This is a genomic window from Collinsella aerofaciens (genome assembly GCF_964243765.1).
Taxonomy (GTDB): Bacteria; Actinomycetota; Coriobacteriia; order Coriobacteriales; family Coriobacteriaceae; genus Collinsella; species Collinsella aerofaciens_BU.
This window is the reverse complement of sequence record NZ_CAXTGI010000009.1, coordinates 58,996-99,560: the sequence shown is the minus strand read 5'-3', so window position 1 is coordinate 99,560 and position 40,565 is coordinate 58,996. Positions and strand designations below refer to the sequence as shown.

The window sequence follows — 40,565 nt, the reverse complement described above, 5'->3', positions numbered from 1 at the left end:
CCGGTTCTCAAGGTGCACGCCTGGCGGCTGGTCCGGTCCGACCGGGCCGCGCGGCAAGGAGATATATTGCCAGACCGGAGGGGCGCCGTGGGCGGGAATCGCGCACTCCATATTTTGTTCACAAATGAATAGGTCCCTCAGTCGCATCACTGAGGTTAAAACTGAAGCATTGGCTTCTGATATTGGCGATGACCAGCTGGTTTATAGGTGTTAAGGCATCGGTCATCTCTGGAGCGCCACTTTACTCCAAAAGCATCAGCTATTTGTTTCCCGTCGGTAAAAGGCAGGTTTTGTTCGCCAAGCGTTCTTATATATAGAGAAGTTCGGGTTCGAACCCGTGTCGCGGCAACAAAAAAGCGGCCGGCATCCGCCAGTCGCTTTTCTATTCTATGGTGGGCCGTCAGGGGTTCGAACCCTGGACCTTGGGATTAAAAGTCCCCTGCTCTGCCAGCTGAGCTAACGGCCCGCGGGTGGCATTGTACCACGGTCTGGGACTATTCCCAACTCCATTGGCCGTTCTGGAAAATCACAACTTCACGTCCATCAGGCGTAATGCCCGTAATATCGATGTCGTCCGTGCCAATCATAAAATCGACGTGCGTGCTCGAGACGTTAACGCCATGCTCCAGGAGCTCTTCCTTGGACATGTCATACCCACCCTCGATGCATTCGGGGAAACCGACACCCAGCGCGAGATGGCAGCTAGCGTTCTCATCATAGAGCGTGTCATAGAACAGAACGCCACTTTCGCGAATTGGCGTGTTCTTGGAAATGAGCGCGACCTCACCCAGATGAGCGGCACCTTCATCGGTGTCAATAATGCTCGCAAGCGTCGCCTTGCCCACGCGGGCATCGTAGTCCACTACGCGACCGGCCTCGAACTTAATCCAAAAATCGTCAACCTTGTTACCGTGGTGAATGAGCGGCATAGCCGAATACACGATACCGTCGGCACGCATACGATCAGGCGAGGTGAAGACCTCCTCGGTGGGGATGTTGGGGAAGAAGGGGTGTCCATCGGGCGTCCTGCCCTTGCCGCCGGCCCACTCGTGACCCTTCGTCATGCCAATCGTCAAATCGGTTCCATTTGCCGAGGTGTAATGCAGGTAGTCGAAACGATTGTCGTTCAGGAAACGCAGGTTCTTTTCGAATGCGGCGTCATGGAGTTCCCAGTCGCTCTCCGGGTCCTGGCCATCGGCGCGAGCGGTGTGCAGAATCGCATTCCACAGCTTATAGATTGCAACCTCATCGGCGTCTCCCGGGAACACCTCGCGCGCCCAGGCAACGACCGGAGCGCCGGCGATACACCACGGGTTGATGTTGTAGTCCAGTCCACGGCGGAAGACCTTGCACTGCGTGTTCCTTGCCTTAGAAGCTGCAGCGGGCTTGGCGGGATCGATACCCTTGAGAGCCGCAGGATCCGCACCCTCGATAAAGATAAAGCAGGCACCGTCCTGGGCCAAGGAATCAAGTTGCAGGCGCTTCCACTCGGGCGTCTGCTCAAAATAGGTTTTATCGACATGCTCGTACGTGAGCCTCGTCACGGCGTCATCGGCCCAAATAACCGTCACGTGACCGGCACCGGCGGCATAAGCCTCCGCGACCACCACGCGCGCAAACGGCGCGCACTCGACCGGAGACTGAACGACAACCTCCTGACCGGGCTTGACGTTTACGCCCTTGCGGACAACCAGGCGCGCATAGTTTTTAATCTTGGGCTCTAGGGCCTTCATGCCCTCCAGAGCCTCTTCGACCGTCAGGGCAGCTCGAATCATGTGCCACTCCATCTATCTATAGAACAGTAAAAAGGCGCGCCGCAAAAACGACGCGCCTTATATCTTAGCGATAAGTATGCATGCAAACGCTACTTCTTCTTGGAGTCCTTCTTGTCCTCCTCGGCAGCCGAGCGCTCGATAAGGGCGTTGAGCTTGTTCTCGGACATGCCCTCGGCCTGCGTGCGGTACATGTTGCGCAGGGGACGAATACGAACGAAGTCGTAGATAAAGTCACCCAAAATGACGACGTAGGACAAAACGATGCCGACCATCTGGACAGGGCTGGACACCATGCCAGCGGGAGCGAAGTACAGCGAAGCCCAAATGGCCACGACGAGCACCATGCCGATAGCGAGCACGGCCCACCAAATACGGCGGCGCTTGGTGTAGTCCTCATCCTGCTTGAGAAGGATATTCGACACCGTGTAGATGCGATCCTCGCGGGCGCGCTGCTTGGCCTTGCGGGCGCGTTTTTCCTCCTTGGAAAGGCCTTCCAGGTTTTCGCCCTTCTCGAGCTCTTTGCGGCGTGCCTTGGATGATGCCGGCACGACGTGAACAGAGCTCGCTGCCTGACGGGCGGGCTTAGCGGATGCGGCGGACTTGCGCGCAACCCCGGTAACCTCGCGGGATTGCGTGCGCTTGTTCGTGGCGCTGCGGGTACTCACTTACGCGTTCTCCTTCATGCTTGTGAACTGGGAGCCCGTGATGATCTGGAAGGCCTCGCGATAGCGCTCGGACGTGCCATCGATGACCTCGGCGGGCAGGTGCGGGGTCTCCCCCGTCATATCCCAGTTGGCCTTGAGCCAATTGCGGACGAATTGTTTGTCGTAGCTAGGCTGGATCTTGCCCTCCTCGTAGCTGGCGGCAGGCCAGAAACGGCTGGAGTCGGGCGTGAGGCACTCGTCGATCAGCGTAACCTTGCCATCGATGACACCAAACTCGAACTTGGTGTCGGCGATGATGATGCCACGGGTCGCGGCGTACTCGGCAGCGGCCTTGTAGATCTTGAGAGACAGGTCGCGAATCTGCGTGGCGATGCCCTCGCCAACGATCTCGCAGCAACGCTCGAACGAGATGTTCTCGTCATGGTCACCGATCTCGGCCTTCGTGGACGGCGTGAACAGCGGCTCGGGAAGCTTGGAGGCCTCGGTCAGACCCTCGGGCAGCTGAATGCCGCAGACGGTGCCGTTCTCGTCATAGGTCTTCTTGCCCGAACCGGTCAGATAGCCGCGGACGATGCACTCGATAGGAATCGTCTGGGCCTTCTTGACCAGCATGGCGCGGCCTGCGAGGTAGTCACGATACTCGGCAAACTCCTCGGGGAAATCCGCCGGGTCGATGGAAACGAGGTGGTTGGGAACGATGTCGGCAAACTTATCGAACCAGAATGCCGAGATGCGGTTGAGCACCTCTCCCTTAAACGGAATCTCGTCGGGAAGAATGAAGTCGAACGCAGAAATGCGGTCGGTGGCGACCATCAGCAGGTTTTCACCGGCATCGTAGATATCACGAACCTTGCCACGGGAATCCGGACGACGCTCCATCGTTGTCACGTGAGTCACTCCTTACCAAAATACGACAGTAATGCGGGTTCTTTCCCGCACGTTTTCGCAAACTCGGAGCGGCAGGGACGAAACCCCTCCTTCACCGAATAGCGAAAAGCTAGTGCTCCATTGTAGTAGATGCCGCGTCCGCCGTGTGCTCGCGAGGCAGATGAATCGTAAAAGTCGTACCCTTTCCAAGCTCCGACTCCACGGAAATGTAGCCATGATGGCGCTCGACAATCTGCTTGGTCACGGCGAGGCCCACGCCCAGACCGCCCGCCTCACGGGCACGGCTGGCATCGGCGCGCCAAAAACGACCGAAGATGCGCGACAGATCGTCCTTGGCAATACCGATGCCGGTATCCGAAACGGCAATACTGACATGCTTGCGGTCACTGAGCACCGACACCACGACCCAACCGCCCTCGGGGGTGTAGCGCATGGCGTTGCTCATGAGGTTGATGACGCACTGCGTGATCATGTCGGGATCGGCCTCGACGACATCGTCGTGACTCTGGGTTTCATCTGCAAAGCGCAAGCGCAGATCGCGGTCAACAAACAGGCGCTCCTGAGCGTTGACGATGGAACGCACGAAGGGAACCATGTCCACCGGCTCAAGGTTGAGCGGCGCTGTGCTGTTTTCCATGCGCGATAGATCGAGCATCTGCTGCACCAGACGGGCCAGGCGACGTGTCTCGGATGCAACGGTTTCCAGATGCTCGTCGTCGGTGGGATACACCCCATCCTGCATGGCTTCGACTGTCGCGAGCATGGCCATAAGCGGAGTGCGAAGTTCGTGAGCCACGTCTGAGGTCAGGCGCTTCTCGTGTTTCATATCCTTCTCAAGCGAAGTGGCCATCTCATCGAAGGTCTCACCCAGCTGATCAATCTCGTCATCACCGCGCAAACCAGTACGAGCGGACAGATCGCCATCGCGAATTTGCTTGGCCGTGCTCGTAATACGATGAATCGGCTTGGTGAGCATGCGCGACACGAGCGATCCGATAACGACCGAAATGCAGATTGCAACAACCGCGGCGAGGGCCATGGCGTTAAAGGTCTTCTCCCTAAATGCAGAATCCGCCTTGGTGAGCAAGGCATCGGAGCCGATGGCCCATAGCTTTACCTGTCCGACATGCTCGCCCGAAGACGTTATGATTTCGACGTTGGCAACGCTATCGGAGTCGGTTGGAGCAGACGAGACCGGGCTATGCGATGCTTTTTTACCGCTCGAGCTGCTCGACGCTGATTCGCTCTCGCGCACATCGGCGGTCGCACTTGCCGAAGGCCATGAGTCGTCATAGACGACAACGCCCTTCTTGTTGACGACCTGCATACTCAGGTCGTCGGACACCAAACTCGATGTCGCGACCGTACGTAGCTCGCCCGCAGTCCAGTTGCCGTTTTCCTCATACGAAGTCGCAAGCTTTTCGGCAGCGGAATTTGCGATTTCGACGATATTGGAGCGCGTGTAATCCGAAAAGACCGTGCCCCACACAACAGAGACCACGCCCACCAGCACCAATACCGTCATGAGCGATGTCAGAGCAAAAGCAAGTGCCATGCGCGAGGGATAGCTCATCGTTGGCCGCGAATCGGAACGAGGCGTGTTCCAACTAGCCTTGGAACCCGCCTCGCTCTCCTGCTTGTGCTTTTGTCCGATTTCAAAGCGCGCAGGTGTCATATGTGATTTCCCTATTTCTCGTCCGACTTATCGGTCTTGGCCGGAGCCTCGAAGCGATAGCCGACACCGTGGACGGTGTAGAGCCACTTGGGCTTCTTGGGATCATCGCCCAGCTTGGCGCGAAGGTTCTTCACGTGGCTATCGATGGTGCGCTCATAGCCCTCAAAGTCGTAGCCGAGCACCTTCTCGACCAGCTCCATGCGGTTGTAGACGCGACCGGGGTGACGGGCAAGCGTGGTGAGCAGCTTAAACTCGGAAGCCGTCAGGTCGACTTCCTTGCCCTCGACCAAAATCTTGTGGCCCGAGATATCGATGACCAGATCGCCGAAGTCGAGTACCTCGACGGCTGGCTCGTCGGCCTGATGGGCACGGCGGAACAAGGCGCGTACGCGCGCGACAAGCTCGCGCGGCGAGAACGGCTTAATCAGATAGTCGTCGGCGCCGAGCTCAAGACCGATAATACGGTCCTCGATCTCGCCCTTGGCAGTCAGCATGATGATAGGGACATCCGAGGTATCGCGAATGGTGCGGCAAACGCGCTCGCCGGGGATCTTGGGGAGCATAAGGTCGAGCACGACCAGGTCAAACTGATGCTTCTCGAACTCCTCGATCGCGGACTGACCGTCGCCGACACCCACAACCCAGTAGCCTTCGCGCTCGAGATAGGCAGCGACGGCGTCACGGATTGCCTTCTCATCCTCGACCAGCAGAATCTTTTTTGCATCTGAAGCCATAACACGGCCCCCCTGTCTCAATCAGCTAAGAACAAGCCCATTTTAACGCACCTGAGCCCGCCGGATGCCACTATGACGCGGCAGCTCGGCGGGCGGTACTCACAATTACAACGCGTTTATTCCCCTGTTGGCGCCTTTTTAACCCCTCTAAGCTTAAAGAGAGAATAGGCGTGCGGTGACCGTCTCGGGTATACCCTGGCTGTTGCGCACCGTGGCGTACGTAAGGAATGAGTCCGATTTTCCCGCCGTAGCTGGATAATCGCCATATTCCAAAGCGCGGTCGGGCGACAGTAGCGAGCCATAGGTCTTGGCAGAGGTGTCGATGAGAAAATGCGATGCCTGTACCTTAACGAGATATTTATTCTTCTTGCCGGCAGCACATGCGAGTGGCTCGCGGGACAGGAAGAGGTATGGCCCTCCCTCATTACCGATATACGTGCCCATGTTGCCCAGGCTGCCCACGCCACTATAGGTCGCCTCGATAGAAAACACGAAGGTATCGCCCATATATACGGCCTCGAAAGGCGAGACTGACGAGGGAAGGACTAGCTGGGCACGTTTGGTGTTGTTGCCATCGGTCAGATCGATTGCCGTTATGCCGTAGTAGACGCCCTCGTCGTTGCGGACACGCGGCGAGATGGTCAAAATGCCGTCGCTCACGCGCGGGGCCGACGCAAAGCGGCCCGTCGATTTCCAAATTGTCTCGGCCTTGGATTCATCAAGCGAGCGACGATAGCAAAACGAATCACTACTCGCTTTATTGCCGCCTGCCGAAGGCATTTTATACCAGATGGCTGATGACCCGAACGCCGTGAACAGTGGCGGATCGTAGTCCTTGCCACCTCGATCGAGCTCAACCACGTCGCCAGAGAGCGAAGCGCCCGACAGATTTTGGGCGTAGAGCTTCCACGATGAACTGGCAAAGTTCATCTCAACCCACGCAAACACGCCGTCGCCGGCACGGACATCGTAAAAAGCATATCCCGTGCCCTCGATAGGATTCTCAATTAATGTGGTAAGCGAGCCATCGCCCAGGTTGAGCACACCGAGTGTGTTGGCGTGCAGTGCCGATGCGGGCGCCATCATTGCCGCAGCATAGTCACCATCGCAGTAGTACAGCAACGTGCCCAGCGGCAGCGTCCACGATGCCGCCGGCTCAAGATCGATGTCAACTGCCTCGTACTCATCAGTGATCGAGACAATCTTCGAATCGTCCTTGATAACCTGCGGCTCGCCAGCGGCATCATCACTGGTGCCCGTTTTTTTCGAGCAACCGGCAAGCACCGTGGCAGCGCCCGCGGCAGCACCGCCGAGCACAAAGCCGCGGCGCGATATTCCATTCTTGATGTGGTCGGCGATACCCATTAGGCGATCTCGGCGCGAGCAGCCTCGATAGCGCGCGTAAGCTGATCGGCGCAAGAGGTCTTCTTCATGCCGCAGGTATTGCCGGCAAGAACCTCGATCACACGGTCGGCAGGAGCGCCCTCGACCAGTTTAGAGATGGCCTTGAGGTTGCCATCGCAGCCGCCGGTAAACTCAACGCCCAGCACCTTGCTGCCGTCATCGGAAAGGTCAAGGTGAATATTGCGAGCACACACGCCCTGAGGCTTGTAATCAAACGAAATCATGCGATCCCCTCTCAGAATGTTATTCGAGACGACTATTATCCCCGTCTTTCCCTAAATGCAACGAGGCGCTTTGCCGGCAACACACATTACCAGCAAAGCGCCCTAAAAAGCTAACGTTATGCCCGAACCTACTCGAAGCTCAGCTGCTCCAGACGATCAAAGACCGTGTCGATACGGGTGAGGAAGTCCCACGGATCAAAGATCTCGTCGAGCTTCTCCTGACTGACGGTGCAGCGCGGGTCGGCCTCGAGACGTTCCTTAAAGGTGGGGCCGGAGACACAATCCTGTACCTCATGCCAGGTTGCCATGGCGTTCTCCTGCACAATGGCGTACGCGTCCTCGCGGGTGATGCCCGTATCGACGAGGGCCAGCAGAACCTTGGAGGAGAAGATGAGACCACGGGTCTTGTTGAGGTTGGCCATCATGCGGGCAGGGTACAGCTGCAGGCCGTCGATAACGCGGATGAGGCACTGGAACATGTGGTCGAGCGCGATGAAGCTGTCGGCCTGGGCGACGCGCTCGGCAGAGGAGTGCGAAATGTCACGCTCGTGCCACAGGGCGACGTTATCGAAGGCAACCTGAGCGTTGGACTTCACGACGCGCGACAGACCGCAGACCTTCTCCATGGTGATCGGGTTGCGCTTGTGCGGCATGGCGGAGCTGCCCTTTTGACCCTTGCGGAACGGCTCCTCGGCCTCGAGGGTATCAGTCTTCTGCAGATTGCGAACCTCGGTAGCGATGCGCTCACAGGTGGCCGCGGTGGTGGCAAGAACGCCGGCGAGATAGGCGTGATGGTCGCGGCTGATAACTTGCGTGGACAGCGGGTCGTGAACCAGGCCCAGGTGCTCGCAGACATACTCCTCGACAAACGGCTCGATGGAGCTGTACGTGCCGACAGCACCCGAGATGGCACCGAAGGCAACATTCTTGCGGGCGTCCTCAAGGCGATCCAGATCGCGCTTGAGTTCCCAGGCCCAAGAGCCGAACTTCATGCCGAAGGTCATCGGCTCGGCGTGGATGCCATGAGTGCGGCCGGTACAGAGCGTGTTGCGCTCCTCAAAGGCGCGACGCTTGCAAATCTCGCCGAGCTTCTTGACGTCCTCGATGATCAGGTCGCAGGCCTGGGTGAGCTGGTAGCACAGAGCCGTGTCGCCCAGATCGGAGCTGGTCATGCCATAGTGAACCCAGCGGCTGGGCTTGGGGTCGCCCTCGGGAACATCGGCGTCGATGTACTCCTTCATGTTGGTCAGGAAGGCGATGACGTCGTGGCGCGTGACCTCCTCGATCTCGTCGACCTTTGCCTTCTCAAAGTTGGCATGGTCGCGGATCCACTGGGCTTCGTCTTTAGAAATGCCGATCTTGCCGAGCTCCGCCTGGGCCTCACAGGCCAGGACCTCGATCTCCTGCCAAATGGCGTACTTGTTCTCGAGGGAGAAGATGTGTCCCATCTCCGGGCGGGTATAGCGATCGATCATAGCGGCTCCTTTTTGGTTATTGGCACGTTGGTCGTAACCCAACCATTGTACCGTGCGCAGGTGCAAGTATGGGCAGCAGGCATTAACCTAACATTTTGGAATTGGAGCGGGCAACGGGACGTCCGCGTATTTGCTTCGCAAATCCGCACCGGCTGCGGTCGATCTCCTCGGATTCACGGAGACGATGGGGAAGACTTTGTTGAATTGGCCGTCCCAAGGTCTCCCGCGCTCGATGGAGCGGGCAACGGGACGTCCGCGTATTTGCTTCGCAAATCCGCACCGGCTTCAGGCGCCTGCCGGCGCCTTCGCCTGCTCGCTACAAACGCTTCGCGTTTGTTTTATGCTCGCACCCTGGCGGGTTCGAGTCCCGGCGCTTTATTGAAAAAAGCACGGCACCGGAACGGTGTCGTGCTTTTACTTTTTCTGGAGCGGGCAACGGGACTCGAACCCGCGAGTGTCAGCTTGGGAAGCTGATGCCTTACCACTTGGCGATGCCCGCTTGTGTGTTGGCTAGTATAACGCGGTTGTCTTGTTCGATACAAGGGTGGCGATGCTTGTTTTAGCTGTGGAGATTCGTTTGAAAATCGCATCAATTGTGGAGACGAGGACCTTTGGCCTCCTGTTCTCCTTATCTTCTACCTGCGCTTTTGCCTGATTGTTGTATTTGAGCTCAATTTGTCAGGAATTGGGCAAGCTTTTGGTCAGGCTCCGGTACTTACCCGCATGAACCTCGGGGGTAGCCTCATCCTACGCGTCGCAACCTCCCCATGCGGCGCACGAGGGATAAGGAGCAGCCATGTCCAACGCACCCACGCACTCTGTCCACAGCGCAATCGCAACAGGTCCGCTGCTCCTGCTCCTCTTCCTGCTTTTCGGCTGTCTGGCACCGGGAGCCGCATTTGCCGTCGATGGCTACGACCAGCTCGGCTTCCGCACTATTAGCGATGATTGTGGGCCCTTCTTCATCGGCAAGTATGAAGCTCAAGACGCCTCGATTGCCTACTGCATGAACCAGGAACGCCCCGGGCCCACCAAGCCGGGCGGTCCATGGCTCAACTTTGATCAAGGCTGGGTGTGGCTCGACGACGAGTTCGCAGCAATCGTTTGTCACGGATATCCTACCGCCACGTCGTTTGGCGGTTACCATCTTTCACCCGATCGCGCCCGCGCCGCCACCCAACTCGCCGTATGGATGCTCAACGGCACTACCCATGTCGACGGCAGATACTCCTACACGACCGCTCAGGGCAAAACCAAGAGTGGGCACTTTACCGCCGACAATGAAGTCGTGGCGGCTGCGCGGTGGCTCCACGACAACGCAAAATCAGGAAGCATCAAAGCCGCTCCGCACCGCGCGCGGCGCTATTTAGGAACCGTATCGGGCGGCAGCAAACGTCAAGACATGCTCTATGTACTGCCGGCGGTCTCTGTTTCCTTCCAAAAGCAGTCTGCGAACACCGTTATTACCAGCGGAAACAATACCTATCAGTTTGACGGGGCAACATTCGATGTTTTTGAGAGCGCCAGCGACGCACGTGTCGGCACCATCCAGATGGACGGCAACGGTCGAGCACAGGCAACACTTCTGCCCAATACGGCATACTACCTAGTTGAAACGAAGGCGCCGGCCGGCTATGTCCCTCGTCGTGATCGCATCGCCTTTACCACGGGGAATGACGGTGGACAGGTCGACATTGAAGAACAGCCCGGCACCATCAACCTGCGTATCGTAAAACTCGATGCCGCGACGAATGCCGGCCCCCAGGTGGGATCTTCGCTCGCAGGAGCAGAATTCGTGTGCGTATCGCAATCAACCCCTGGATGGACACAAACTCTCAGGACCGATGAAAGCGGTCGAGCTACCCTCACCGATGTCCCCCTGGGAACCTTTACCATCTATGAATCGAAGGCGCCCGAGGGCTATTTGCCCTCCGGTGACAGTTGGTCTTACACCGTTGGAGCCGACCAACTCGGCGATTCAGGCGTGGTCGAGATCGAATCTCGCGTTTCCGATATCCCCATTGCGTTTGACCTTGAGATTTCCAAATTCAAGGACTACGGCAATAGCGATCAATCCGGCCTGGAGCAGCCGGCAGGAGATGTTGTCTTTGAGGTTGTCAGCAACAGCTCTCAGCAGGTTGTTGGCACACTGACTACAAACATCTATGGCTTTGCCTCCACCAAAGATCAGCCCGGAGCATGGTTCGGCACAGGCAAGCGACCCGCCGGTGTCCACGGAGCCATCCCATACGACCGCGCCGGCTACACCGTTCGCGAGGTTCCGGAAACCGTCCCCGAGGGTTTTAAACGTGCAGGGGAATGGACCGTCGGGGCCAATCAGATCTCCGACGGCGCCGAGCTTCAATATATCGTGGACAACCACGCCCTGTCGACGCATCTCCAAATTGTAAAACGCGATGCCCAAACAGGCGCTTCTGTTCCCCTAGCCGGATTCACCTTCCAACTCCTCGACAGCAATCACAAACCTGTCTCACAAACTTGCTGGTATCCAGCACATAACGTAATGGACACCTTTACGACTGACGCGACCGGCACCGTCACACTGCCCGAATCGCTCGTGCCGGGCACCTATTATGTACGCGAAACCTCGGCCAAAGAGCCCTATCTTGTCGGCGGAGAGATCGAGGTAAACATACCCGCCGATATAAACCTAACGCCCGTTGCAATCGTCTCGTATTATGACCACGCCGCGACCGGAAACATCAGGATCGTTAAAACCGATGCCGTAGACGGCAGCAGCCTCGCGGGCGCCATCTTTGAGATCCGTGCCTCGGGTGATATCGTGCGTCCCGACGGTAGCATTGCCGCGCTCGACGGTGAGACTGTCGCTACCGTCACGACGGATGAAACTGGAGAAGCACGCGCGGACGACCTCCCGCTGGGATCTGGCACCGCACGCTACGAGGTTGTCGAGACTCAAGCGCCGACCGGCTTCTTACTCGACCGGACGCACCATATCGTCGACCTTACCTATGCCGACCAGAAAACACCCGTTGTGGAAGCACGGCTTAACGTATCCGACGATTACACCAAGGTTGATATCTCCAAGGTCGATGCAAGCGGAGAGCAGGAAGTGAAAGGCGCACAGCTCACCTTATATGGTCCCGATAAAACCGAAATAGACTCCTGGACCTCATCCGACAAGCCGCACCGCGTCGAACATCTTGCACCCGGCACCTACTCGTTGCGCGAAATGATATCTCCGCGGACCTATGACCTTGCCGAGGAGATAACGTTTGAAATAAAGGACACGGGAGAAGTCCAATCCGTCTCGATGAAGGATGCGCCCATCGAGATCAAAGGACAGGTCGACAAGCGTCAGGAGCTTGTCCAACCTATCGAAAAGGGCCTGTTGGCCAACGGCGATGGTAAAAATCGCGCCGCGACGCAAACCAATAGTGATGGGCTTTTCTCCTATACCATCGATGCTCGAAACGATTCCGCTACTTGGGTTGATGAGTTTACGATTACCGATGATCTTGAGTGCGCCAAAGACGGCACGGCGAGATTCGTCTCAATCGAAACCCCCGTCGCCATCGGCGACCTCAACGGTCTGTGCAACGTGTGGTATCGCACGACGCCGTTGGACTCGACAGACGTCGATGAGCCGGCAAACGCGACGCTTGACGATGGGCACGAAAATCCTTGGCTTGAGTCCGACGAAGTAAAAGAGAGTCTGGGTGAGGATTGCCGCCTCGTCGATTACGACGGCTGGCACCTCTGGAAGACGGATGTCTCGACCACGGAATCCACCACACTCAAGGCGAAAGAACTCGACCTTGCATCCAATACCGTCGTGACGGGCATTCGCATTGAATACGGTGCGGTAGCCGCCGACTTTACGACTCGAAGCGATACGGATTCTTGGACCCGCGATGATCTCAAAGATGAGCACGACGACCTTGACGATGCCAAAGCAATCCTTGGCACAGATGCTCGGGGCGCAGTCGTGCACATGCAGGCAACGTCGGCTTATACACCCCAAACTGCACTCACCAACAGCGCACGCGTCGATCTTTGCCGCAACGGCGGCGGCGATAAACTTGAGTCACATGACGAGGACCGTGTCATTCAACGCTGTACCCTACCGCAGAACCTACCGGCAACAGGATCAGCTCCCATCGCCGCTTTCATCACCGCGCTCCTGACCTCGGGTGCCGCAGCCCTATGGTTCGCTCGCCTTAGGTCAATCCCAAAGAAGCGCTAGCGCGATGAAAAAGCGGGCGAGCCAGTCCCCCGGCTCGCCCGCTTTCAATCATTTAAATCGCCGTATCTACTCTGCAGACGAAGATCCACCATCAACGATTGCTTGCTCGGACTCAGGAATCCCATCGGCACCCGTGCTCTGTTCTTGCTCCACCTCTTCGCTGATTGCGGAGGCGGGGGTCGAGCCCTTCGCGCCCACGATGTAGGCAGCTCCAAACCCTAACGCAATGGCAATCAAGGTCAAAATCACGTAGACAGGCCAATGGCGCTTAATATACGAAAACACGTTGACTCCTTAGAGCTCCGTCTACGAACGGCGGATAACCTCGGTCACGACCTCGGATACCGTGGCAATGTTCGTCGGGTTGACATTGTGGGGCAGGTCGTCCTCGGTACGAGCGCAAGCCAGACGCGTGCCGTCCACGCCGGCGATGGTGAGGGCTCGGCGGCTCGCCTCGAGCGCGGCGTAGGCATCGGTCTTGGCATAGGGCATCTCGAGCGCGCCACAATCGACATGGAACGACTTGCACACCTTGCTGACCAGGTTCATGATGCGGCGATCGCCCTTGAGCAGCTGCTGTTCGCCCTCAACCGTCACCACCGAAAGCCTACCGGCGCCGACGGATTCAAGATTGATGAAGAAGACGCCGCGGAGCTTATCGCGATGCGAAGCCAAGAAGGCCTTCATACCGGCGCCATCACAATCCGAGGCGCCCGTTGCCACAAACCAGATATCGTGACCGAGCAGCTCATCGTCGCCCATAGAGGCGACAGCCGAGAGCATATCTTCGGAAGAAGCTCCGTCGGAAGACGTAGCGCCGCCCTTCCAGCCATCGTTATCGTCCTCGAAATTATCCCACGAACCGATGCCGCGACCGGACTTCTTGGCATCGTAATCGTCTTCGACGCCCAGCCAATCACTCATGCTGTCCTGTTCGTTTTTCTTTTTACGACCGAACAGGCCGCCCAGGCCGCGCTTGCGAGCCTTGGGTGCCGCCGGGGCGGGAGCCGAAATGGTCTCGATCGGCTGAGCGCCCGACGCAACGGGCCTAGGAGGCGCAACGGGTGCCGATGTTGGTTCGGGACCCTGAGCGGTAGCAAAGGGGTCGTTGACCTGTGCGGAGGGGTCGGGAAGGTCGAACAGCGACGTGCGAGACGCAACGTTTGCCTGCTTCATCGACGGCAGCGACGAGTCGGGGACCGAAGCCAGCGGAGACGAGGAAGGTGCAGGCGACGGAGCCGACGCCGGATCGGGAACATTCATCTGCGGACGCGGTGATGCCTGGGAGGAAATCTGGGCCATAAGGGAATCGACCGTTTCGTCCTGGGTGGGAGCAGCATCGACAACCGTGGCACCGGAACCACTCGGGGTCGGCATGGTGAAAATCTGCGTGGAGTAAGGCCTCGACTCATCTGTCTCGGGAGCCTCGGAAACCGCAGGTACTTCCCCCTGCTCGACCTTGGTCGAATCATCTTGCTCGGCTGCCGCGTATTGCTCTTCGTCAGGGTTGGCCTCGACGGCCTCGATCTCGGCGGCATCTTGGACTTCGGCAGCATCAATAGGCTCGTCATCGTCTGCCGCGTCGCCCTGCTCATCGGAAACAGGAAGGGGCTCGGCAATCGCGGTGCCTTGCTTTTCAAACGTTATCGTGGAATCGAACTGCGCGGCATCAAACGACATGGCGCTATCGACGTGCTGCTGAGCCTCGAAAGACGTCGTCGCCTCAACAACATCCGTGGACGCCGGTTGCTGGGACTCAAAGGACGTTGTAGCTTCGGCAGCGTCGACGGGCACGGACTGCATAGCCTCGTTCTGCTCGAACTCCTGCGCCGCGCGCTCACGTGCCGCCTCGGCTGCCTGCTGCTGAGCGATAGCCTCCTGCTCGGCAGCCTCGCGTGCGGCAGCGCGCTTCTCCTCGAAATCGTCGACAAATTTCTTGCCCTTTGCAAGCGCACCCTTAAAGAAGTTGGAAGCACTGGCGCCAATCGAAGAGAACGCGGATGCAATATCGGCATGGGGCGTTGCCGCGGGAATCTCGGCCGAGAAATCAGTATCGCTCTCGTAAGACACGCGCCTCGGCTGTTCAACGTAATCGTCGTCAGACTCGTCCGTAACGTCTTGCGCCGGCGCGGCGGGAGCCAAAATGTCCAGTCCTGCCGCGGGATCGATCGCGGACACCGCCTCGGGCTCGGCAACGGCAGCGGTAACCGCGGCAGACTCATCATCCACGGCGACAACGGGCGCAGGTGCAGTCACGACGGGGGCAGGCTCGGGCTCAAACGTCGGCTCCTCGCCTTCCTCGTAATCGAGCGTGCAGGACTCGGGAAGCATTCCGAGCGCACGGATGGCATCCGAACCAAAGCGGATGTTGCCGGCGGCATTGCGATAGAGCTTGGGCTCGGGCTCGGCCGCGACAGGCTCCTCCGCCGGCTCGGCAGCGGGAACCTCGTCATTGAACTCTTCGGCCTGGACAGCCTGATTCTGATCCTCGGGCACGATGGCGCCAATCAGCGTCTCGTCGGCAGACGCACCCTCAAAGCCCTCGATCTGCTCGTCGAAAGCCTCGCCCTGTTCGGGCTCGGTCTGAGCGTCGGGAGCAATCGGCTGACCGAACTCGTCCTCGGCGTAGGTAGGCTCTTCATACTCGATGGTGTTGCCGTAGTCGTTTTGCTGTTGGGCCGCGGCACACTCCGCTGCTGCGCGCGCCATCTCCTCGGCACGACGCTTCTGCTCCCCAAAATAGGTATCGAACGGAACATCGTCGGGAAACTCGTTTTCGCCCTGGAAGGGAGCAACGTTGTCCATAACGCCGAGCATAGCGGCGACAGAAGACTTGTTGCACACCGCGCCGGACGTATAGGGAAGAATGTAGCGGTTAGAAATGATGTTTGCCGCGTTGGCGAGCGCAACGAGGGAAGCGAGGATCGCGACAATCCACAGCAGAACCTTGAGCGCGCCGGGGAGCGGCAGGATACGCAAGATGGCAACGGCAGCAGGGGCAACCGTGGCAACGGGCAACAGCTTGGCGATGAGCGCACGATAAGAAGCATAGGGCTCGCGGGTGAGCAGCTCAGCACGGGGAGAGTCGTAGTGTGCGACAACGACCACCGGGCGGTTGCGCGGAGACGCGAGCGGGCCCGAGGCCTTGTGGTAGGCGATGACATTTTGGCTCACGCCCGTCTTGCCCAGGCGCGAAACCACGGGGTGGCCCGTGCGTTCGAGCACGTAAAGAACGGCACCGACAATGGCCAGCAAGGTGCCGACCAAGCCGATACCGCCGCCGATGCCCATCAGTAGGGCGCCGGCAAACGCAAGAATACCGGTAACGGCAAATGCCAACCTACTGGGCGCCGGGGCATTGAACTCCTGAACCTCGGGATCAAAGCCGTGGTTGCGGAAGATCTGAGCGATATCCTCGGCAGCCAAGCGCTCTTCTTCGCTGCATGCCGGCGTAATGCCGGTGTTCTGCAGCAGGTGGTTAATATAGTTCTGGGTGTTCGCCATGTGCGCTCCACATCCATAATCCGACAAATAGGCCCAATGCATGCACATTAGAACCGTATATAGTCGAAAGTATACCCCGAGCGAGCGCAAACGACCGAATTCGGGCCATCTTAACGCCCCGAGCGGACAAGGATATAGCCTAATCTCCATATCGGACTAAAATCATGGCAGCAAACCATCTTCTCATGCGAGGACTCTATGACGGCAAGCGACTCGACCGCGACAATTAAAAAGGGGAATTCGGAGCCCAGTTTCGATAAAACGGCTCAGCGCATCCTCAATCTTTTCTTTGTGCTCAACAGCTCTCCCGAACCGCTGACGACCGAGCAGATCGTCTTGGATTCTGACCTGGGATATGACTCGGGCAATATCGACTCGGATAAGCGCAAGTTTCGGCGCGATCGTGACAAACTGCTCGAGCGTGGCATCTTAATCAAGGAGGTTCGCCCCGCCGGTGCGCAGGAGACCGAGGAAAGCTCGTGGACAATCGACCGCGAGCACACGTTTGCAGCAGGTGGCCTCATCACCGCAGACGACGCCGACATCCTACTCAACGCCATCGACCAGACGCTAGCGGCCGGCTCTTCCACCTTTGCCGCGCCGCTTGCCGATATTCGCTCCAAGATTGCCTACCTCACCGGCAGGACGACGGCGGACGAAGCACCGATTCGCCGCTCTCCCACCGTCGATGCGGTATGGAGCGCCTTTGCCGAGCGATGCGCGCTGCGATTTTTATATCAGAACGGCCGCGGCGAGCAGAAAGAACGTACCGTCTGCGTCTACGGCATGTTCGAGCGCGAGGGCGTGGCGTACTTCTGCGGCCTCGACAATGTCACCGACGACATCAGGACATTCCGCTGCGACCGCATCGTTCGCGCTTGGCGTCCTTCGAAGGCCTACGCCATCCCTGCAGACTTCAATCTCAACGACTATCTGTTCTTTGAATTCGATTTTGCCGACCGACCGCCCGTTGCAGCTACGTTCTCATTCGCCCCTCAGACGCAGATCGATATGATCAACGGTCTCACGCGCGGGCGAGGTAAGCTCGCACACACCGATGCGGGATGGATCTGGACCGTTGACGTGCGCGACCTTGAAGCCGCTGCTTCATTTTGCATGGCCCACGCCATGGACGGCATGAGGCCCATGGCCCCCAAATCGCTCAAACAGGCGTGGAACCACCTCATCGAAAGGACGGTGCACGAGCATGCCCGTGCGTAAACTCACCAGCGAGCAGAGGCTCTCGCGCGCCATCGACATCATGGAGGCCCTCTACGCCGCCGGCGAGAACGGCATGACTCGAAACGAGATTTGCAGTCGCTTTGACATCACGGGGGCGTCGCTCGACGAGATTCTCGAGATCGTCTCGACGCTCGCGGACCGAGAATCGGGTGCGCGTATCATCTGCGAATGCCACGGCGAGCGCGTGGTCCTCACCGGTGACGCCGGGCGTGTACTACCGCTGCGCCTGAGTGCCGCCGAGGGCGCTGTGCTCAACCACGAACTTGAATCGTTGGGGATCGAGCCCCAGGCGGCGGCTCGAATTCGACATGCTCTTCTACCCGAAGAGCTCGGCTATAACCAGCACGTCTTTGACACCGTCAACCACGGGTCGCACTGGCAGCAGCTGAGCTGCGCCATTCAGGACGGCGTTCGCTGTCGTATCTCGTATCGCTCGATGGACGATGCGCGGCCACGCGAGCGTCTGGTCGACCCCTTGCGCATTACAGCAAACGGCGACCAAACATATCTGATTGCCTGGGACATCGCGGTCGATGAGCAGCGCACCTATCGCATGGATAAAATCGAGGGACTCGCCTTGACGGAAGACTCCGTCGTGCCTCACGCACCGGACGTTGCATCCCTCCACGATTCCCTTGCCCGGACGCAGCGTAGCGCAAAGCTCTTGATGCCATTCGATATGGCGGAGCATCTGGACTGGGCCGGCATCACCCTAATCGAACGCAGCGGGACAGACATGGCAACGGTAACCGTACATTACGGCTCCGAGCGTTGGCTGCTGAGCCAGATAATCGCAGCGGGCGGAGCCATCCGCATCTTGGATGACCCCGCCCTGTCAAAGCGTCTGTGCGATATGGCAAAAACCCTCGTCTGTCCGCTTTAGCGCCGCCGCTCGTGGCGTGCACGCCACAGCTGCAGATAGTGCCCGATCTGCGCCGATTCGATGCGCTGGTAGGAGCTCGTGGGCAGCGACGTTAAGAACTTCTTGCCATAGCCCTTCGTCACCAGGCGAGGATCCGCCAAGATCAGCACACCGCTATCGGTCGACGAGCGAATCAAACGCCCCGCGGCCTGCTTAACCTCGAGCACCGCCTCGGGCAGCGAATAGCGCGCCCATGCGCGGTCTTCGCGCAGGTTGCGCTCGCACGAGAGCGGGTCCGTGGGGCTCGAGAACGGCAACTTGGGAATGATGACGCAGCGCAGCGTCTCGCCGCTGGCATCAAACCCCTCCCAGAAGGCCTTGAGCGCAAAAAGCGACGAGGTCGGTTCGTTGATAAACCGGTCGCGCAGGCGACGAGGAGATGAGTTGCGCTGCTGGCAGTTGAGCTCCAGACCCGCACGGGCCATCTTGGGCTCAACGCGGGCGTATAGGTCCTCCATGTCGCGCCGATTGGTGAACAACGTGAGCACCGATCCGCCCATGGCAAGATGGGCGTCGACCAGCACGCGCTCGAGCGCCGTAAGATAGCTCTCACGATCGCGCGGATCGGGGATATCGCCCGCAACGACTACAGCCATGTTCGAATCGAAGTCGTAGCTCGAGTCCAAGTGCAGCGATGAGGATGTTGAAGCACCGATGCGATCGAGGCCGACCGCATGGTTAAAGTGTTCAAAGCTTTTGGACACCGTCATGGTCGCCGAGGCAAAGATAGCCGTGTGAACCTCGGGCAGCCACTCGGTTGCCAAGGCCTCGCCGATGTCGATGCGCTCGGCGGTCATTGACTCTCCGCCGGCACGCAGCCTGCGATTGACCTGCAGCGAATACACGTAGTGTTCATCGGTACCATCAATGATGAGTTTTAGGTTCTCGGCCAGCTCGTGCAGGCGGCGCGAGATATCACCCAGGTCGACAACAACCTCTGGCTTGTCGGCGGCGACGGCTTGCACCAGCGCGTCGACGCTCTTGTCAGTTTGTTCCAATGCGTCGATGCCAGTGTAGGCCGACTGTAAGAAATCATGCCAGTCGTCAGATTCGCGCAGCTCGGGGCCAATCCATAGATTGGCATTGTCATAGCCCCCACGGGCACGGCGACCGAGCTCGCGAACGCCATCGAACACGCCGGCAATCGCCATGCTCGCGCGCGCAACCGTCGACGTCGCCTTGGCAGTAAGGCCCAGATAGAGCGTAGAGCCCTCGGAGGTTGCCAAATCACGGGAAACCTGGCTTAGCGCGCCGGTGCTCGAGCCACCCAGACGCTCAAACAGAACGCGTGATTCGTCCGCCGACACCACACGCGCCCACTGACGGCGCGCCTCGCGCTCGATGGAATGGGCCTCGTCGATTACCCAATGACGAATCGGCGGCAAAATCCTGCCCTCGGCCGCGACGTTGCGGAACAGCAGGGAATGGTTGGTGACCACCACATCGGCATGCGCCGCACGACGGCGAGCGCCGTGGACCAAACATTTATCAGGGAAAAACGGGCAGAGGCGACGAGCACACTCGCGCGAGGCCGTCGTAAAGTCGGGACGGTTGACGCTGCGCCACCGAATGCCGAGCGAGTCGAGGTCGCCATCGGCTGATTGGCAGACGTACGCCATAATGACCGCGACCGCCGTGAGCGTGTCCGCCGGATCGCGCTTGGTGGTAATCTCGACCTGGCCGCGGCTCATGCGCTCAAGCTTGCGCAGGCACGGATAGTGGTCATACCCCTTGAGAGCGCAAAATGACAGACCACCGTCCAGTTGCTCCGCAAGTTTTGGCAGCTCATGGTACATGAGCTGGTCGGCAAGATTGTTCGATTTGGTCGCAATACCAACCGTGATGTTGTTACGGCGTGCTGCCTCGGCAAAAGGCACCAGATAGGCCATCGATTTGCCGACGCCTGTGCCTGCCTCAATTACTCGATGAGTGCCCGTGACCAGCGCATCGCGGACCTCGAGCGCCATCGCGATCTGCTCATCACGCGGCTCGTAGGTGGGATACATGCGATTGACCAGGCCACCTGGCGCATAGTCTGCCTCGATCTCCTCACGACTCGGCATCTTGAGAACCGGCAGTTCATCGGCGTCCACCCGATCGTCGGCGCGATCGGCCTTGAGAACGTCAGCACGAGCGGCGCTGAGAGAGAAGATGGAACCAGGGTTCTGCCCTGCCAAGAATGAGAAGATAGGACGATAGGACCAAGGCACGTCCGGATGCATGTCGGCTAGGCGCGCCATGAGGCCCTGGGGCAAGTCGGCGAGCGCCACGAGCAACACGCGCCATACGCCACACAGGGCGTCGACGTCGGCATTGGCACGGTGTGATACCGAGTCGCAGCCAAACAGATCGGCCATAAAAGACAGCTTGTGCGAGGCCAGGCGCGGAAGCGCGATGCGCGACAGCGCCAGCGAATCGATCCAAATATCGCTCACGTTGACGCCGCCTTTGACCGACTCGATAAACGAGCGGTCGAACGTGGCGTTGTGTGCGATCACCGGGCAGCCACCGACAAAATCGGCGAGAGCGGCGACGGCCTCAACCGCCGACGGGGCATCTGCCACATCGGCATTTGTAATGCTCGTGAGCTCGGTAATCTCGGCGGGAATCAGCTGCCTGGGATGCACGAAGGTATCGAAGCGGTCGATGACCTCGCGGCCCAAAAGACGGGCCGCCGAGATCTCGATCAGCTCGTTGTCCTGCACCGAAAGACCCGTGGTCTCGGTATCGAGGATAATCACATCTTCCTCGATAAGGCCGAAGGACTGCGTTTTGGCGCGGTCGGCAAGCGTGGCATAGGAGTCGATGACAAACTGCGGCGTTCCTGACGAAACCGCGTCCTCGATTAGCATGCAATGCCCGCTCGACGAAGGCCCATACGGATCAGGCTGTCACAGACCTGCGGGAACGTCATGTCGTCGGTGTGGCGGATCTCATCCGGATACAGCGACGTATCGGTCATGCCGGGAATGGTATTGGTCTCGAGGATAACGGGGCCGTCCTCGCTCACAATAAAGTCGCTGCGCGAGATACCCAGGCAACCGAGGGCCTTGTGAGCGGCACAGGCAAGTTCCTGAGCGCGAGCGTAATTCTCGGGTGAAATCTGCGCCGGAATGCGATGGATATCCGTAGGGTCGACATACTTCACGTCCAGATCGTAGAACTCGCAGTCCTCGGGCTTACGAATCTCGACAATCGGCAGGGCGCGTACGTCATCTTCGCCGTATACGCCGACGGTGATCTCGGTACCCTCGATGCACTTCTCGACCAGCACTTTGTCGCCGTACTCAAACGCCTTGGCGATTGCCGCGGGCAGCTCGGAGGGCTCATGGACCAGGGAAATGCCATAGCTGGAACCGTTGACGGCCGGCTTCACAAAGCAGCGCTCGCCACAAACCTCGACGATATGATCGATATCGACTTCATCGCCCACCTCGAGCGCAAGGCCGGGGGCAATGGGAATGCCCGCCTTGGCGTATAGGAGCTTAGAGACCTCCTTGTCGGCACCGCAGGCGCTGGCAAGTACGCCCGAGGCCGTGTAGGGGATACCCAGGGTCTCCATGGCACCCTGCATGGCGCCATCCTCACCGCCGGCGCCGTGCATGGCGATAAATGCCACATCGAATCCGCCGGTCGCCATGGTTACCATAAAGTCATCGGCGGCCGTGTCAAGCAGCTCCACCGAGGTGTAGCCGGCTTCCTTCAGTGCCACCACAACGTTCTTTCCCGAATCGAGCGAGATCTCGCGCTCGGCGGAATGACCGCCCGCCAAGACCGCTACGTGCATGTTCTCTAGGCTTTTACCCGGCATGGGCAGACTCCTCCTCTATAATTTCTGCAGCTGATACCATATTGTAGCGATACCCTCTACGTTTCCCCAAAATCGAAAGGCTTCCATGAATCCCAGGACTAAATCTCAGGACATTCGCGACTTGAGCCAAAACGATATTCGCGAGCTCGTGGCCGAACTTGGCCAGCCCGCCTTCCGCGCGAAGCAGCTCATCGAATGGGTCTTTGAGAAGAACGTTTGTTCGTTTGACGATATGACCAACCTTCCCAAGGCTTTCCGTGAGCAGCTTAAAGAGGCTTTTGCCTTTGATACGCCGACTGAACTCACCAAGCAGGTTTCCAAAGATGGCTCGCGCAAGTATCTGCTCGAGTACCACGATGGCATTTCCGTCGAGACTGTCGGCATGCCCCGTCGTAACAAACTTTCCGTCTGCGTTTCCACCCAGGCAGGCTGCGGCATGGGCTGCGCCTTTTGCGCTACCGGTCTCAACGGCCTCAAGCGCTCTCTGACCGCTCAAGAGATCGTCGACCAGGTGCTTCATGTATCCAACGACTTTGGCGAGCGTGCCACAAGCGTTGTCTTCATGGGCCAGGGCGAGCCGTTTGCCAACTACGACGAGGTTCTCAAGGCATTGCGTATCCTCAACGACCCCGATGGTATCGGTATCGGCGCTCGTCACCTCACCGTCTCTACCAGCGGCGTTATTCCCGGTATTCGCAAATTTGCCGATATCCCCGAGCGGTTCACTCTTGCCGTTTCCCTGCATTCCGCCATCCAGCCGACGCGCAATAAGCTCATGCCCGGTGTTAAGAAGTACACGCTGCTTCGCCTTCTCGAAGCGCTTCAGCTCTACACCGAGAAGACTGGCCGCCGCCCGACCTATGAGTATGCCATGATCGAAGGCGTCAACGATACGAATCCCGAGATGCAGGCACTCTGCGACTTCTGCGAGGGAACGCTGTGCCACGTTAACCTGATTCAACTTAACGACATCGAGGGCAGCCCGCTCAAGCCGTCGCCGATTCATAAGGTTGAGGATCTTCAGCGTCGTCTTGAGTCCCGTGGCATCGAGACCACGATTCGTAACTCCCGTGGTAACGATATTGACGCCGCTTGCGGACAGCTGAAACAGCGCTTCAAAGTTCAGAAGAACGCATAGGGGAGTCGCACTCCAAAACGTTTCATGTGAAACATCGAACGGCCCCTGTTGCAGGATATGCAACCGTGGCCGTTTCATTTATTGACCTCAATTTTGGACCGCTGCTAGCTTTCCCATTTTTTTGGACAAAATAAGGGACCCTTGTCTCATGAATCAGACAAGGGCCCCTCAAAATATGCAGGGTAATTGTTAGGTACCTAATAGCCTACATTTTCCCATTGGTTGCTAACCCAACCTTGATTAATCTTAGGATTTTTCGTTACCTGAGCAGTGCGCATGGCAACATCTTCTGTCATAACATCCATTTTCTTCTTGGAAGTATCGACAATATCCCACGCACCACGAAGCAAACGACCTCGAAGTTCATCGTCTGTCGCGATCTTATAGCCAGCAAAGGCACCAGCCGCGACAGTCGTCACCAATGCAATCGCAGTTAAAATCTTATTCCTCATCTTGGCCTCCTTGATCAAACTGAATCATTTCACCAAGAATACGAGAGAGCTCTTCCTCGTCTTTAAACTCAATCTCAATCTTATTCTTTCCACGCGAGCTCTTCACGCGCACGTTGGTATTAAATACCTGACGAAGTACACGCGCAGCCTTTTTAAAAGACTGAGGCGTTGCAGGCCTCGGAGTCTTAGGCGTCTCTCCGGCAGAAAACAATGGAGCAAGATTTTCTGTCGCTCTTACGGAAAGGCCCTCCGCAACAACCTTCTCTGCAAGTCGAATTCGAGCATCCTCATAGGGAACTGCAAGAATCGCACGTGCGTGACCAGCAGTAAGTTTACCCTCAAAAATCATCTGCTGAACTACTTCGGGGAGATCGAGAAGGCGCAGCGAGTTTGTAATTGCAGAGCGTGACTTGCTTACGGCCTTCGACAACGCCTCCTGGGTCATACCGCTAGCATCGATGAGCTGGCGATAGCCCTTAGCCTCTTCGACGGGATTCAGATCAGAACGCTGAAGATTTTCGATAAGAGCAAGAGCCAGCATCTCTTCATCATTAACATCTTTAATGATGACAGGCAGTTCCTCAAGACCAGCAAGCTTTGACGCCTGGTAACGACGCTCACCAGCGATGATCTCATAGCCGTTTCCATGTTTGCGAACCAAGAGCGGCTGCAAAACGCCATGTTCTTGGATTGACTCGCTCAACTCGCGAAGTTCAGTTTCATTAAAGTGAATTCGCGGTTGATTAGGGTTGGGAACGATATCCTCAATAGGTAGTTTTGTTTCAGATGCGACATTTGAAGCAGATGCAGCAGAACCACCGGTCTCATACTCAGCCTCTGAGACCAAAGCATTGAGTCCGCGTCCCAATCCACCACGTTTCTTTGCACTAGGCACGCTTGATCACCTCTTTTGCAAGGTTCATATACGCTTTTGCACCCTTGTTTTGAGGTGCATAGGTAATTACCGGTTCTCCAAAAGACGGAGCTTCAGAGATTTTAACCGTACGGGGAATCAGTGTCTTAAACGCCTTATCACCAAAGTACGATTGAACTTCTTCAACAACCTGATTCGACAAAGAAGTACGTGAGTCATACATGGTCATAAGCACGCCATAGGTGTCTAAGCCCTTGTTCAGACGCGATTTGACCATCTTCATTGACTCAAGCAGCTTCGTAACGCCCTCGAGTGCGTAATACTCACACTGGATTGGAATCAAAACGCTATCTGCTGCGGTCAAGGCATTGATAGTAAGCAGGCCGAGCGAAGGAGGACAGTCAATGAAAATAAAATCGAACTCGTCCTGAATCGGCTCAAGCAAATCTTTGAGGCGGGTTTCACGAGCAATTGCGCTTACGAGCTCAATTTCGGCACCTGCAAGCTGAATCGTAGCTGGAATTACGAATACCTTTTTGCAATTTGTATCAAGAACAAGCGATTCTGCCGGCACATCATTCAACAATGCATCATAGATGCAGTGATCAAGGTCTTCTTTTTCAATTCCAAATCCACTGGTGCTGTTTCCCTGCGGATCAAAATCGACAATCAGTGTCTTACGACCCTGCTCACCCAGTGCTGCTGCAAGGTTTACAGCCGTCGTTGACTTACCGACGCCGCCTTTTTGATTGATGATTGCAATGATACGCGTGTCTTTTGCGCTCTTAGAACGCTTAACGTCGCGAAATCCCACGGTCCCTCCTGGTGTGTATTAAAGCTGTCAAACGGAGGATGTTTCACGTGAAACATTCCGATTCGATATCAACCGCCATGTTTCACGTGAAACACTGCAAGTTGTTAGTATCCATTATGTTTCACGTGAAACATCAAGGCAAGCGGATTCTTCTTTGCCATGCCATTTGCACGAGGCAATGAAACGGATGCTGGATGACTCTTCTTAAGAACAATGAACTCCCTGTGGCCCAAGCCCTCAGGCAAATCGATTGCGTCATTCAGAAGCAAAGTGAAGCCGCAAATCTTAGCTGCTGACATGCCGGAAGCAAGCTCCTCATCCGAAGGATTGCCCTTGGTGATAACAAATAGACCTCCATCCTTGAGGAACGGAGCCGCATACTCAACAAGAATCGGTAGAGGGGCCAGTGCGCGGGCGGTTACGACAGAGAACTGCTTCTTATGGCTTCGAGCATATTCTTCAAGACGATCATGAACGGCATGAGCATGTTTCAATCCAAGAGCATGGACAAAAGAATTGACAGCATCAACCTTCTTGCCAACAGAGTCAATATAAGTAGCTTTACGATGCGTGGTTATGGTTAAAGGAATACCGGGGAAGCCCGCACCTGTTCCCATATCGAGCAAAGCTCCCTCAGGAGCCTTATTGATATAAGGGAGCAAAACAAGAGAGTCGAGGATATGAAGTACCGCAGCATCTTCAACGTTAAGAATACGGGTGAGATTAGTTGTCTTATTTGTTTCCAGAACCAAATCCAAATGCTGAATACAATTCCTCATCTCAACATCAGATACGCTCAAGGAATACTCTTTGCAATAGGAAGTTAGACGAGTCAACATCTCGTCAGCTTGCTGATCAGTAAGTACTAACAACGAAAGCTCCTTTCTGACAAAAATCAGTGTATCGAGAACTTTTGACAAAAAAAGGGGACGTGGAAACCACGTCCCCTTAGCATAAGCTCGAGTAGATTATCGAGCAACAATCACCACATGGCGATCGGGGTCAGAACCCTCAGAATGAGTATCGACGGCGTCATTGCCACGAAGTGCAATGTGAACCAGTCGGCGCTCGTAGGCATTCATGGGCGGAAGCGAAACACTCTTATGAGTGCGGATGGCACGCTCGGCTGCAGACTGAGCCATGGAGGCAACCTTGTCCTGACGGCGGCTCTTGTATCCCTCGACGTCCACTACAACCGGATACCTAAAGCCAAGCTTGCGGCTCACTAGCAAAGAGAACATAACCTGAAGGGCATCAAGGGTGCGACCATGACGGCCAATGAGAACAGCAAGGTCGGGAGCCGTTACATCCAGAATCAGCTCACCCTCGTCGCCCTCATACTCATCGATAGGAGAGTTGGCGGCATCGAAGTGCGAAAGGATGGAACGCAGGATGGAAATCGCGACATCGGCAATGGTGTCGAGCTCCTCGTCGGTCAGCTCTTCACCGGCCTTGTAGCGCTGTGCAATCTCGGGATAATCGCCCGCGACCTGCGGGGCAACCTCCTCAAGCATATCCTCGATGATCTCTTCAGACATAACGTACTCCAAAAGTTAGGTACCTAAATAAGATTGATATCCCGCTACTTCTTCTTGTGCGGGCGCGGCTTCTTCTCGCGACGAGTGACCTCAACCTGCAGCGGCGCGTTCTTAAGGCGCTCCTCCTCATCGGCCTTCGCCTTGTCGATGACCTTCTGCGTCACAAAAATCTGCTGGATAACCTGCCAAGCAGACGAGACGTCGTAGTACAGCAGAACACCAACGGGAAGGCTCCAGCCCATCCAAAGCATCATGACCGTCATGACAACGGCCATCATACGCATGCTCTGAGCCTGCTGGCCGGTCTGGTTGCGCGACATATAGAGCTGCGGAATCAGGGTCAGGACAGCGAACAGGATCAGGCAGACCAGCGCAGGCAGCGCGACCATAAAGCCATCGGCAAAGGAGGCACTCGGCGTGGTGGTCAGGTCGGGCAGAATATTAAAGAACGAGAACGCGCCGTCGTTAAAGTAGTCCGGCAGGTTACGCAGCAGCGTAAATAGGGCGAACAGGACAGGCATCTGAATCAACAGCGGCAGACAACCAGCCATCGGGTTGAACTTGTTCTCGCTGTAGAACTTCTGCATTTCCTCGGCCTGACGCTGGGGATCGTCGGCATAGCGCTCCTGGATCTCGAGCATCTTGGGCTGCAGCACCTGCATGCGTGCCGTCGACTTAGTCGACTTGAGCATAAGCGGCGTCAGTAGCAGACGGATGATGACCACCAGGATGATGATGGACAGGCCCCAGTCGACCGCAAAGGTCTGGATGAGCTTGAGCAGCTCGAAAAGGATGTTAACGATCCAATCCCACATGTAAGTTTTCCTCCGATAGCGAGTGCCCGCTAGGGCACAGGGTCATAACCGCCGACGTGCAGGGGATTGCAGCGAGCGATGCGCCTCACGGCAAGCCAGCAGCCTCTCAAAACACCGTACTTCTCAATCGCCTGGACGGCGTATTGCGAGCACGTTGGGTAATAAATGCAGGCGTCAGGCAATAAGGGCGAAATAACCTGTTGATATATGCGAATAGGAGCGATGGCAACACGTCGCAAAACGTGATTGCTCATCGCTCCTCCCCGGCAACGCCGGCGCGTTTCATAAGCGAACGCAATGCATTGTCCATCTCCTGAGGCGAAGAAACCCTCGTCTTGGGAGTTGCGAACAAGATGATGTCATAACCCGCAACGGGAAATCCACAGCTGCGGGCGGCCTCGCGCATCACACGCTTAGAACGGTTGCGCACGACAGCACAACCGAGCCGTTTAGCACCAACGAAGGCGACCCTTCCGGAGTCGCCTTCGCCAACCGATTCACATATGGTCATTCGAATCAGAGGGTGATTGAAACGACGCCCCTGACTGAACACATGCTCGAAATCTTGCCGAGACTTAATAGTCTTCATGCGAGATGTGTGTATCGCTGCTAGACAGTGAGACGCTTGCGGCCCTTGGCGCGACGACGGGCGAGCACGGCACGACCACCCTTAGTGGCCATACGGGCACGGAAGCCATGGGTCTTGGCACGCTTACGCTTATTAGGCTGATACGTACGCTTCATCTTAAGTTCCTCCTGCTGCATTTCGAGTGTCCGCGGGGGCGCGGACGCAGATATAGACACGTGAGCTTGAAGATTGTAGGGAAATCAATGTTCAAATGTCAAGAAATCAAAGGTAAAAGGTTGCGCAGTTCACACGGTTCCCCCATAAGCCGAGCTCGATTTAGCGGTGCATGGCAACTTTTCACGATATTTCATCGGGTTTTCAACAGGTCATGTTGGCAATGTTGAGAACTTTTCGTCCGTTTTCCAAAGTTTTCAACAGGTTTTGAAAAGTTGTCGAAAGATGAGAAACATTGCACGGTGAGCTACTATTTGTTCGAAACCTTTTGAAAGATTGCGAGCGGCATGTCTGACGACTTTTACACCATGGTCGATTCCGGAGACCCGGCACCCGACAACGAGCACATCACCGGCGTGCGCGAAGAGCGTGAGGAAGGCGAGCAGACGACCACGCAGGCGCCAAAAGCCATGTACGCCGCGCGCATCGCCGTCTATGACGACATGCTGTCGACACCGCGCGTGATCGTCATTGATCCGCAAGATGTCCGCACGTATTTGGAAGAGACGACCAACACCGTCTACCAGTGCATGAAAGAACAAGGTGGCCATATCTCGCTCATGGTCATCCGTGAGATTGTCGAAAACTTTATCCACGCGCACTTTGCCGAGCCCATCATCTCGATTCTGGACGGCGGAGACACCATCCGCTTTGCCGATCAGGGGCCCGGCATCGACGACAAGGAGCGCGCTTTCGACTTTGGCGTTACCAGCGCAAACAGCAAGATGAAGCGCTATATCCGTGGAACCGGAGCAGGGTTTCCCATGGTGCAGGAGTATTTGGAAAACGCCGGCGGGGCCGTGTCCATCGAGGACAACATGGGCAACGGCACCGTGGTTACGGTAAGCCTGAACCCTAAACGCGTGCAGGAAATCGAACGCGCCGGCGGACGCGGCGCTGCCGTGCGACCCGAGACGGAGCAGCCCACATATCCCCTGCCGGGAGCTTTTGCGCAGCAGCCCATGGCAACGCAGCAGATGCAGCCCCCCGTGGGACAGATGCAGCAGCCCGGAATGCTTCCTGTACAAGAGCCCCAGGCGGCATCGATGTCGATGCCGCCAAACGTGCCAGAGGCCATGCCGCTGGCGGATCAGGATGCAGCAGCAATGCAGCAGGCGGCGGGGGCACCGGGCGGCCAGCAAATGGGCTATCAGCCGTACCAACAGGGATATCCATATCAGCAGATGCCGCCACTGGGGTATGGCCAGCAGTTCCCGCAGCAGTACCAGCAGGGATATCAGCAGCCGTACCAGCAGATGCCGCAGCAGCAGTACAACCCCTGGGCCCAGCAGATGCCTCCGCAGCCTTACCAACAGTGGCCTCAAAGTTTTCAACAGCAAATGCCGCCGATGCAGAGTTCTCAACAACCAGCAGCTCAAATGATGTATCCTAATGCAGCAAATCAGTATGCGCAGCCACAACCGGACGTGTTCGTAAGCGATCGCGGCAACGCCGCGCTGGGCTATCTGGCGCAAAATCAAGCGTGCGGTGCAACCGATCTGGCGAGGGCGTTTGGAAACTCGGCCCCCACTTGGTCACGCACGCTCAATGACTTGGCGCGGGCCGGCTTGGTCATCAAGCATGGCCAGAAATACCATCTGACCGAACTCGGCGCCGCTCGCGTGCGAGCTCAGAGCTAAAGAACGGGAGAGACAGTGGACGAGGAAGCAAGCATCATCCTGGGGGATGCCATCGCCTTTTGCCAGCGCGACGGCCAAGATGCACGCCTCATCAACATGCTGGGGCAATCGCGCGCCATAAGCCTGACCGAAGATACGCTCACGATCGAGGCCCCCTCGCGCTTTGCCATCGCGCAGCTCAAAAAGCATCAGCCGACTATTGAGGCCTATCTGGAAGAAATCGCCTTTGCTCCGATCGCGCTCGACATCGTGGCACCGCAAGGCGCAACGGCCGAATCTGCTGCCGCGACGGTGCCCGCCACGGCTTCCGCTGCTTCCCCTGCGGCGCCAGCCTCCGCAGGCGACGTGCCGACAATCGAGCACCAGCACAGCGATGTTTCCCGTGAAACCATGGCACCGTTGCCGACCGCGGCGGCGACGTCAACGAACGCACCCGTCACGCACATGCCCATCGCTCATGACGCAGCGGCGGGCGCGGATTCGGGCATTGCAATCAAGAACACGCTCTCGGCCGATGATTTTCGTCGCATGATGAACCAGATGAAGGGCGGAGCGCCGACTAAGTCCACGCAAGCCGCGACCCCCGCTTCACCCATGCCGGCACCGACCGTGCCGGCCGAGCAGAATACGGATGGAGCCCCACTCGCCGCGAACTCAAAATTTACCTTTGAGAACTTTGTCTACGGCCCCGAGAACAGCCATGCCTATCGCTCGGCACTCAAGTTTGCCGCCCTCGCGGACGAGCGCGGCACGTGCACATCACTGTTCATCTACGGCAAATCGGGCCTGGGCAAGACGCACCTGCTGCTTGCCATCAAAAACGAGCTCGCCGAGAAGTCGCCCGAGATCAAGGTCAAGTATGCCAACTCCCAGGCATATCTGGACGACCTGATGACCGAGTTCGACCGCCAAAAGAAGAGCAACGCCCCTATCATGCAGGCATACCACGGCGTGGACGTGCTCATCATCGATGACATCCAAAACATCATCGGCAAGCGCGCGAGCGTGGACTACTTTTTCCAGCTCATGGACGAGTTCATCCGCAACAACAAGAAGGTCGTCATCGCGGCAGACCGCGCCCCCAAGGACCTGAGCATGGACGAGCGTCTGACCAGCCGCTTCAACGCCGGCATGCTCTGCCTGGTCGCAGAGCCCAGCTACGAGATGAAATACAAGATCTTGCAGCGCTATTACGAGAACACCATCGTCGCCGCTCCCGAGGCAGGCGACGACTCGCTGCTGGCGGCCTATGGGGGCGACAGCGGGCACCTGACCGACGACCACTTTAAACACATGGCCGAGGTCTCGGGCACCAACATCCGCGAACTCGAGAGCTTTTGCGAGCGCTGCGCCGGCGAGGCGGGCGACCGCGAGCGCGAGGGCGGGGAGCTCACCTTTGACGATATCGACGCCATCGCCAGCCAGTACTTCGACACATCGGCCAAAAAGATCAACGTCCAGACGGTTCAGTCCGTCATCGAAGAGCAGTACGGCGTGACGCACGAGGAGCTCATCGGCCCGCGTCGCAACGCCAATATCGCCAAAGCACGCCATATTGCCATCTATCTGGCCATCGAGATGTGCGAGATGACGACCACGGCGGTGGGCGCCGAATTTGGCAACCGCAACCACTCGACCGTCAGCACGAGCTACAAAAAGGTCCAGAAGATGATCCAGGAAGACCGCACCGTCACCGAAGACCTCAAGTCGCTGCGCGATAAAATTACACTGCGCTCGTAGGGAAATAGAGACACCTGTTGAAAACTTGTCGAAACCACGGGCATAAGGTGTCTAAAACCCAACCCGCGGTGATGAAAAGTTTTGCGCAGGTTTTGAACGTGGAAAACCACCCCTGTTGCACACAGGTTGCTGTCGATTCTCTTTCTGGGTCTGACCTGCGTCTTTGGGAGTAATCAACAGTTTCGTCAGTGCTATTACTATTATTAAGATATTTATATCTATAGAAAGGTATTAAAAGATGAAGTTCACCGTCAGCCAGAGCTCGCTTACACAAGCCATCGGCGTCGTTATGAAGGGTGTCGCTTCGGCATCCACCCTCCCCATCCTGTCGGGCGTGCTCGTTAAGGCCCAAGACGGCATTTTGGAATTCCAGACCTCTAACTACACCATCTCGATCCGTCATCGCATCGCGGCGCATGTCGAAGAAGAGGGCGAGATGGTTATTCCCTGTAAGATGCTCTCCAATATCACCAAGACCCTCCCCGATGCCCCGGTCACCTTTGAGCTGTCCGAGCGCCAGGTGCTGATTGGTTGCGAGAAGAGCTCTTTTAGGCTGAACACGCTCGATGCCAATGACTTCCCCGAGTTTCCGGCCTATGCCATCGAGAGTGCCGTGGAGCTGCCGACCGATGTCTTGTCCGAAATGGTCGGCCGCGTGTGGCGCGTCACCTCGACCGACAAGGCTCGCCCCATCCTGGGCGGCGTGCACATGAAGGTCGAGAACAACACCGTACGCCTGGTAGCGACCGATTCCTTCCGCTTGGCCGTGTGCGATACGCAGGTCGAGACCTCGACCCTCGAGGGCTCCTTTGAGCTCAACGTTCCGGCTGACGCCTTTAACGACGCGCTGAACATCATGGCCAGCCAGGCGACCATCATGATCGGGGCTACCGACACCCAGGTCGTCTTCGAGGCCGGCAACACCACCTACGTGTCGCGTCGCATCGAGGGCGTGTACCCCAACTACAAGCAGCTCATCCCCGATTCGTGCGTGACGAGCGTCAAGATCGACGTCGCCGCCTTTAACGCCGCCCTCAAGCGCGTGGCCGTTATCGCGAGCGCCAACCCCGCCGTCAAGTTCGAGATCGATGTCGAGAACGGGCAGATGGGCCTGTCCTCCATTTCCAATGACCAGGACCTTGCGCAGGAGACGATCGATGTCGGGGCCGAGGGCGAGTCGGGTACCATCGCCTTCAACTACCACTACATCTTCGGCTGCCTCAATGCCCTGTCCAAGGAGAAGGAGATCACGCTGGAGCTCAAGAGCTACTCGCAGGCGGGCATCTTCAAGTCCTACGACAAGATCAACTACCTGTACCTGGTCATGCCGGTCCGCATCTAGCACTGCGCCATGACCATGTTCGCCCGCGATCTTTCCGTCGCACACTACCGCAGCTTCGATAGCTATCACCTTGCCCTGGACGAGGGCGTGACGATACTTGCGGGACCCAACGCGGTGGGAAAGACCAATCTCATAGAGGCGCTGCAGCTGCTGACGAGCGGCGCCTCGTTTAGGCATCCGACCGCAGCCGAGCTCGTCCATGACGGCGTGGGCTCGTGCAAGATCGAGCTGAGGCTCGAGGGCGACGGCCGCGTGCTTGATATGGGATTGAGCGCGGAGGACGGTAAGCGCTCGTTTAGCCGCAACGGCAAGAGATGCTCTGCCGCCGGTGTGCGCGGGGTTCTTCCGAGCGTGCTGTTTTGCCCCGACCATCTGGACATGGTTAAGCGTGGCGCCAGTGTGCGCCGCGCCGCCCTCGATGACTTTGGCATGCAACTGAGCGCACGCTATGCCGATCTTGCGAGCACCTATGGGCGCTGCGTGACCCAGCGTAACGCCTTGCTCAAGGAGACCTGGTGCTGCCGCGAGATGCTCGGCGCGTGGAACGATTCGATTGCCCGCGCGGGCTCGGCCCTGCTCGTGCACCGGTTGGCCCTGCTCGACCGGCTGGCGGGCCATGTGCACACTGCCTACGGGCAAGTAGCGTCAGGTGAGGCCGCCAACGTGACCTATGCGTCCACGCTGGGGGCTTTGCCCCAGGTCGAGGATCGCGAAGAGCTGAAGGGTTGGGCGTACGAGCGCATGCTGGCCGCCCTTGACGAGCATGCCGACGAGGAAATTCGCCGCGGCGTGACGTTGGTGGGACCGCATCGCGACGAGATTGAGTTTACCGTGGCGGGTCGCTCCGCCCGTTCATTTGCCAGCCAAGGACAGCAGCGCACGCTGGTGCTGTCCTGGAAGGTGGCCGAGGTTGCCGTGGCTCGCGATGTCCTGGGCACCGCCCCACTGCTGCTTTTGGACGACGTGATGAGCGAGCTCGACGGCGAGCGTCGCGGCGCTTTCCTGCGGCTGATCGGCGATGATATCCAGACGGTCATAACCACGACCAACCTGGGGTACTTTACCGATGACCTGCTTGATCGAGCCAAGGTGGTGAGCATGGGTGAGACGTGCTAATTACGAGCGCGAGAGCGAGACAGTCGCCTTCAGCGGGTTTTTGAACGCAGAGCGCCAGCGCATCCTGGCGGCTGCAACGCCTAAGCGCCGTGCGCAGATGGAGGCCGCCGAGGAGTCGCGCACGGTCTATCGCGCATGGAACGCGGTGTGCTCGGGCACGCGCGAGGGGCGGCATGTGACGGGACTGCGCTACCTGCCCGAGTCCAATGAGCTGCTGGTGTATCTCGACTCGCCCTCGTGGACGCAGGAAATGACGCTGTTGCGCGAGATCATCCGCGCGCGCATGGAGCGCGCCGGTGCGCATGTGGACGGCCTGGTGTTCAAAACCACCGCGCCCGGTCACACGCCGCCCGCCGCCAAGGAGCGCCTGCGCCCGGCGACGACCGAGCGCCCGCCGGCCCCGCACGCCGACCTAAGTGAGGCCGAGTGCACCGAGATCGAGCGCCAGGTGGCGCCCATCGAAGACCAAAAACTGCGCGAGGCCCTCGAGAATGCCATGAGAGCCAGTGCCGAGTGGGCCAAGGGCGTGCAAAGCAAAAAAGAGCCTTAAATCGCATCTGGTGGCCTTGTAGAGCCAAATACCCTCGGTCCCGAGGGTATTTTTTTACGATAAACTAGTAAGGCTGTACACATTTTCTTGACTGAAGGAGGACGTGTGGCAAACGAAAACGATTACGATGGCGGCGAGATTAAGATTCTCGAAGGTCTCGAGGCCGTTCGTAAGCGCCCGGGCATGTATATCGGCTCGACGAGCGCCAGCGGTCTGCATCACCTGGTGTGGGAGATCGTTGACAACTCCGTCGACGAGGCCATGGCCGGTTTCTGCACCGAGATCCAGGTGACGGTCCACGCCGACAACTCCATCACGGTCGTCGACAACGGGCGCGGCATCCCCGTCGACGAGCACCCTGTTAAAAAGATCCCGACGCTCGAGGTCGTTATGACGATCTTGCACGCCGGCGGTAAGTTCGATAACTCGGCCTATAAGGTCTCGGGCGGCCTGCACGGCGTGGGCATCTCCGTCGTCAACGCACTGTCCAAGCACGTGGTCGTTCAGGTTCGTCGCGATGGCAACACCTACGAGATGGAGTTCTCGCGCGGCAAGACCGTCAAGAAGATGGAGGTCGTGGGCACCTCGGATTCAACGGGCACCACCGTCACCTTCTGGCCCGACGACGAGATCTTCGAGACCTGCATCTACGATTTCGATACGCTGCACAACCGTCTGCAGGAGACGGCGTTCCTCAATAAGAACCTCAAAATCGTGCTGACCGACGAGCGCGAGGCGACTCCCCACGTGGAGGAGTTTTGCTACGAGGGCGGCATCATCGACTTCGTCAAGTTCCTCAACGAGGGCAAGGACGTCCCCGAGGCCTTTAAGGAGCCCATCTACATCGAGGGCAAATCGGATCCGGACGCGCCTGTGACCAAGATGGGCGAGGTCGAGGTTTCCCTGCAGTGGAATAGCGGCTACGGCGAGAACGTCATGTCGTTCGCCAACGACATCTACACTCCCGAGGGCGGCATGCACCTTGAGGGCTTCCGCACCGCGCTCACCCGCGTGATCAACGACTACGCGCGCAAACAGAACCTGCTCAAGGAAAAAGACGCCAATCTGACCGGCGACGATGTGCGCGAGGGCCTTTCGGCCGTTATCTCGGTTAAGCTGCCCGATCCGCAGTTTGAGGGCCAGACCAAGGCCAAGCTCGGTAGCTCCTATATGCGCGCGCTGACGCTCAAGATCGTGACGGACGGCCTTGCCGATTACCTCGAGGAGCATCCCAAGCCCGCTCGCGAGATCGTCAAGAAGGCGCAACAGGCCTGCAAGGCGCGCAACGCCGCCCGCAAGGCGCGCGAGGCGACCCGCCGCAAGAGCCTGCTCGAGACGGCGTCCCTGCCCGGTAAGCTCGCTGACTGCTCGGTGCGCGATGCCGAGCTGACCGAGCTCTTCATCGTAGAGGGTGACTCGGCAGGCGGTTCGGCCAAGGACGGCCGTCGCCGAGACATCCAGGCGATTCTGCCCCTGCGCGGCAAGATTCTGAACGTCGAACGCGTTGGTGACCATCGCGCATTCTCGAGTGACACCATCCAGTCGCTGATTACCGCGATCGGCTGCGGCGTCACGACGAGTGCCGGCGACGGCGGCGACTTCGATATCACCAAGGCGCGCTACCACAAGATCATCATCATGACCGATGCAGACGTCGACGGTGCGCATATCCGCATCCTGCTGCTGACGTTCTTCTACAAGTACATGCGTCCGCTGATCGATGCCGGCTACGTCTATGTTGCCTGCCCGCCCATCTTTGGCATTAAGGTGCGCAACAAGATCCACTACGTGTATCCCAACGGCCGCCAGCCCGAAGACGAGATCCTGCGCGACACCATCCAGAGCCTGGGCCTGAACCCCGACGACAACGACGAGGACGGCAAGGCCAAGGACGGCAAGATCACCAAGAAGCGCAAGGGCTATACCGTCCAGCGCTACAAGGGCCTGGGCGAGATGGACCCCAAGCAGCTTGCCTCGACGACGATGGACCCCAAGACCCGCATCCTGCAGCGTGTGTCGATCGAGGACGCCGTGGTGGCAGACCGCGCCGTGCGCGAGCTGATGGGTTCCGAGGTCGGCTATCGCCGCGAGTACATCGAGAAGCATGCGCATGATGCACGCTTCCTTGACGCTTAAGAGGAGGTAACGTGGCAGACGATATCAACAATAACGAGGGTATAGGCGAGGCCGGCGATGCCGGTATGCCCGACGATCTGAAGCGCCTGCTTGCCCGTGCTGAGCAGGGCGAGGACGGCGATCCGGACGCCTATAACCCCGATGCCGATGATGATGAGGAAGAGGACGACGACGCCGAGCTCGAGGAGAGCTTTGGCGAAGTCGACCGTGGTGCCTCGGCCGGTGAGGATATCAACGGTGGCCAGCTCCAGATTTCGGAGTTTGGCCGCGAGATGAAGCAGTCGTTTATCGAGTATTCGATGTCGGTCATCACGGCGCGCGCCCTGCCGGATGTGCGCGACGGCTTAAAGCCGGTGCACCGCCGCATCCTGTACGCGATGAACGAGAGCGGCATCTACCCCAACCGCCCACACAAGAAGTCGGCCTGGACGGTCGGCGAAGTTATCGGTAAGTACCACCCGCATGGCGACTCCGCGGTCTATGAGGCCATGGTCCGCCTGGCGCAGTGGTTCTCCATGCGCACGCCGCTCATCGACGGCCACGGCAACTTCGGCAACATCGACGGCGACGGTGCGGCAGCCATGCGTTACACCGAGAGCCGCCTGGCAAAGCCCGCCATGGAACTGCTGCGTGACTTGCAGAAGGATACTGTCGACTGGCAGCCCAACTACGACGAATCGCTCGCCGAGCCCGTGGCGCTGCCTGCGCGCTTCCCCAACCTGCTGGTTAACGGCAGCCAGGGCATCGCCGTCGGCATGGCCACCAACATCGCCCCGCACAACCTCACCGAGGCGATCGAGGCCACCTGCTACCTGATCGACAACCCCGACGCCACCGTCGACGAACTCATGCAGATCATGCCCGGTCCGGACTTCCCCACCGGCGCCATCATCATGGGCAGCGCCGGTATTAAGCAGAGCTACGAGACCGGCCGCGGCTCCATTACCGTGCGTGCCAAGGCACACGTGGAGTCCACCAAGACCGGCCGCAGCCGCCTGGTCTTTACCGAGATTCCCTATATGGTCAACAAGGGCACCCTGCAGGAGAAGATCGCCCAGCTCGTCAACGACAAGCGCATCGAGGGCATCTCGGATATGCGCGATGAGTCCAACCAGAAGGGCATCCGTCTGGTTATCGAGCTCAAGAAGGGCGTCATTCCGCAGGTCGTGCTCAACAACCTGTATAAGTACACCTCGCTGCAGACGACCTTTGGCGCCAACAACCTGGCGCTCGTCAACGGCGTTCCCAAATGCCTGAGCCTGCGCGAGATGCTGCAGCACTACATCGATCACCAGGTCGACGTCGTCACCCGCCGCACCCGCTTCGACCTTAAGAAGGCCCAGGCACGTGCCCATATCCTCGAGGGCTACCTGATGGCTCTCGACCATATCGACGAGGTCATCAGCATCATCCGCTCTTCGCAGACCGATTCCGAGGCCAGCAGCCGCCTGATCGAGCGCTTTGGCTTTACGCCCGAGCAGACCACGGCCATTCTCGAGATGAAGCTGCGCCGCCTGACCGGCCTGGAGCGCGACAAGATTCAGGAAGAACTGGACGGCCTGCGCCGCGCCATCGCCTACTATGAGGACCTGCTGGCGCATGAGGAGAAGATCCTGGGCGTCATCAAGGAAGAGATGCGCGAGATCTCCAAGAAGTTCGGCGATAAGCGCCGCACCGAGATCAGCCATGTCGAGAAAGACCTAGACGTCGAGGACCTCATCGCCGACGAGGACATGGTCGTGACCATCACCCACACCGGTTATGTCAAGCGCATCCCGGTGGCCGCCTACCGCGCCCAGAAGCGCGGCGGTAAGGGCGTGTCGGGCGTCAACCTCAAAGAGGACGATGTCATCGACGAGATGTTCATCGCGTCCACGCACGAGTACGTGCTGTTCTTCTCGAGCAAGGGCAAGGTCTATCGCCTGAAGGTGCACGAGCTGCCGGTGGGTACGCGCCAGGCGCGCGGTACCGCGATCGTCAACCTGCTGCCCTTCGAGGAGGGCGAGAAGATCGCGAGCGTCATCAGCTGCCGCGAGTTCCCTGCCGACGAGTACCTGATGTTTGCCACCAAGAGCGGCATGGTCAAGAAGACCGTAATGAGCGCATATGACCGCAGCCGCCGCGACGGCCTGATCGCTATCAACCTGCGTGACGACGACGCGCTGCTGAACGTGCGCCGCGTGCGCGAGGGCGACAAGATTATCCTGGCCACCACCGCGGGCAAGGCGATCATGTTCTCCGAGGAGCAGGTGCGCGCTACCGGCCGCGATACCAGCGGCGTTCGCGGTATCGGTATGAAGGACGGCGTGAGCGTTCTGGGCATGGAAGTCACTAACGGCAACGGTGATCTGTTCGTCATCACCGAGCGCGGCTACGGCAAGCGCACACCGGTCGCGGACTACCCGGAGCAGAATCGCGGCGGCCAGGGCGTCTACACCATCCAAATGACCGAGCGTAAGGGCAACCTCGCAGCCATGAAGACGGTGGGCCCGCAGCACGAGCTGTTCATCGTGACGGAGGGCGCGACGGTCATTCGCGTCAAGACCGATGAGATTAGCCAGACTGGCCGCGCCACCCAGGGTGTCAAGATGATGACCGTCGACGACAACGACCGCATCTGCGCCGTAGCCCGCATGACGGCCGCCAAGGAGAAGCCCGAAGGCGAAGGCGCCGAGGCCGCAACCGACGCCGAAGAGGCCCCAGTCGACCTAGGCGACGGCAACGACATACCAGAGGATCTCCTGGACGAGTAAGAGGCCCTAGCTGGTAGAAAATATCAGGCCCCATATATCGGCGGTCGGCGCACTGCGCGCCGACCGCTTTTTGAAAATCTTTGAACCCCACGTCGGCCCCGGCTGCCCGGCGGCATGCGAAGTCGATCGCGAGTTCCGCACGAGCCGGAGAGCACTTAATGTGCTCTCCGTGCGAGCAGGACTGTCCGAGCAGGCGACTTCGCATGCCGCCGGGCAGCCGGGGCCGACATCCCCCAAAGATTTTCAAAAAAGTTGTTGACGCGCGCGTAACGACTCGTCTAATATATCCCTTGCGCGATGGACCTGTA

Annotated in this window: 32 protein-coding genes and 2 tRNA genes; 11 read left to right on the top strand and 23 right to left on the bottom strand. The window is 58.2% G+C overall.

Annotated features, from left to right (window positions below; translation table 11 throughout):
- Positions 1-390: 390 nt before the first annotated feature.
- From ACESSC_RS07575 to ACESSC_RS07530, 10 genes are all read right to left on the bottom strand, one after another.
- Positions 391-466, bottom strand: a tRNA-Lys gene (locus ACESSC_RS07575).
- 28 nt (positions 467-494) lie between these two features.
- Complete coding sequence (locus ACESSC_RS07570; RefSeq protein ID WP_373162268.1) at positions 495-1,775, bottom strand: aminopeptidase; 1,281 nt, start codon at positions 1,773-1,775, stop codon at positions 495-497.
- 89 nt (positions 1,776-1,864) lie between these two features.
- A complete protein-coding gene (locus ACESSC_RS07565) occupies positions 1,865-2,440 on the bottom strand; it encodes an ABC-2 transporter permease (protein ID WP_089572556.1) in 576 nt (191 codons plus the stop codon).
- On the bottom strand, positions 2,441-3,319 hold the full coding sequence (locus tag ACESSC_RS07560; protein WP_373162276.1) for a phosphoribosylaminoimidazolesuccinocarboxamide synthase: 879 nt from the start codon (positions 3,317-3,319) through the stop codon (positions 2,441-2,443).
- 118 nt (positions 3,320-3,437) lie between these two features.
- Positions 3,438-5,003 carry a sensor histidine kinase gene (locus ACESSC_RS07555; RefSeq protein WP_373162265.1) on the bottom strand — a complete coding sequence of 522 codons (1,566 nt, stop codon included), beginning with the start codon at positions 5,001-5,003 and terminating at the stop codon, positions 3,438-3,440.
- An 11-nt stretch (positions 5,004-5,014) separates the two neighbouring features.
- Positions 5,015-5,737 (bottom strand): response regulator, encoded by a 723-nt coding sequence (locus tag ACESSC_RS07550; RefSeq protein ID WP_006236208.1) that lies wholly within the window; start codon positions 5,735-5,737, stop codon positions 5,015-5,017.
- 153 nt (positions 5,738-5,890) lie between these two features.
- Positions 5,891-7,102, bottom strand: coding sequence for a hypothetical protein (locus ACESSC_RS07545; protein WP_373162262.1), 1,212 nt, complete (start codon positions 7,100-7,102; stop codon positions 5,891-5,893).
- Positions 7,102-7,365, bottom strand: a complete 264-nt coding sequence (locus ACESSC_RS07540) for a TIGR03905 family TSCPD domain-containing protein (protein WP_055251303.1) — start codon at positions 7,363-7,365, stop codon at positions 7,102-7,104. The genes ACESSC_RS07545 and ACESSC_RS07540 overlap by 1 nt, the downstream gene beginning before the upstream one ends.
- 128 nt (positions 7,366-7,493) lie before the next feature.
- Positions 7,494-8,840: an adenylosuccinate lyase gene (gene purB, locus ACESSC_RS07535; protein WP_373162259.1), complete on the bottom strand. Its 1,347-nt coding sequence runs from the start codon at positions 8,838-8,840 to the stop codon at positions 7,494-7,496.
- Positions 8,841-9,264: 424 nt separating this feature from the next.
- Positions 9,265-9,339, bottom strand: a tRNA-Gly gene (locus ACESSC_RS07530).
- A 297-nt stretch (positions 9,340-9,636) separates the two neighbouring features.
- On the opposite strand from ACESSC_RS07530, the gene ACESSC_RS07525 reads away from it, so the two are divergent.
- Positions 9,637-13,068 (top strand): SpaA isopeptide-forming pilin-related protein, encoded by a 3,432-nt coding sequence (locus tag ACESSC_RS07525; RefSeq protein ID WP_373162258.1) that lies wholly within the window; start codon positions 9,637-9,639, stop codon positions 13,066-13,068.
- Between the two features lie 66 nt (positions 13,069-13,134).
- Here ACESSC_RS07525 and ACESSC_RS07520 read toward each other — a convergent pair whose 3' ends face one another.
- Both ACESSC_RS07520 and ACESSC_RS07515 read right to left on the bottom strand, forming a co-directional pair.
- Positions 13,135-13,353 carry a hypothetical protein gene (locus ACESSC_RS07520; protein ID WP_022094153.1) on the bottom strand — a complete coding sequence of 73 codons (219 nt, stop codon included), beginning with the start codon at positions 13,351-13,353 and terminating at the stop codon, positions 13,135-13,137.
- Positions 13,354-13,374: 21 nt separating this feature from the next.
- Entirely contained in the window at positions 13,375-16,572 is a 3,198-nt protein-coding gene (locus ACESSC_RS07515) for a hypothetical protein (protein WP_373162256.1), read from the bottom strand.
- Positions 16,573-16,770: 198 nt separating this feature from the next.
- Here ACESSC_RS07515 and ACESSC_RS07510 point away from each other — a divergent pair, with 198 nt between their 5' ends.
- On the top strand, positions 16,771-17,793 hold the full coding sequence (locus ACESSC_RS07510; RefSeq protein WP_373162255.1) for a helix-turn-helix transcriptional regulator: 1,023 nt from the start codon (positions 16,771-16,773) through the stop codon (positions 17,791-17,793).
- Entirely contained in the window at positions 17,780-18,697 is a 918-nt protein-coding gene (locus ACESSC_RS07505; protein ID WP_373162253.1) for a helix-turn-helix transcriptional regulator, read from the top strand. Before ACESSC_RS07510 ends, ACESSC_RS07505 begins: the two co-directional genes overlap by 14 nt.
- On the opposite strand, the gene ACESSC_RS07500 is transcribed toward ACESSC_RS07505, so the two are convergent.
- Positions 18,694-21,588: a helicase C-terminal domain-containing protein gene (locus ACESSC_RS07500; RefSeq protein WP_373162251.1), complete on the bottom strand. Its 2,895-nt coding sequence runs from the start codon at positions 21,586-21,588 to the stop codon at positions 18,694-18,696. The genes ACESSC_RS07505 and ACESSC_RS07500 overlap by 4 nt on opposite strands.
- Positions 21,582-22,547 (bottom strand): D-alanine--D-alanine ligase family protein, encoded by a 966-nt coding sequence (locus ACESSC_RS07495; RefSeq protein ID WP_117637917.1) that lies wholly within the window; start codon positions 22,545-22,547, stop codon positions 21,582-21,584. Before ACESSC_RS07495 ends, ACESSC_RS07500 begins: the two co-directional genes overlap by 7 nt.
- 85 nt (positions 22,548-22,632) lie before the next feature.
- Here ACESSC_RS07495 and rlmN point away from each other — a divergent pair, with 85 nt between their 5' ends.
- Positions 22,633-23,685: a dual-specificity RNA methyltransferase RlmN gene (gene rlmN, locus ACESSC_RS07490; RefSeq protein WP_373162249.1), complete on the top strand. Its 1,053-nt coding sequence runs from the start codon at positions 22,633-22,635 to the stop codon at positions 23,683-23,685.
- A 197-nt stretch (positions 23,686-23,882) separates the two neighbouring features.
- Here the strand turns inward: rlmN and ACESSC_RS07485 are convergent, their stop codons facing one another.
- From ACESSC_RS07485 to rpmH, 9 genes are all read right to left on the bottom strand, one after another.
- Entirely contained in the window at positions 23,883-24,137 is a 255-nt protein-coding gene (locus ACESSC_RS07485) for a hypothetical protein (RefSeq protein ID WP_117820630.1), read from the bottom strand.
- Positions 24,127-25,032, bottom strand: a complete 906-nt coding sequence (locus ACESSC_RS07480; RefSeq protein WP_373162246.1) for a ParB/RepB/Spo0J family partition protein — start codon at positions 25,030-25,032, stop codon at positions 24,127-24,129. The genes ACESSC_RS07485 and ACESSC_RS07480 overlap by 11 nt, the downstream gene beginning before the upstream one ends.
- A complete protein-coding gene (locus tag ACESSC_RS07475; protein WP_022093800.1) occupies positions 25,025-25,825 on the bottom strand; it encodes a ParA family protein in 801 nt (266 codons plus the stop codon). Before ACESSC_RS07475 ends, ACESSC_RS07480 begins: the two co-directional genes overlap by 8 nt.
- Before the next feature lie 104 nt (positions 25,826-25,929).
- A complete protein-coding gene (gene rsmG / locus ACESSC_RS07470; protein WP_373162245.1) occupies positions 25,930-26,625 on the bottom strand; it encodes a 16S rRNA (guanine(527)-N(7))-methyltransferase RsmG in 696 nt (231 codons plus the stop codon).
- Positions 26,626-26,793: 168 nt separating this feature from the next.
- The gene (locus ACESSC_RS07465) at positions 26,794-27,363 is read right to left on the bottom strand and encodes a Jag family protein (RefSeq protein WP_022093802.1); all 570 of its coding nucleotides are present in this window, start codon (positions 27,361-27,363) and stop codon (positions 26,794-26,796) included.
- Positions 27,364-27,407: 44 nt separating this feature from the next.
- Positions 27,408-28,178 carry a YidC/Oxa1 family membrane protein insertase gene (locus ACESSC_RS07460; protein WP_117564014.1) on the bottom strand — a complete coding sequence of 257 codons (771 nt, stop codon included), beginning with the start codon at positions 28,176-28,178 and terminating at the stop codon, positions 27,408-27,410.
- Between the two features lie 29 nt (positions 28,179-28,207).
- Positions 28,208-28,432, bottom strand: coding sequence for a membrane protein insertion efficiency factor YidD (yidD, locus tag ACESSC_RS07455; RefSeq protein WP_022093804.1), 225 nt, complete (start codon positions 28,430-28,432; stop codon positions 28,208-28,210).
- Positions 28,429-28,767, bottom strand: a complete 339-nt coding sequence (gene rnpA / locus ACESSC_RS07450; RefSeq protein ID WP_082435526.1) for a ribonuclease P protein component — start codon at positions 28,765-28,767, stop codon at positions 28,429-28,431. The genes yidD and rnpA overlap by 4 nt, the downstream gene beginning before the upstream one ends.
- 20 nt (positions 28,768-28,787) lie before the next feature.
- Positions 28,788-28,922: a 50S ribosomal protein L34 gene (gene rpmH, locus ACESSC_RS07445; RefSeq protein WP_019127408.1), complete on the bottom strand. Its 135-nt coding sequence runs from the start codon at positions 28,920-28,922 to the stop codon at positions 28,788-28,790.
- 345 nt (positions 28,923-29,267) lie between these two features.
- On the opposite strand from rpmH, the gene ACESSC_RS07440 reads away from it, so the two are divergent.
- The 7 genes from ACESSC_RS07440 (at position 29,268) to gyrA (ending at position 40,257) form a co-directional block, all read left to right on the top strand.
- Entirely contained in the window at positions 29,268-30,620 is a 1,353-nt protein-coding gene (locus ACESSC_RS07440) for an ATP-binding protein (protein WP_373162243.1), read from the top strand.
- 15 nt (positions 30,621-30,635) lie between these two features.
- Complete coding sequence (locus tag ACESSC_RS07435) at positions 30,636-32,360, top strand: DnaA ATPase domain-containing protein (RefSeq protein ID WP_373162241.1); 1,725 nt, start codon at positions 30,636-30,638, stop codon at positions 32,358-32,360.
- A 238-nt stretch (positions 32,361-32,598) separates the two neighbouring features.
- Complete coding sequence (dnaN, locus tag ACESSC_RS07430) at positions 32,599-33,702, top strand: DNA polymerase III subunit beta (protein WP_373162239.1); 1,104 nt, start codon at positions 32,599-32,601, stop codon at positions 33,700-33,702.
- A gap of 9 nt (positions 33,703-33,711) precedes the next feature.
- Positions 33,712-34,818: a DNA replication/repair protein RecF gene (gene recF / locus ACESSC_RS07425; protein ID WP_271739287.1), complete on the top strand. Its 1,107-nt coding sequence runs from the start codon at positions 33,712-33,714 to the stop codon at positions 34,816-34,818.
- Positions 34,805-35,368, top strand: a complete 564-nt coding sequence (locus ACESSC_RS07420) for a DciA family protein (RefSeq protein ID WP_117584032.1) — start codon at positions 34,805-34,807, stop codon at positions 35,366-35,368. Before recF ends, ACESSC_RS07420 begins: the two co-directional genes overlap by 14 nt.
- A 105-nt stretch (positions 35,369-35,473) precedes the next feature.
- Positions 35,474-37,504: a DNA topoisomerase (ATP-hydrolyzing) subunit B gene (gyrB, locus tag ACESSC_RS07415; RefSeq protein WP_373162237.1), complete on the top strand. Its 2,031-nt coding sequence runs from the start codon at positions 35,474-35,476 to the stop codon at positions 37,502-37,504.
- A 65-nt stretch (positions 37,505-37,569) separates the two neighbouring features.
- Positions 37,570-40,257, top strand: coding sequence for a DNA gyrase subunit A (gene gyrA / locus ACESSC_RS07410; protein WP_373162274.1), 2,688 nt, complete (start codon positions 37,570-37,572; stop codon positions 40,255-40,257).
- The last annotated feature ends 308 nt before the right edge of the window (positions 40,258-40,565 follow it).

Excerpts from the sequence above, each read along its gene's own strand:
- ACESSC_RS07570 (WP_373162268.1), bottom strand. The coding sequence starts at position 1,775 with ATGATTCGAGCTGCCCTGACGGTCGAAGAGGCTCTGGAGGGCATGAAG.
- ACESSC_RS07560 (WP_373162276.1), bottom strand. The coding sequence starts at position 3,319 with ATGGAGCGTCGTCCGGATTCCCGTGGCAAGGTTCGTGATATCTACGAT.
- ACESSC_RS07555 (WP_373162265.1), bottom strand. The coding sequence starts at position 5,003 with ATGACACCTGCGCGCTTTGAAATCGGACAAAAGCACAAGCAGGAGAGC.
- ACESSC_RS07550 (WP_006236208.1), bottom strand. The coding sequence starts at position 5,737 with ATGGCTTCAGATGCAAAAAAGATTCTGCTGGTCGAGGATGAGAAGGCA.
- ACESSC_RS07545 (WP_373162262.1), bottom strand. The coding sequence starts at position 7,102 with ATGGGTATCGCCGACCACATCAAGAATGGAATATCGCGCCGCGGCTTT.
- ACESSC_RS07540 (WP_055251303.1), bottom strand. The coding sequence starts at position 7,365 with ATGATTTCGTTTGATTACAAGCCTCAGGGCGTGTGTGCTCGCAATATT.
- purB (WP_373162259.1), bottom strand. The coding sequence starts at position 8,840 with ATGATCGATCGCTATACCCGCCCGGAGATGGGACACATCTTCTCCCTC.
- ACESSC_RS07525 (WP_373162258.1), top strand. The coding sequence starts at position 9,637 with ATGTCCAACGCACCCACGCACTCTGTCCACAGCGCAATCGCAACAGGT.
- ACESSC_RS07515 (WP_373162256.1), bottom strand. The coding sequence starts at position 16,572 with ATGGCGAACACCCAGAACTATATTAACCACCTGCTGCAGAACACCGGC.
- ACESSC_RS07510 (WP_373162255.1), top strand. The coding sequence starts at position 16,771 with ATGACGGCAAGCGACTCGACCGCGACAATTAAAAAGGGGAATTCGGAG.
- ACESSC_RS07505 (WP_373162253.1), top strand. The coding sequence starts at position 17,780 with ATGCCCGTGCGTAAACTCACCAGCGAGCAGAGGCTCTCGCGCGCCATC.
- ACESSC_RS07500 (WP_373162251.1), bottom strand. The coding sequence starts at position 21,588 with ATGCTAATCGAGGACGCGGTTTCGTCAGGAACGCCGCAGTTTGTCATC.
- ACESSC_RS07495 (WP_117637917.1), bottom strand. The coding sequence starts at position 22,547 with ATGCCGGGTAAAAGCCTAGAGAACATGCACGTAGCGGTCTTGGCGGGC.
- rlmN (WP_373162249.1), top strand. The coding sequence starts at position 22,633 with ATGAATCCCAGGACTAAATCTCAGGACATTCGCGACTTGAGCCAAAAC.
- ACESSC_RS07485 (WP_117820630.1), bottom strand. The coding sequence starts at position 24,137 with ATGAGGAATAAGATTTTAACTGCGATTGCATTGGTGACGACTGTCGCG.
- ACESSC_RS07465 (WP_022093802.1), bottom strand. The coding sequence starts at position 27,363 with ATGTCTGAAGAGATCATCGAGGATATGCTTGAGGAGGTTGCCCCGCAG.
- ACESSC_RS07460 (WP_117564014.1), bottom strand. The coding sequence starts at position 28,178 with ATGTGGGATTGGATCGTTAACATCCTTTTCGAGCTGCTCAAGCTCATC.
- yidD (WP_022093804.1), bottom strand. The coding sequence starts at position 28,432 with ATGAGCAATCACGTTTTGCGACGTGTTGCCATCGCTCCTATTCGCATA.
- rnpA (WP_082435526.1), bottom strand. The coding sequence starts at position 28,767 with ATGAAGACTATTAAGTCTCGGCAAGATTTCGAGCATGTGTTCAGTCAG.
- rpmH (WP_019127408.1), bottom strand. The coding sequence starts at position 28,922 with ATGAAGCGTACGTATCAGCCTAATAAGCGTAAGCGTGCCAAGACCCAT.
- ACESSC_RS07440 (WP_373162243.1), top strand. The coding sequence starts at position 29,268 with ATGTCTGACGACTTTTACACCATGGTCGATTCCGGAGACCCGGCACCC.
- dnaN (WP_373162239.1), top strand. The coding sequence starts at position 32,599 with ATGAAGTTCACCGTCAGCCAGAGCTCGCTTACACAAGCCATCGGCGTC.
- recF (WP_271739287.1), top strand. The coding sequence starts at position 33,712 with ATGACCATGTTCGCCCGCGATCTTTCCGTCGCACACTACCGCAGCTTC.
- gyrA (WP_373162274.1), top strand. The coding sequence starts at position 37,570 with ATGCCCGACGATCTGAAGCGCCTGCTTGCCCGTGCTGAGCAGGGCGAG.